This window comes from Xanthomonas vasicola pv. musacearum NCPPB 4379, assembly GCF_000277895.2.
In the GTDB taxonomy this organism is placed as follows: domain Bacteria; phylum Pseudomonadota; class Gammaproteobacteria; order Xanthomonadales; family Xanthomonadaceae; genus Xanthomonas; species Xanthomonas vasicola.
Genome location: NZ_CP034655.1, coordinates 288358 through 344791 on the forward strand (window position 1 = coordinate 288358; position 56434 = coordinate 344791).

A 56434-nucleotide genomic window follows, 5' to 3' on the forward strand; every position below is an offset into this window, starting at 1 on the left:
GCGTCGCCAGCGCGTGCTCCACTGCACGCCGCGTCTGCGGCTCCAGCGCTTCGTCGCGGCGTGCGGGAAAGTGCGCGATCTCCACCGGGAAACTGCGCCCGGCACTGCTCAGCCGTGGCGCCTCCAGAAAGCCGGCCAGGCGCTCGCCATCCAGCGTGGCCGACATCGCCACGATGCGTAGGTCCTCGCGTACCTGTGCCTGCACATCCAGCGCCAGCGCCAACCCCAGGTCGCCGGCCAGATGGCGTTCGTGGAATTCGTCGAACAGCAGCACGCCGACGCTTTCCAGCATCGGGTCGTCCTGGATCAGTCGGGTCAGGATGCCTTCGGTAACGACTTCAATGCGGGTGCGCGCGGAGGTCTTGTTCTCGAAGCGGATGCGGTAACCCACCGTCTCACCGACCGGCTCTTCGAGCTGGCGCGCCATGAACATCGCCGCGCTGCGGGCAGCCACGCGGCGCGGTTCCAGCATCACGATCTTGCGGCCGGCCAGCCACGGTGCATCCAGCAGCGCCAACGGCACCTGGGTGGTCTTGCCGGCGCCAGGCGGCGCTTCCAACACCAGTCGCGGATGCGCGGCGAGACTGTCGCGAATCTGCGGCAACAATGGGGAAATTGGAAAAACGGGGTCGGTCATGCGCGGGAAGGATACGGGCTGCGGCACGCTGCGGCGACGATGTGACTCGTTGGAGGCATCAATGCCGCCAACGGTCACGCAATCAGCGAGGACGCCGCGCAAGGACATTTGCAGGTGTTTTTGCTGAAGAATGAAACCGCAAGGTCGCGCGGCTTGGTTGTTGCTCATTGCTGCGCTGAAACGGTGCGGATCGACCAACTCGACTGATCCTGCCCGCTCACCGCGTAAGTGCGTGCAAGGACGTACTTGCAGCGTATCGCACGACCGTGGGCCGCCAAGGGCCTTGCAAACGCAACGAGGTCGAGGACATCGCACCAGACAGCTTGCTGGCGGTCTCTTGAAGAACAAGGACACCGCATCGCGGTGTCATCAGACCGTCCGGGTCAGGCCGATCTCACCAACAGGACGTCGACCGGGACATCAACCGGCTTCGCGCATCCGGGATGTCAGGCCCTTGAGGAAGGCGCGCAGCAGCTGGTCGCCGCAGGGACGGAAATTCTTGTGGCCGGGTTGGCGGAACAGGGCGGAGAGTTCCGGCTTGGACAGCGGGAAGCCGGCGCTGGCGAAGATGGCGTGCATGTCGACATCCTTCAGTTCGAAAGCCACGCGCAGCTTCTTCAGCACCAGGTTGTTGCCGACCCGGGTTTCCAGCGGGCGCACCGGCTGCCTCTCGTCGCGGCCGCGGAATCGCAGCACCAGGCCGTCGAGAAAACGCGCCAGCATGGCATCGGTGCAAGGCTCGAAGCCCGGCTCGTCTTCCTTCTTCAGCCAGGCCTGTACCTGCGGCTTGTCGAGCGCGAACTCGGGGTCGGCCAGGTGGGTGATGTCCACCACCTTGTCGTCGCTGAGGTCGAGCATGTAGCGGATGCTGCGCAGTACATCGTTGTGGATCATGACCGTTCCGGTGCCCCGGCCTGTCGCCGGAAAGCGGTCATTCTACGGGGCTTGAGTGAAACCGGCCTGACACTGGGCGCAGCGCGTCACTCGCGCCAGCGTTGCGATGGAAGCACGGACCGTCGGGCAGGAGGGCCCGCACTGCCTGCGCCGCGTTAGACAGCGCTCAGCTGCCGCGATAGGTGGAGTACCCGTACGGCGAGAGCAGCAATGGCACGTGATAGTGGCCGTCGCTGGCGATGCCGAAGGCGATCGGCACCTGTTCCAGAAACGGCGGGTCGGCCAGCGCCATGCCGGTGGCCTGCCAATAGCGGGCGACGTCGAATTCCAGCCGGTAGCGGCCGGGCTGCAGCGCGAGCGCGGCCAGGTCCGGGCAGCGGCCGTCCTGGTTGGTGACGCCTTCGAAGTGCAGCGTGTCGCCGGCGAACAGGCGCAGCGCCACGCCAGCAGCGGGGCGGCCGCTGGCGATGTCCAGCACATGCGTGGACAGGGTGCTCATGCCACCGCCTGGGCGGGTTGCGGCCATTGGCCGACGAATTCGGGCTGGTCGTAGGCCAGATAGGTTTCGACGATGGCCTGGCGGTCGTCCAGGAACAGTTGGTCGGCCACCGCGCGGGCAAGCCGTGGCAGTGCGATCTTTAGCCCTGACAACGCTGCGGCCGAGGGGCCGTGGTTGATCAGCGCCGAATAGTTGAACGCGAACAGCCCATGCAGCAGTGCGGCATCGTCGGGCGTGCGCGGTAGCAGCTCGAAGCCCGGCCCAAGATACGGATGCGCGTCCAGCACCGGGTTGGCCTGGCCCGGCGGCGGCTGATAGCGGTCGCCCCAGCAGGCGATGCGGCTGGACAGCGCGGCCAGCTCCGGGCGCAGCTGCGGGTCTGTGACCAGGCCAGTGGCCACTGCCAGAAAATCGAAACGGTGTTCGCCCTGCGGTGTGCGGACGATGACGTCGCCATCGCGTTCGGCGACGTCCAGCCATGGCGCACCCAGATGCAGCGCAAAACCGGCATGCGCGCAGGCGCGTTGAAAGGTGTCGTTGGTGGGAGGTTGGTTATGCGCGAAGAAGCTGGCCATCATCCGGTACTTGTCCGCATCCGGCAGGCTCAAAAAGCGCGGAATGATGCCGGCCTGCTCCATGTGCCGGAAGGGATTGATGCGCGGCAGTTCATTGCGGCGTACGAATACTTCCGCACTGGCAACGCCTTGTTCCAGCGCAAAACACGCATTGTCAAACGCCGAGGCACCGCCGCCGAGAATGCCCACGCGCTTGCCGGCCAGCGCGGCGAAATCGATATGGCTGGAGGTGTGTGCGTAATGCTGCGGGGGCAGGGTGCGGCTGATCCACTCGGGCACCACCCACTGGCCGCCGCCCTGGATGCCGGTGGCCAGAATCAGTTTGCGCGTGAGCAGCGGCGCACCCATCGCCAGATGCAGGCGATGGATGCCGGGCGCGACGTCCGGTTCTACGCGCACCAACTGGGTGGCGTTGCGCACCGGCAAGCGCAGCGTTGTGCGATACCAGCGCAGGTAGTCCATCCAGCGGGCGCGCGGAATTTTGTCCAGCGCGTCCCACGCGGCACTGCCGTACTGCGCCTCCCACCACGCGCGGAAGGTGAGCGATGGCACGCCCAGATCGATCGAGGTGATGTGCTTGGGTGTGCGCAAGGTCTGCATGCGCGCGTAGGTTACCCACGGGCCTTCCTGCCCGGCCGGGTTTTCGTCGATCACCAGCACGTTGTGCACGCGCTCGCGTTGCAGCGCGAACGCCGCACCCAGGCCGCTCTGGCCGGCGCCGACGATGATCACGTCATACACATGCCCGGCCGGATGCACGCGCGGTTGCACCCAGGCATCGCCGCCGTGTGCCAGGCATTGCAGGTCGTGGGCGAGCGCGCGTTCGAGTTGGGCCAGGCTCATGGCAGTGCCTCCAGGCGCAGGTGAACGATCTTGCCGATTTCGGCGATAGCGGTGGCGATCTCTGCCTTGCGTGATGCGTCCAGCCGCTGCTCCAGCGCGGCGAGAATGCCGGCCTTGTCATGCAGCCGTACGCAGATCACGAACGGAAATCCGAAACGGTGGCGGTAGGCTTGATTGAGCGCGTGGAAGCGCTTGAATTCGTCTTCGCTGAGCCGGTCGAGCCCTGCCGATGCCTGCTCTGCAGCGGAGGCTTCGGTGAGCGTGCGATCGATCGCGGCCTTGCCTGCCAGCTCGGGGTGCGCGCGGATCAGTGCGACCTGATCTTCCTGCGAAGCGTCCAGCACCACCTGTATCAAGCCGCGATGCACATCGGCGAACGGCCGCCGCCGCAGCGCACGCTCGACCACCCACGGCGAGTGCTCGAACAGGTCGCGATAACGCGCCACGAAGGCGGCATCGTTCAGCATGCGGTCGTCGATAACGCTCATGCGTGCATTCCTTGCAGTGAGACGTGCGCGGCCACCACTTTCCAGCCGTCGGCAAAGCGCACCCAGCTCTGACTTTGCCGCCCACGTGCATTGCTGTCCTCGCGCATGAATTCTGCGTGCGTGGTGGCGAAGTCTTGGCCAAAGCCGTGCACCTGCACATGCGTCAACTGACGCTGCGGTGAGCCGCCGCGGCCGATGCGGAATGCGCGGATCGCATCGATGCCGTACAACACTTCGCCCACGCCATCACGCACCGTGTTGGGCGCTGCATGGAACAGCGCGTCCATCGCCGCGATGTCGTCGCGCATCAGGGCTGCTTCATAGGCATGAAACGCGGCCGTCACTTGCGCGATCACCTCGGGCAAATCGATGTCGGAGGCTGCAATGTTCATGCGGGATGCACCTGTAGCCAATGGCGCGCGATATCGATGCGGCGCGCAATCCAGGCATCGCCGCTGTCCAGCACATGATCGACAAAGCGTGCCAGGGCCGCCGCACGCGCCGGCTTGCCGACGATGCGCCCATGCAAGCCGATCGAGAGCATGCGCCCGCCCTCGCTGCGCAGTTGCTCGAAGCTGTCGCGCAGATAGCGGAAGAATGGTTCGCCATCGGCAAAGCCGTTGTAGGCGACGAATTTCATATCGTTGGCGTCCAGCGTGTACGGCACGATCAACTGCGCGCGGCCGTGGCGGCTGTCGTAGTACGGCACATCGTCGGCATAGCTGTCGGCGTCGTAGACAAAGCCGCCTTCTTGGGCGATCAGGCGCGCGGTGTTGGGGCTGGTGCGGCCCTGGTACCAGCCCAGCGGGCGGCTGCCGGTGACGCGCGTATGCATGGCGATGGCCTCGGCAATATGCGCGCGCTCGGTGGCCTCATCCAGGTGTTGGTAGTCGATCCAGCGCAGACCATGGCTGGCGATTTCCCACTCGGCCGCCTGCATCGCCGCTACCGCTTCCGGATTGGCTGCCAATGCCTGCGCCACACCGAACACCGTCACCGGCACATTGCGTGTGGTGAACAAGCAATGCAGCCGCCAGAAGCCGGCGCGGCTGCCGTATTCGTACAGGCTTTCCATCGCCATGGCGCGTGCGCCGGGTTGCGATTGCGCACCCACCATTTCGGAGAGAAATGCCTCAGAACCAGCATCGCCATTGAGTACGCAGTTTTCCGCGCCTTCTTCGTAATTGATGACGAACTGCACCGCGATGCGCGCGCCGCCTGGCCACTGCGCCGCAGGCGGCGTGGCGCCATAGCCGACCAGGTCGCGCGCAGCGTTCATGCCTGCGCTTCCGCGTGCCATGCGGCCAGTGCTGCTTCCACTGCCAGGCCTTGCGTGCAAGCGTAGCCTTCGGCACGCAGCACCGCTTCCAGCGCGGCCAGGGTGATCAGCACCTTGTGCTTCATGGCGTTGTAGCCCATCGCCCCGATGCGCCAGATCTTGCCTTGCAGCGGGCCGAATGCCGTGCCGATTTCGATCTCGAAATCTTCGCGCATGCGCCGGCGCACCGCATCGCTGTCGATGCCGGGTGGAATCACTACGCCGGTGACATTGGTCATGCGATGCGCATCGTCGCCGAACACCTCCAGCCCCAATGCCCGGATGCCGGCACTGACCGCACGCCCGGCGGCCGCGTGACGCGCGAAGCGTGCATCCAGGCCTTCCTGCAGGGCAACGCGTGCGCACTCGCGTGCGCCGTATAGCATGGTGGTGGCTTCGGTGTGGTGGTTGAGGCGCTTGTCCGACCAGTAATCCATGATCATCGCCAGGTCGAAATAATTCGAGGCGATGCGCGGGCCGCTGCCGTTGAGGATGTCGTCGCGCACGATGCCGCGTTCGACATGGCGGCGCGCGAAGATCACCTCGGCCGCGCGTTCGGAGACGGTGATCGGTGCCGAGCCGGACGGCCCGCCCAGGCATTTCTGCAGGCCGGCGGTGACCACATCCATCTGCCAGCGGTCGCTGGCGATAGGCATGCCGCCGATGGTGGCGGTGGCGTCCACATAACTCAGCGCGCCGGCTGCGCGGCACAGTGCGCCGACGCCATCGAGCGGCTGCGCCATGGTGGTGGAGGTGTCGCCGTGCACGGTGGCCACCAGTTTTGGCGCGACGCGCTCGATCGCTTCGGCAATCGCGCTCAGCGGCAGCACTTCGCCCCACGGCGCGTCCACGGTGTGCACCTCGGCGCCGAGGCGGCCCAGGATTTCGGCGAGCAACAAGCCGAAGCGGCCGAAGTTGAGCACCAGCACGCGGTCGCCGGGGCTGACCAGCGACACCAGCGCGGCTTCGATGCCGGCGCGTGCGGTGCCATCGACCAGAAACGTCCAGCGGTTGTCGGTGCCGAACAATGGACGGTACAGCGCCATCACCTCGTTCATGTAGGTGGTCATTTCCGGATCGAACTGGCCCAGCAGATCGGCTGCCATCGCGCGCAGCACGCGCGGATGCGCATTGACCGGGCCCGGGCCCATCAACAGGCGTTGCGGTGGATCGAGTTCGCCGAAGGTGTGCAGGTGGCGCAGATCAGGTGACAAGGGGATCTCCCAGGTGTTCGATGAAGTGGCGCATGACCGCCAGTGCGAGTTCGGCATCGGCCGGGTCGACGTGTTCGTCCGGATGATGGCTGATGCCGCCGGCGCAGCGCACGAACAACATCGCGGTGGGGCACAGCGATGCCATCACCATGGCATCGTGGCCGGCACCGGAGACCAGCTGACGCGGTGCAATGCCTTGTGCGGCGACGGCGTGTTCCAGGCGCGTGATCAGTGCCGGCGCGCAGGGGCTTGCGGCCAGTGTTTGCAGCGGCTCGATGGCGATGGCGATGCCGCGGTGCGTGGCGATCTGCGCAAGCGCCTGTTCGATCTGGTGCACGGCTGCATCGCGGCTTGCATCGCTGCCGGCGCGCACGTCCAGCGTGCAGTCCACACGGCCTGGCACCACATTGGTGGCGCCGGGTGCGACCTGCAGCTTGCCGACCGTGGCGACCAGATCGCTGCTGCCTGCGCGTGCGATACGTTCAATGGCCAACAGCGCTTCGGCCGCGGCGCTCAATGCATCGCGGCGCAATGCCATGCTGGTGGTACCGGCATGCCCGGCGCGGCCGTCCAAGCGCAGTGCGAAGCGCCGCTGCGCGGCGATAGCGCTGACGATGCCGAGCGGTAGTCCTTGGGCCTCCAAGACCGGGCCTTGTTCGATATGGGTTTCCAGATACGCCAGCACGCTTCCGGGTTTACGTGTGGCGTGCTGGACGTGGGCGATATCCAGATTCCACTCAGCCAGCGCGTCGGCCACAGTGATGCCGGCGGCATCGGAGACCGCCAACGTGGAGGGGTCGAGGGTGCCGGCCACCGCGCGGCTGCAGAACATGGACGCGGGAAAGCGCGAGCCTTCTTCGTCGCCGAAAGCGATGACCTCAATGGCGAACGGCAGCCGGCGCCCATGCGCATGCAGTGCGGCCACGCATTCGATACCGAGCAGGATGCCGAGCGGGCCGTCGTAGCGGCCGGCGTCGCGCACGCTGTCCAGATGGCTTCCAATCAGTAGCGTCTGCGCGTCTGGTTGCGTGCCTGCGAAATGGCCGACCAGGTTGCCCAGGGGGTCGATGCGCACCTGCATGCCGGCTGCTTCCATCCAGGCTCTGACCTGTTTCACCGTGGCGCGGTGGGCAGGGCCAAGCCAGCCGCGGAAGAGTCCGGTGTCGCTGTCGCTATAAGGCGCAGTGCCCAGCGCGTCGCAGCGCGCCACCGCACGCGCACCGCCAGGAGCGGTGGGGTCGGCGGTGGCTTGGCGGGAGGGCAGGGCAGCGGGCATCGACAGAACCAACGGGGCTCGCGGAGCTTTCAATAGCAGCCCGGGGAGCAGGCGGGAGAGGTGACGCTTCGACTATAGGGAGCCGGTCCTGTCGACATCAAAGAGTATTTTCGCAGGCTGGCGCTGCAAAAAATGCAACGCGTCGTCTGCATGCGCTGGCCACGCATCGCACGGCGATGGTGCAAGGCTGGTCCATGCTAGCCACCCACACCGGCGCAACCACGATCGCCGGCTCTGCAGAACGTCGATTGATCGAATGCGCACATGCCAGCCGCCGCTGCCGACGCCACGAGGCAAGCGCGGCCAGTCTTCTCTTCCCGCGAACGCGCGGGCCTAGCGCAAGGGTCCTCCGATGGCCCAACAGGGCACCTCGCACAGGAGACGCATGCGATGAAGATTACCAACTCCATCACTGATTTCTTTCGCGCACGCTCGGGGCATCGGCACGCTGTGGGTCCGCATCCGCAATGCGGAAGTCGCGACAGGGATGCGTCCACGTGCAATTGGCGGGCAACCAGGCGTGCTAGCTTGCGGCGATCACCGCCGAGATATACCGATGATCGCCTCGCACCGATGGACAGCGTTGTTCGTGCTCGTCAGCCTGATGCCGGTGCTTGCGTTTGCAGGGACGCCGGAGGGTGGTTACCGGCAGCCACCGGAGCCGCTGCTGAGTGTGATGCGCGCGCCGCTCAATCCATCGCCGCGGCCGGATCCTACCGGCAGGACCTTGTTGCTGGTGCAGCGCACCCAGTACCCGCCGATCGCGCGGGTGGCCGAGCCCTATCTCAAGCTCGCCGGCGTGCGGGTGGAGCCGCGCACGCATAGCCGCCACGATATGTCCGACGGATACGGCATTCGTTCCTGCCTGGAAGGCTTCAGCCTGGTGGATATCGCCAGCGGCAAGCAGACGGCGGTGAGCTTGCCGGCCGGTGCCTGTCCGGCGTTGCCGGTGTGGTCGCCGGATGGGCGTCGGTTCGCCTTCAACAACATGGCGGCCGACCGTGTCGAGCTCTGGGTGGGAGACGTCGCCACCGGGCAGGTACGCAAGATCGACGGTGTGCAGCTCAATCCTGTGCTTGGCGGCGAGATCCAATGGCTGGGCGGCAGCAACACCCTGCTGTTGAAGACGGTACCGCAGGATCTGGGCCCCGCACCGCGCAAGGCGGCGGTGCCGCCGGGCCCGGAGGTCAAGGAAACCATCCAGGGCAAGGGTGAAAGCAGTACCTATGAAGCCCGCGACACGCTGTCCAGCCCAGAGGACGAGGCGTTGTTCACCTATTACGCCACCGCGCAACTGCTCACGGTGGATGCGGCAACCGGCAGTCAGCGCAAGCTCGGGACACCTGCGGTCTACAGCAATGTGGATGGCGCGCCCGATGGCCGCCACGTGCTGGTGGAACGGTTGAAGCAGCCCTATTCCTACGTCACTACCTATGCGCGGTTTGCTCACGATGTAGCGGTGCTGGATCTGGCCAACGGCAACGCGCGTGTGCTGGCCAACCTGCCGGTCGCGGACCGGGTGCCGGTGCAGGGCGTACCGAGCGGCCCGCGTGCTTATTCCTGGCGCGCCAACCAACCAGCCACGCTGGTCTGGGCCGAGGCGCTGGACGGCGGTGACTGGAAAACCAACGTGCCGGCACGCGATAAGTTGATGACGCTGGCGGCACCGTTCACCGCCAAACCGCGCGAGCTTGCGCGCGTGCAGCAGCGGTATGCGGGCCTGTCGTGGTTTGCCGAAGGCGGGCAAGCCTTGCTGGACGAGTACGACGAGAACCGCCATTGGCGGCGGACCACGCTGGTGGATACCGACCGCCTCAGCGCTGGGGGGCGGGTGTTGTTCGACCTGTCCACCGACGATCTGTATGCCGATCCCGGCCTGCCCGAGATGCGGGTGCTCGCCAACGGCCAAGCCGTGCTGCGCGAGGCGCAAGGTGCGCTGTTCCTGAGCGGGCAAGGTGCCTCGCCCGCGGGCGACCGGCCATTCCTGGATCGCTACACGCTTGCCACCGGCAAGAGCCAGCGGCTGTTCCGCAGCGACGCGAATGTAGACGAGGTGTTCTTCGGATTTGCAGAAGACGAGACCTCGCGCCTGCTGACCTGGCATCAGTCGCTGACCGACCCGCCCAATGTGTACTTGCGGACCTTGGGCGAACCGTTACCGGCGCCGGCTGCGGGCGAAGCCGCCTTTGCGTCCACTGCCACGCCGGTGACGCATTTCGCGGATCCAACCCCGCTGGTGCGGCAGATCAAGAAGCGTCTGGTGAGCTACAAGCGCAAGGACGGTGTGGACTTGTCGTTCACCCTGTACACGCCGCCCGGCTACAAGGAAGGCACGCGCGTGCCGGCCATCCTGTACGCCTACCCGCTCGACTATGCCGATCCCTCCAAGGCTGGTCAGGTCAGCGGTGCCAGCGAGCGCGATTTCACCCGTCTCAATTACTACCAGCTGCTGCTGTTGGCCGGTTACGCCATCATCGACGATGCCGCATTCCCCATCGTGGGCGACCCCAAGACCGCTTACGACACCTACCTGCAGCAGTTGGTGGACGACGCCACCGCTGCGGTGGACAAGGCCGTGGCGTTGGGCGTGGTCGACCGTCAGCGCATCGGCGTCACCGGCCATAGCCACGGCGCGTTGATGACGGCCAATCTATTGGCGCATACAGACCTGTTTCGCGCAGGCGCCGCCACCAGCGGCAGCTACAACAAGACCTTGACGCCATTCGGATTCCAGAACGAGCGTCGTTCGTTCTGGGCAGCACCGGACGTTTACGCGCAAGCATCGGCGTTCTTCCACGCCGATAAAATCAACGAACCGTTGTTGATCGTGCATGGCATGGACGATGCCAACCCCGGTACCGAGACCACCCAGGCACCGCGCTTGTTTCAGGCCATTCGCGGCAACGGTGGCACTGCACGCCTGGTGCTACTGCCGTTCGAACCGCACTGGTACAGCGCACGCGAATCCAACGAAGACCTGGTGGCTGAAATGCTGGAGTGGTTCGACCGTTACGTCAAAAACGCACCGCCGCGCGCGAAGGGCAGCACGCCAAAGATGTGAGATGACGCGCACCTCACACCAAGGCGGACCTTGCCAGGCTTAGACCGGCTAACAAACCGTAGCGAGCGGTCGTCAGGTGGGCGTGGATGGCGCGCTCAGAATCGCAGCGTACGGGTGGTACATGCCGATTCCGAGCACCGGCCGCGCCCGCCTGGCGGTGAGCGCAGTCGTTTTGTTACCTGCTCTTAGTCTGCCGACAGCGACCCAAGGGTAAAGCCGGACACAGCATTCACCTTGCCGCGCCACAGCACCCCACGGTTGCTGGGCAGTGGCTGGCCGCCGGGCGAGAAGCAACGCGATTCGATCAGGTGGATGAACTGCGGCGGCGTGCTGCTCTGCTGCGCATCGTCTTCGGAGTCGTAGATGCTGGCGTGGCTGGCAAACGCGCGGCGGATATCTTCTTTTTCATCGGCATCGCCGGGGTAGGCAGCAGAGAATTCCTGCGCAAACGCCTCGAAATATCGCTTGCCGCTGACCAGTTGGCCGGAAATGACGACGCCTTCGACAAACAACGTGACGCCGAACTGCACGTCCGAGTTGTTGGCAATGCCGACCAGCTTCTGCAGATACCAATCCACGCTCTGGCCATCGAACGCCAGCTTGACGTCTTCCAGCGACGGTTGATTTTGATCTTGGTCTGTCATGTTGCTCTCCCTGAGTAGATTCAACGACGCGTTAGCAGTAACGCAGATGTGGTTGGCTCGCCATTGGCGTGCTTAAGCATGGCACACGGATCGCCAAGTTTGCCGCGGTTGGGTTCGCTACCGACTCTCCGGCACGGCCGCCTTGCGACACATGGACGCTTTCATCCTGATGCGCGCCATGGTGCGAATAGTAGTGGGCGCCGCAGTCGCGAAACGAGCGCCGTGGTCACCACCCCGCCACCGCCCCATCGGAGCGCGGGTCACTTGCGCCGCTGATCACGCCATCGACCTCGCGCACCAACGCGCCGGCATGCCCCATCACCGAGGTATAAGCCGGGTGCAGTTCCACCGCATGCCCAGCCTCGCGCAGGCCGTGCACCACTGCTGGGTCGAAACGGTTTTCCAGCTTCAATGACGTGCTGTCTTCGCCCCAGGTGCGGCCGAGCAGCCAGCGCGGTGCGGTGATCGCTTGTTGCAGCGGCATGCCGAAGCGCGCGTAGCGGGAGAACACGGCGGCCTGGGTTTGCGGTTGGCCTTCGCCGCCCATGGTGCCGTAGGCCATGACGCGGCCGTCGTCGAAGGTGGCCAGCGCCGGGTTGAGGGTGTGGAAGGGTTTGCGCCCGGAGGCGAGGGCGTTCCAGCCATCGGGGGCGAGGCGGAAGCTGCAGCCGCGGTTCTGCCAGGTGATGCCGGTGCGCGGCAGCACCAGCCCGGAGCCGAATTCGAAGTAGGTGGACTGGATACAACTGACTGCGCGGCCATGCGCATCGATGGCGCCGAACCAGACGGTGTCGCCGGCTTGCGAAGGCTGCGGCCAGGGCAGGGCCGTGGTCATGTCGATGCGTGCGGCAAGCGCGTTGAGTGCAGCACTGTCGTCGAGCAACGCCTGCGCGTCGAGCGTCATCCAGGCAGGGTCGCCGATGTGCGCGTCGCGGATCAGCAAGGCCTGTTTGCTTGCTTCGACGAGCCCATGCAGATGCGCGTAGCTGTCTGCTTCTTCCACCTTCAAGCGATCAAACAGTGCAAGGATCAACAGCGATGCCAGCCCCTGCGTTGGCGGTGCGTGGTTGTAGAGACGCGCGCCATGGATGGCGACCGAGAGCGGCACGCTGGCTTCGGCGTGATGGGCGGCGAGATCGTCAGCGCTGAGCGGGCTGCCGAGCGCGTGCAGATCTGCAGCGATGTCGTGGGCAAGCGCACCGCGATAAAAACTCTCCAGTCCTTCATCGGCGAGCCGTTGCAAGGTGTGCGCGAGCTGCGCTTGCTGCAGCAGCGCGCCTTCGTGCAGAGGGATGCCGCGCGGCTCGAAAATCTCGGCATAGGCGCCCGGTTGTGGACGCAGCTCTGCACTCTTGCTGGCAGCAATCTGCGCGCCGCCTAGCGTCATCGGCACGCCAGCACTAGCGTGATGGATCGCATCGCTCAACAACCGTTGCAGGGGCAACGTGCAGCCGGCGTGCTGCAGCGCAAGCGCCCAGCCGGAGACGGTGCCGGCCACGGTGTTGGCCGCACCGGGGCCGCGCCACGGGATGCTGCTGTGGCCGCGATAGAAATCCAGTGTTGCGGCTCGTGCGGCGCGGCCGCAGGCGTCGATGGCATGCACGCGCCCATCGGGTTCGTGGATGAGCCAGAAGCCATCGCCGCCGATGCTGGTCATGTGTGGGTACACCACTGCCAGGCAAGCGGCGGTGGCGACGGCGGCTTCGATGGCATTGCCACCGTCGCGCAAGACATCCCGCCCGGCCTGGCCGGCGAGATGGTGCGGGGCGACCACCATGCCGCGGCGCGCGCGCAGGGTATGCAGCATCAGCGTGGCTCCGGCGGCGGGCTGAAGGCGAGCAAGCCGTCGCGTTCGAGTTGCGCGGCGAGGGCGAACACGCGGTCTTCGCGACCCGGCGCGGCAATCAGTTGCACGCCCAGCGGTAGGCGCCCGGGGCGCGGCAACGGTGCGGCCAGCACCGGGCAGGCGGCCAGCCCAAGCGGTTGGGTAAAGATGCCCAGATTGGCGCGTGCAGAGACCGGCAGGCCGTCGATCTGGATGGTGTCCTGGTCGATGCGTGGCGCCACGCACGGCGTAGCCGGTGCGATGAGCACATCGACGTCGTCCCATAGCGCGTGCATGGCATTGGCAAACCAGTGTGCAAAGCGCTGCGCGTCGGCCACTGCACTGGCGGGCAGCTGCAAGCCGGCGAGCAGGCGGTCGCGCGTGGCTGGGTCGAATTGCGCGCCGTGCGTATGGAGTGCGCTGCGGTGCCGATGTCCGCCTTCGGCGGCGGTGAGGACGAAGGCCGCTGCGCGCGCGCGTTCTGCTTCCGGTAGTTCGATCGTGGTGGTGCTGTTGCAGGCGGTGAGCAATGCCTCCAGCCCGGCATCGAGATCCGGATCGAGATTGCGTTGAAACCAGCCGCCCAGGCGTGCGATGCGCAGGTTGCCGGTCGTGCGCGAAGGCAGTGCATGCCCGCACATTACTTCATACACGCGGCGCAAATCGGAAACCGACGTGGCGAAGGGGCCCACCACATCCAGCGCATCGACAAACGGGAACACGCCATCCACGGGCACGGCGCCATGCGTCGGGCGCAGGCCGTAGACACCGCACAGCGCAGCCGGCACACGGATCGAGCCGTTGGTGTCCGAACCGAGCGCGAACGGCACCAGCCCGGCGGCCACTGCTGCAGCCGAGCCGCCCGATGAGCCACCGGCCAGGTGCTGGTGATCGTGCGGATTGGTGGTCGTGCCGTAATGCGCGTTGACAGTGGCAAAGCCGTACGCGAATTCGTCCATGTTGGCAGTGCCCACCAGCACCGCACCAGCATCGCCGAGCCGTTGCACGACCGCGGCATCGCGGGCGGCAGGCGCACACTGCGCGCGCACCGCCGCACCGGCGGTGGTGACCTGCCCGGCGACATCGAACAAATCCTTGACCACGAATGGCACGCCGGCCAACGCGCCACCGTCGCTGCCACCGGCGAGCGCGGCCTGCACACGTGCGGCATCGGCCGCAGCACGCGCTGGCAGCAGGCGGGTGATGGCGCACAGGCGGTCGTTGGCCTGGTTGATGCGCGTCAGCGTCTGCGTGGCCAGCCGCGCGGCCAGCGTGGGCTGACTGCGCGTGGTGCTGACAATGGAAGCGATCTGGCCGCGTGGGCCGCCGCCGTCACGGGTGGTCGCGGGCGGCGCGTTGAAGGCGGCCAGCAGCTGCGTGTGCCCGCGCAGCACTTCGGTATTGCGATCGACGCCGGTCTGCCACTGCGCTGGGAGTTGCATGGGTCACCTGTTGGAGAGCGGAATTTGGGATTGGTGATTCGTATTGCCTGCGCGGTGTGCAAGCAACGCAACTGTGCCTGCTGCTGATTTAGAACCTGACGCGGGGCGGATGGGACGAATGTATAAGCCGTTGAAGCACGAGCAGGCAATGGAATGACAGCGGATGTGCAGCTTCTAGCGTTCGACCTAACCACGCGGTAGTGGCATGGCGCTTCGTTTCGTCTCAGGCTTGGGTTGGGCCCTTCTCACGCCGGGGCGAGAAGGTACGGCTTGCACACCACTGGCACGCGTGCGTTGGAGCGCTCGCGTCGCAAACGCGGGTTGGGGCGCGGGGCGGGGGTTGGGATGAGGGTGCCTCGGGAGTTGGAGATGTGTCAGGCATTTGCTCCGCGCCGTTTACAAGCTACTCAACCGGCGCAGCACTGTCATCAGCACGCCGAACACTCATCCGCCCTTCGGGCACCTTCTTCCCATAAAGGGGACCGAGGTCCCGACGGGAGAAGGGGTAAAGGCAATCCCACCGCTGGCGGTTGCGGGGCAGTGAGGCGATCGATCACCAGCTGCTCGAATGCCTGCACATCCACTGCATGCACCACCGTCTGCGCCTGTTCGCCCAGCCCGGGCTGATACCCCGGTGCCCACGACAAGATATCGCCATACCCGGCATCGAAGGCGGTGTTGGTGTCGACGTAGAGCCTTTCGGTGTGCGTTGCCAACTCCGGGTGCAGCCACACTGCGGTGGCCAGTTCGTCCCACATCGGAAACCCCGGCTCGCGACGGCGTAGCGCGTGGCCGATGGTGGTGTCGGCCGCACTCATGCGTGCCAGCAATTCGGGAGTGAGTTCGGTGGCGGTGGATGGGTCGACCGGCACCATGGTGATTTGGCGCCACGGGGCGCGCATGACGATGCTGGCCGCTTCCGGGTCCCAGCGGATATTGAATTCGCGGCGCGGCGAGTTGACGAATTCGCGCGCGAATTGCTGTGCGCTGATGCTGTTGCGCTGTTGCCGGGGATTGAGGCTGCCGCCCATGTAGACCAGCTCGCGCGTCAACGTGGCGAAGGCCGGGTCCAGCGATTGCGCCAGTGCCAGGTTGGTCAACGGGCCGGTGGCAATGATGCTTACCTCGCCCGGGTATTGGCGCACCATGCGCAGCATGAATAACGCGGCCGGCTCGTCGGAGGCGCGCACCACACTGGGATTACCCAAGGCCAGATCGGGCACCACATCGTGCGCGTGATAACGCGGCGCGCTCTGCACGGTGTCGCCATCTACCCAGTGTTTGGTCCACGCGCCTTTCCAGACGAGTTTGCCGTACAGCGCTTCCCAGCGTTCGGTGGCCAACTCGCTGTTGAGCAGCGGATGCACCGGGCCGGGGAGCACTGGAATCTGCGGGTGTCCGGCAAGTTCCAGCAGGCGGCAGGTGTGCGCCAACACTGCATCGCGCCAGATGTTGCCGCTGACAGCACTGATACCCAGCACCTCGACGTCGGGCGATTGCAACAACAGCAACTGCGCGGGCGTGAAGCCGTCGATATCGTCTTCGAGAATGACGCGGCGCTTAGGATGTGGGGAGGAAGAAGCGGTCATTGATGTCGGGTGATCGAAGGTGAGTGCATCGTGGCGATGATGAAACACGTTGGCACAGAGAAGTTGTAGGAGCGCGCTTGCGCGCAAGGTGGATTTACCGGCGACGCCACATCGCGCGCAAGTGCGCTCCTACGTCATATGCATCTGCACTAGCGACGCTGCGCAAGCAACGTACGCTCGTACTGCGCCAGGTCGGTTTCCAGCTGCCATTGCAGGCGTGCCTTTTCGCTGCTCTTGCGGAAGTCGCGGCAGGTTGCGTCATCCGTCTCGCGCTGCACTGCTGTGGCGCAGGCCGATGCAGGGGCACCTTCGGCAGTCCACAGGCTGGCACCTGGCAGGAAGCTGTAGCTCAGACCATTGCGGGCGAGTTGTTTCAGGGTGGGGTAGTCGATGCCTTGTTCCTGCATCGCGCGTTGGTATTCGTGGGTCATGTCCGCGCGCGAGACGCCGGCATCATCGGTGGACAGCACCACCGGTACGCCGGCACGCAGATACAGCGCCAGCGGATGCGCGGCGCCTTTGACGCCCAGGATCACATCGTTGCTGGTGAGATTGATCTCCACTGCAATCTGCTCGCGCCGCATGCGCTGCAGCAGTGCATCGGCATCCTCTTCGTAGGGTAGATCCACGCCATGACCGATGCGGCGCGCACCCGCATCCAGCGCCTGCCGGATATGCGAGCGCAGCTGCGCCGGCGGCACCAGCCCCAACGTCAGCTCGCCGGCATGCAGCGACAGCGGCACACCGGGGTAGCGCGTTGCGAAGAAGCGGAACATCGCCATGTGCCGCGCGTAATCGGCCAATGCCACCGGGTTGTCTTCCGGCGCGACGATGTTGAGCGCCACTGCGCGGGTAGTGCCGGCAGCGATCAGCGCATGCGCTAGCGCCATCTGCCCAAACACCATCGGCTGCGGCAGCACACGCAACACGTAGGGAACATAGCGGTAATCGACCGTGCAGCCGGGGCGAGCATCGGCCTGGTCGCAATGCAGCACACGGCGTATCTGGGCATCGATGTCGGCGAGGTCGCGCTGCGCGGCTTGCACCAGCGGCGGCAAATCGGCCTGCAATGCGCGCAGATTGGCCGCGTCGTCATCGCCCTTCCACTGCAAGGCTTGCATGCGCTTGGCGAGCCTGATCCATCTGCGGTGGGTTGGCGATGATTTCCACGTACGGCACGCGGTCGCGTGCGGCCTGCTCCAGCACTGCGGCGACGGTGTCGGCAACGCGGGTGCGTACCACTGCATCGAACTTGCCGAAGGTGCTGAAGAACTGATCGTGCCCGGTGGGTTGCGCTGGGCTGGGCAGGAATTTGCGCATCGACAGCGAATCCACCACCCGGCCATACAGCGCGGCATTACGCGCTGCCAGGCCGCTGGCCGGTTCCTGGCCGGCACCGCAGGGCGGCGCGCGCAAGCTCAGATCGCTCAGTTGGACGCAGGCACCATCGTCGCTGGCCCATTGCAGATAGTCCTCGGCATACACCGAGCCAGAGAGATGGTTGTGCAGATCGCCGCCTTTCGGCATCGCCTGTAGCCAGGTGCGTAACTGCGCCGGCTGCGCGGCAGCATCACGGAATAATTGCGCGACATGTTCTTCGCGTTGTTGCGCAGGCGCTAGCGCTGGCCGTGCGTGCGCGACGATGGGTAAGAAAGCGCACATGCTCAGAAGCAGGCAGCGGTGAAGAATGGGCATGCAGGAAGCTCGGTAAGAGATGCGTTGGCGTGCGAGCGCCGATGAAGGTGTAGCTTGCCTGGCAGCGCGACGCTCGGCCAGCCACGTGCTCGCCTGCAGGTCGTCGCGCGCGCGACGCCGCCGGTCATTCCAGCGCATAGCGCAACACGAATAATCCCGCGATCGCCCAGGTGGCCGGGTGCACACCGCGCCAGCGCCCACTGCCGAGTCTGAGCGCCGCATAGGTGATGAAGCCGAACGCCAGCCCGGTGGCAATGGAATAGGTCAACGGCATGGCCAGCATGCAGATGGCCGCCGGCAACGCATCGCCCACATCGTCCCACTGAATCTGCGTGCATTCGCGCAGCATCACCGAGGCCAGGTAGATCAATGCCGGTGCAGTAGCGTAGGCCGGCACCATCGCGGCCAGCGGCGAGAACAGCAGCGCGAGTAGAAACAGGCCGGCAACCACCAGCGCGGTGAGGCCGGTGCGCCCGCCCACCTGCACACCGGCGGCGCTTTCCACATAGGCGGTGGTGCTGGAAGTGCCAAGCAGCGAGCCGGCCAGGATGGCGGTGCTGTCGGCAAGCAGGGCGCGGTCGAACTGGTGGCGCTGCGCGGGCGTATGCAGCAGACCGGCGCGTTGTGCCACGCCCATCAGCGTGCCGGTGGCGTCGAACATTTCCACCAGCACGAACACCAACACTACGTGCAGCACTGTAGCGAGCGCGCCGCTGCCGCCATGGCCGTGCAGCGCGCCGACGATGTCCAACTGCAACAACGTAGGGGCCAGGCTCGGCGGCAGCGACAGCACGCCAGTGTAGTGCACCAACCCCAGTGCCAGGGCAGTCACGGTCACCGCCAGAATGCCGAGCAGCATGGCACCACGCACGCGGCGCAGTTCCAGTACGCCGATCAGCAGCAAGCCGGCCAGCGCAAGCAGCGGCTCGGGCCGATGCAGATCGCCCAACGTGAGCAAGGTCTGCGGATGTGCTACTACCAGCCCGGCTTTCTGCAGCCCGATCAAGGCCAGAAACAAGCCGATGCCCACCGCAATGGCGCTGCGCAAAGTGGGTGGAATCCCATCCACCAACCATCGCCGCGCACCAGTGACGGTGAGCAGCAAAAAGATGCAGCCGGAAACGAACACCAGCCCCAGCGTCTGCTGCCAGCTGTAGTCCAATGTGCCGACCACGCTGAAAGCGAAGAACGCGTTCAAGCCCATGCCCGGCGCCATGCCGATGGGGTAATTGGCCAGCACGCCCATCAACAGCGAGCCGAGCGCGGCGGCAAGGCACGTGGCCACGAACACAGCGCCATGATCCATGCCGGTGGTGGCCAGGATGTCGGGATTGACGAAGACGATGTACGCCATGGTCAGAAAGGTGGTGGCACCTGCCAGCACCTCCGTGCGTACCGTGCTGCCGTTGGCGGCGAGCGCAAAACCCGGCCAGCGCATCAGCGTGCGCTCGGGGCGGGGAGTGGGTTGACGGCAGGACAAACGAACATCGGTAGACATCTCATCGATATGGGGCGGCATGCGGCAGCAGCGCACTGGCGCGGACTGCCCATCTTGCCCTGTTGTGCTGCGCTTGCCACGGACATCGGGCACGGATTTTGGTGCGAGGAGAACTCACAAAACGTAGCGCGGAATCTTTAGGCGGCGATATCACGCATTGTCGCGCTGTATGTGCCTTGGCTGACGTGCGCATTGCAGCGCGCACGCGAACGGATTGCGCGGCACATTGCGCGCCGTTGTTGGGCGCAAGCAAGTCCTCCGCCAGCGCGACGTTACGGAACAGGCGCAGATGCACCGCGTAGACAGCGGTCAAAGGTCCAGCACCAACCGCGGCGAGCGGCTGCGCGAGCAGCACACGGTGATCTGCCGATTGGTGGCATGTTCGGTGTCGCTAAGCACGCTGTCACGATGATCTGGCGTGCCAGCCAGCACGCCGGTGAGACACGCGCCGCACATGCCTTGTTCGCACGACAGTGGCACTTCAATGCCTGCATCGAGCAGGGCGCTGGCAATGCTGCAATCAGCCGGCACCTGCACCACACGTCCGCTGGCGGCCAGTTCCACTTCGAATGCGCTGTCGGCATCATGGGCAACGCTAGGCGCGGCGGCAGCGAAGTGTTCGCGATGCAGTTGCGCCACCGTCCAGCCATGCGCTTTTGCCAGCACGGTGAAGTGGTCCATGAACGCGGCCGGCCCGCAGAGATACAGCTGATCGCGTGCACGCGCCTGGCCCAGTTCTTCGGGTACATGCACACGCGGGCTCTGCCCGCCATCGCTTAGGTGCATGCGCACCTGCCCATGCGTAAAGCCTTGTTGCAGCCGCTGCGAAAACGCCACATCCGCATGCCGGCGTGCATAGTAATGCAGTACGAAGGGCTCGCCGCGGGCCTCCAGTGCTTCGGCCATCGACAGCAGCGGGGTAATGCCGATGCCGGCCGCTAGCAGCACATGGCGGTCGCCCGGATGCAGCGGAAACAGATTGCGCGGCGTGGAGATGCGCAGACGATCGCCCGGTGCGAGCTGTTCGCACAGATGCCGCGACCCGCCGCGCGAGGCATCGGCCAGCTTGACGCACAGCAAATAGTGGTCGCGCACATGCGGTGCGCTGGCGATCGAATACTGGCGAATCAAGCCATCCGGCAGATGCAGGTCCACGTGCGCGCCGGCCTCGAATGCCGGCAATTGCGCGCCCACCGGTTCCAGCCGGATCGCGCGTTGGCGGTGGCCTTGATCGACGACCTCGGCAACGCGCACTTCATGCAGGCTCATACGAGTGTCCTTGGTCGTCAGCGCAGGAAGAAGTCGCTATAGCCCTGGCTACGCAGCCCACGCCGATAGGCGATGGAACTGCGATCGGCGGGAATATGCACTTCCAGCAGCGGGTCCAGCGGCAGGTATTCCGGCCGCTGCGCTTCCACCATCGCGCGGTCTTCTTCGAACACGCGCAAGTTGAAGGCGTGCACGTCTTCCACCGGCAGATGGGTATCGAAATTGCGCGCAATCGGCACCAGCAGCCGGGTCTTGTGCTTGGACACCGGGCTTGCGGCATTCATGATCACCAGCCGCTTGCCCGGCACCGGGAAGTGGATGGTGAGCGTGGCGGTGAACGGCAGATGCACTTCGAAGTGACGCAGCCACTGGAAGTCCGGCGCCACCTCCGGCAGCGGCATGTCCACCGAATAATTGGCCACCGTGCTCAGGTAATCGGCATTGAAGCCGGTCGGCGTTTCGGTGGTGGTATAGGCCGGCACTTCGCGCTTGTCCGGCTGAGCAAACGTGGCGGTGTGCACGAAGGCGAAATGCGCCACGTCGATGAACCCCTCCAGCTGGCGCGCGGCACTGCCGCCGATGTCGAAGGCCGGGCACACGATCTGCTGGAAGCCTTCTTCGTCCCAACCCGGCATCGGCGGAATCTGGATTTCCGCATCGCTCACCCCGGCCGGCTTGGCCAGGCACACCCAGATCAACCCGTAACGCTCGGCCACCGCATAGGTATGCAGGCGCATCTTGGCCGGGATGTTCTGGCTGGGGCTGGCAGGAATGTGATTGCAGCGCCCGCCGCTGCCGAAGCGAAGGCCGTGATAGGCGCAGACCACCCCGCCGCCGTCAGCCGTGCCCATGCTCAGCGGCACGCCGCGGTGTGGGCAGACATCGCGCGCGGCCACCAACTCGCTGCCCAGCCGGTACAGCACCAGCGGTTCGTCCAGCAAGGTGGCCTTGAACGGCGCCTCACTCACCTCGCTGCTCAGCGCCACCGCGTGCCAGTGCTGGGCCAGGCGCTGCCAATCGGCGGCCTCGAAGGTGCAGTGCAGCGGCAGAGCGGGGACGGCGACATCCATGGGGGCGGTCTCTGGCACAGGGCGGGAGCGGTGCCGGATTGACTCTAGGAAGCCGGGGGTGTGTGATCAAACATCGTTTTTCCGTCTAGCCATTGCAAAAAATGCAACGCCAACAGAGCCCCGCCGCATGCTGACCTTTTCCCGCTTCACCCGTTACTTCATCGAAGTGGCCCGCTGCGGCAGCATCCGCAAGGCCTCCGACGTGCTGCACGTGTCGGCCTCTGCGATCGACCGGCAGATCCTCAAGGCCGAGGAAGAGCTGGGCGCGCAGCTGTTCGAACGCCTGCCCGGCCGGCTGCGGCTCACCGCCGCCGGCGAGCTGCTGCTGGTGGACGTGCGCGGCTGGGAAAAGGCCTACGCGCGCACCCTGGAGCGCTTCGACGAGCTCAAGGGCCTGCGCCGCGGACATGTGGAGATCGCCATGATCGACGCGCTCAGCGAAGGCGTGGTGCCGGCGGCGGTGGCGGCGCTGGTGCAGGAGTACCCCGGCATCACCTTCAACCTCTCCACCGCACGCAACCAGCGCGTGATGGAAATGGTGACCTCGGCCGACGTGGATATCGGCCTGCTGCTGGACCCGGTGAGCAGCGTGGACCTGGAAGTGCGCGCGTTTGCGGACATTCCGCTAGGCATTGCGATGCCGGTGGGCCACCCGTTGAGCACCCGCACCGAGCTGCAGCTGAGCGAGACGCTGGAACACCGCCTGCTGCTGCCGGCGGCCCCGTTGATCGTCGGCGAGCACGCCAAGGTGCTGTACCAGCGCCAGCACATCGACGTGAAGCGGCTCACCCACTGCAACGACGTGCGCACCCTGCGCGGCCTGGTGCGTGCCGGCGCCGGCGTGGGCCTGATGTCGTGGCTGGATGCCGCCCCCGACGTGGCCGACGGACGTTTGGCGTTCGTGCCGTTTCGCCAGCACCTGACCAAACCGATGACGCTGGCGCTGTGCGTGGCCCCACAACGGCAACTGTCGCGCTCGGCGCAACTGGCGATCCAGGCGCTGGCAGCGAAGATCGATGCGATGTCGGTGCCGGCGGTGGGGTAACCGCTTTCCCTGTTGAACAGGGGTGAAGGTATGGGCGTAGCAGCCGCTGCGTCACTTCTTCAGGCGTGTGGCGACGCGTTTGTCACTGCAGGCGCTGGCAGATGCGTGAGGCTCCCTCCGGCACTACGCGCCAGCTTCTCCCCCATGAAGGGGGACAATGTCCCGATGGGAGAAGGAAGCCCAAGCCCCTGCCCTGCGGGTTGGGGTGATGGTAAGGCGCGCAGCGACCCTCACCGAGCAGGCATGCAAACCGCGCCGCTCGTTACACTTACCCGGCTCACCCCCACACGACACCCGCAGCATGCAATTGATCGATATCGGCGCCAACCTCACCCATGACTCGTTCGACCGCGATCGCGATGCGGTGCTGCAACGCGCACGCGATGCCGGCGTGGCGCAGCTGGTGGTGACCGGCGCCAGCCGCGAGCATTCGCCACTGGCCTTGCAACTGGCGCAGCAACACCCCGGATTTCTGTACGCCACCGCCGGCGTGCATCCGCATCACGCAGTGGAATTCACTGCCGAATGCGAAGCAGAAATGCGCACCCTGCAGGCGCATCCGCGGGTGGTGGCGGTGGGCGAGTGTGGGCTGGATTACTTCCGCGATTTTGCGCCGCGCCCGGCGCAGCACAAGGCATTCGAACGCCAGCTGCAGTTGGCTGCAAACAACGGCAAGCCGTTGTTCCTGCACCAGCGCGACGCGCATGAGGATTTCATCGCCATCATGCGCAGCTTCGAAGGCCGCTTGGGTGCGGCGGTGGTGCACTGCTTCACCGGCACGCGCGAAGAATTGTTTGCGTATCTGGACCGCGATTACTACATCGGCATCACCGGCTGGCTGTGCGATGAGCGTCGCGGTGCGCATTTGCGCGAGCTGGTGCGCAATATTCCGGCTAATCGTTTGATGATCGAAACCGATGCGCCGTACCTGTTGCCGCGCACACTCAAGCCGATGCCCAAGGACCGTCGCAACGAGCCGATGTTCCTGTCGCATATCGTCGAAGAACTCGCGCGCCATCGTGGCGAAGACGTTGCCGTGACCGCCGCCAACAGCACGGCGGCAGCGCGTGTGTTCTTCCGCTTGCCGGAGCCGGCCAGCGCCAAGAGCGGCTGACAAACGTAGCGAGCAGACATCAAGCGGGTGCGGGCGGCGCGCAGGGAGCGCAGCGCACTCGTGGTACATGCCGCAACGCGCACTGCCAAGTTTCTTGACGGTGAGCGCAGTCGTCTTGCTCGCGGCTCCAAGCGGGTTGGGCTACGCTGCGGTTTAGGCTGCCAGCAATTCCCAGCCTTGCGCATCGCGCAGGCGCAGGCCGGGCTGTGGCATCCACGCTGACGCGCAGGCCGTCGGCCCAGGGCAACGACCTCAATCGCAGTTGAGGTCAGGTGGTATGCGCGGATGGTGTGCCCGGATCCGGCAGGGGTGTTCTGCCCGAAACGCTACGAGGACAGTAAGGAGTTGCCGCGATTAATCGCCGCCCTAGATCAACGCAATGTCTATCCAACACGGCATCACAATCATTTCGCCGTGAAGCGCGTCACACCCGAAGGGCATTACTCCATTTGGTTTCGCGTGTCGCGCGGACGAAATCTCTTATTGCTCGTTGTTGAAAGCGCTTATGTCCGTCTAGACATGGACGAGCAAATTGCGCGCTCGGCTGCTACAAAGCTGATAGACGTCTTTGTCAACACAAAGTGAGCAGACAGCAAAAAGCCCGCGTGAGCACGCTTTTTGTTAACAGCATGGTAGTGCGGGCCGGAGTCTCTTAACCCCACTCTGGGTGGGACCTTCTTTAGAAGGTGGCCAGCTCCCCCTATACACTGGGTCGGGAGAGCCTGTAACTGCTCAAGGGCAGTGGCGCTATCTCGGCCACTCCTGACGCTTCCGTCAACTACAAATGACGCAAACATCAACAAGCGATTCAGGCTCCAGGCTAGCTAGTCTCAATGTAGGTGAGATGCATGCCGCCATCCACACCGTCGGTGCCGGCGCATGAGCGATAACATCCCGGAGGAAGGCATGCCATGGGATTTGGGACATCATGGTCCCGAGGCTGGTAGTAAAACGCCGACCGGCTCTGCTTGACGACAGCGCAGGCTCGACGAACCCCACGTAGTCCGAGTTGGATCATCCATTCGCCATTGATGACAGAATTTCACATACCGGCAATGTGCTTGTTTGCTCGCAATTACCATCCGGGTGTCAGTCCATAAACAACGATACATACTCGACATGCCAATCGGTCAAACAAACTTTCCAGGAATCTATATTTCCACTCAGACAAGCGCTCGAGAAGAGCCATACAAGAACCAAGTTGAATCAGCGCTTGAGAAGATTGCGGCAGGCAACTCGGGCAGCGCCCTTCTTCAAGGTCTGAGCGCTATTAGCGCTCGCAAGAATAGAAAAGTGACCATAGCAGAGATAGGCGCTGAAGCGCAGCCCAACACCAGAGCTGTCCTCAGCGCGAGCGAGGTCGAAAAATATGATCCTAGGACCTTCGCCGATAACCAAGCGCTCGCCAGTGAACGGGCAAGAAAAGGAAAGGGATGCAACGCCATCATAGAATGGAGCCCGCATAGTAATATCGAACTGAACTCAAACGGCTCCCCTCTTCGTCTTGGCTCCAATCCTGAGGAGTCGTTTGTAGTTCTTGCACACGAGCTTATCCATGCTCAGCATCTATTGGCAGGCACGTCGAAAGCCTGCAAGGGTGGAGATCGCTACGACGAAACATCCGAAGCCGGTAAAGAGGAACTCAGGGCCGTCGGCGTCGGGAAATACGAATATCGAAAGACCGGGCAACCGAGCGAAAACTCGATCAGGCAGGAGCATGGGCTACCGATCCGCAAAAAATATAAGCCTCACGGCAGGTGAGGCTGCATATCGATCAGGATCCTGCGGGGTTGATCACTGCGCGCTCAACGCCACCTTGTAAGTATCGAATGCTCGGGCAAACTCGCCTGCCGCGATAGCGTTAGAAAACTGATATTCCTCTTGAACGCCTCCCGGGCTGGTGAACAGCAAGCGTCCATACTGGACGATCGGGATTTGGTCGTTGTCCCGGAAGCGCATGTCGCGCGAGCCATCCTTATTCACCTTCTCCCATGTCTGCCCCACGACGACAGCGTCGGGTGGCACGACCTCATGCTCAAGGAAGCCAACGACGTGGTATTGAAGGTCAACCTCTCGAAGCTCGATAAGGGCGAACGCGCCATCTGCGCGCGGCATGATCACCACCCCTGGATAAATCAAAATGTCCTCACCATTGATGTTGCCGAACCGCATCGCATGGCCGGCAAACCGCACCAATTCGGACGATGAGAAATGAATTTGAACCGGCTTCCGATCCAGCGTCCGAGAGGCTGCGGTTCGCTCACGCACGCGATCTGTGTCCCGATCAGAGGTAATATCCCAAATCGCCTTGCTTTGCCGCAGCGCTTCAAAAGCCCCGACCAACGCACCATAAGCGCGCTGCGCAGCGTCGCTCGCTTCGAAGCACATATCGATGTACGTGAGGCTCTGCCACTCCACAAGTCGCTGGACCTCGCCAGCCGCTTCCTGCACCGATGCCTCAAGCTCGGCAATGCGCCGCTTCATGAACCACCGAAACCAACTTCGCTGTCGCCGTTCCAGATCGGCCGACTCGGCACGATGGGTCGCCTGCGCCTCCGCCAAATCCTGATCGACTTTCTTCCGCTGCGATCGGGCCTTGGCAATCAGGTCGCGAACCTCGACCAAGCTATGACTTGTAAGCCGTTCAACGGACGCGCTGTTGATTTCGCGCATGGGTTGCACGGGGGCGTAGGTTGGAGCGTAGCCTTGAGTTGGCACGAACGCGTGCGGCGTCGGCGAGCCTGATGGCGAGCAGTGGCTCGTTGTGAAGGACAGGCCCGAGCCCGGAATGCCGATCGCGCTGCGGACCCCTTGAGCCCCGACATTCACTGTCGCGCCGTCTACTCCGAAGCTGGCGGTGATGCCGCTACCGGACAGGTTCAGCCTAACACCTGGAAACACCTCAAACGATTGCCTGAACTCAAGCCCCATGTCATCCATCCCTATGCCGAGTTGCCGGTGACGTTGGCCAGCAGCGCGCCGATCAGCGTTTATACGATGGCGGTGTCCCCGTCAGGACATAGAGGATATCTACGCCAATGTGGTGCGCAGCGATGAGATACGCGCCACCCGGTAGATTGGTGTGCTTTTCGAAATTCAGCTGCGCCCACCGAGTGACAGAACAGCGCTCGGCCATTTCGGTTTGAGTAAAGCCGAGGCGCTTTCGCTCCGTCACCAGACGTGCGCCGACCGTCTCGGGGAGTGCGGTTGTAGTTGTACGAGGGTTTGAACTCATCCTCACCAATGCCCCGGCTTGTCGATGGGCTTGCCAGGAGTACGAACGCGCGTGGCAAGCTGAACTGCGGCCAGCTCATCATCCAAGATGTAGTGACGTGTCCAGTCAGCGTAGCTCGACAGCGAGACGCTGACTCTTCTGTCCGCCTTACCATCGACAGGCGGCTTGCGAGGCGTGACCACCCCCTAACAAAATCTTTGGAAAGGCTTCGCGGATCGCCGCAAGGGCCGGCGCGATATCGCTATCGTTGGAGCACACCACCAACTGCTGATAGCGCCCCGACGCCGCATCGCGATACATGGCCAGCGCCAGGTTCACATCGGTCTGTTTCTCTTCGAGCTTCCAGACCCGCACCCGGCGCGTCCGATCATACGGCTGGCCGCTGACAAACTCCGCCAGAAAGGCTCCGCCTTTGTCCCAGCTGTGTTTGCCTAATGTGGTGGTAAATCGCTGCGGGTGGGTGTGTGCTAAGGCGCGCAGATACGTTGTTTGCGCGATTTCCGAAGCCTGCTTGTTGGTCGCAAACCGACCCAGCGCCGGCGCTGTGAAATACCGGACGTGCAGCAGCTCGGTGCTCGGGTCTTGGTCATGCAGGAGGCGATCAAACAGTGCGACCACATCGAGCCACTTGAATGCAGTCCCACGGATGCGTCCGTAGTACAGGTTGTAGCCATCGATGTAGACGGCAGTCGCTTTGGCGATGGTCACACGGAGCTTCCTGCGCGCATGAAAAAACCGCCTTGCGGCGGTTTTTTCGTCCCAAGCCGTTACCCTAACTTAATGGGGGCGACAAGGGAGGAGTGGTGAGAGGACTGTAACGGATGCGCCCGGGCTATGCAACATCTGGAATACTTTTGGTTCACGTGCGGAGGAAAGACCCGCCCCCCGACTGCGTGGAATTGGCCGTTATGTCCGCCAGGCCCCTCGCCGCCCTCGCCAGTGCCGGGGCGTGCGCGCTGGCCACGTGCTTGCGCTGTCTACGGTGGAGGCCTTTGCCGCGACGACGGCACTAGGCAAGCGGCATCGCGGGCATGTGCGCTTCGACAGGATCAACGGCGGCTGGTGTGGCTGAGTGGGTGTTGATCAGATCTCGGCTCAAGAGAACCAGCGCCATCGCTGGTGGTGGGCAACGCAATCCAACATCTTTTCGCCTGGTGGCAGGTAGGAGCGCACGCGTGCGCGAAAGGGCGTTACCGGGAGAGCCACGTCGCGCACGCGTGCGTTCCTACGATGGCCGTGGTGCTGTCGGCTCAAGATCAGCCTGGCTCACAGCACTTCCGCCAACGCCCATAAATGCCGCACCAACGGTTGTGCTCTCCAACGCGCCCGGCGCCGCAGCCAGGGCCAGGCGCGCCAGCGGCATATGGCCTTCGATATCCAGATAGCGCACGCCGGGTCGCCGCAGTTGCGCAGTGGACGCGGGCACCACCGAGACGCCCAGTTCGGCGGCCACAAGATTGATGATCGACGACATCTGCGGCGCTTCCTGGGTGATGCGCAGGGTCACGCCGGATTCGCGGCAGGCGGCCAGGATTTCGTCGTACAGGCTCGAGCCGAAGCTGCGCGGAAACAGGATGAACGGCTCGCCGGCCAGCGCCGCCAATGGGGCGCTGCTGCGCGTGGCCAGGGGGTGCGCGGCGGGGACGGCGATCTTCATCGGCTCGTCGGCAAAGCGCAGCAGCCGCAAATCCGGTGGCGTGCTCAGCCCGTAGCGCACGAACGCCGCATCCAGCCTGCCTTCGGCCAAGCCCACCAGCAGGCTGGCGGTATTGGTCTCGTCCAGCAGCAACTCCACTTGCGGCCACTTGCGGCGGAAATCGCGAATCAACCGCGGCACCACCGGGCTGAAGGCGGCCGAGGCGGTGAAGCCCAGGCGCAACCGTCCAGACTCGCCACGCGCCACCCGGCGTGCGGTCTCGGCGGCACGTTCCACGTCGGCGAGCACGCGGCGCACTTCGCCCAGAAACGCCTCGCCGGCTGGGGTGAGCTCGGCGCCGCTGTGGGTACGCCGAAACAACGGCGTGCCCAGCTCGCGTTCCAGAGTCTGGATCTGCTGGCTCAGCGGCGGCTGGCCGATGCCCACCCGCGCGGCGGCACGGGTGAAGTTGCCTTCTTCGGCAACCGCCAGGAAATAACGCAGGTGGCGCAGCTCCATTCATCTATTCCAGATATGGCAACTGCTACCATCATATATTGGACAGGGGGTGGTGGCGGGCGAATATTCGCCGTCTCACGTTTCAAGTGCGCGCCTGTGTCTTCCTCCGATCGCCATCCGGGTCCGCTGCCCGAGCCATCCCCCAGTTCCGACGCCGGCGCCCACGCACCGGCAGCGCTGCGCATTCGTCTGGCGCTGTTTCTGGCCGGCTTTGCCACCTTCTCGCTGCTGTACAGCGTGCAGCCGGTGTTGCCGGAATTCGCGCGTGCCTTCCATGTGGACGCAGCGACCGCCTCGCTGCCGTTGTCGCTGGCCACCGGTGCATTGGCTCTGGCGATCTTCTGTGCCGGCGCGGTGTCGGAAAACCTCGGCCGGCGCGGGCTGATGTTCGTGTCGATCGCCATCGCGGCGGTGCTCAACCTCATCGCTGCCTTCCTGCCGCACTGGGGTGCGCTGGTAGTGGTGCGCACTTTGTCCGGCATCGCGCTGGGCGGGGTGCCGGCGGTGGCGATGGTGTATCTGGGCGAAGAATTGCCGGCCAACAAGATGGGTGCGGCCACCGGCTTGTATGTGGCCGGGAATGCCTTCGGCGGCATGAGCGGGCGCATCGTGATGAGCGTGCTGACCGACCACACCGATTGGCGCACCGCATTGGCAGTGTTAAGCGTGTTTGATCTTCTTTGCGCGCTTGCGTTCTTCTGGTTGCTGCCGCCGTCTCGCAATTTCGTGCGTCGGCACGGCATTAACCTGCGCTTCCATCTGCGCGCCTGGGCCGGGCATCTACGCGATCGCAATCTGCCGTTTCTGTTCACGCTGCCCTTTTTGTTGATGGGCGTGTTCGTGTGCCTGTACAACTACGCCGGCTTTCGCCTGGGTGGGCCGGAATTCGGCTTGAGCCAAAGCCAGATCGGCATGATCTTCAGCGCCTATGTATTCGGCATCGTCAGTTCGTCGGTGGCCGGTGCGGCCTCGGACCGGTTCGGGCGCGGTCCGGTGGTTACGACCGGCATCGTGCTGTGCCTGCTGGGCGTGGCGTTGACCTTGGCGCACGCGCTGGCGGTGGTGGTGACCGGTATCGTGCTGCTGACGATTGGGTTTTTTATCGCGCATTCGGCCGCCAGTGCGTGGGTCAGCCGGCTGGGTGGTGCGCATCGCAGCCATGCCGCGTCGCTGTATCTTCTGGCCTATTACGCCGGCTCCAGCGTGATCGGCGCGCTGGGTGGCTGGTTCTGGCAACACGGCGGCTGGGACGCGTTGGTCGGCATGTGCCTGACGCTGCTGGCGATTGCTTTTGCGGCCGCCTACATCTTGCGCCAACGTGCCGACGATGCGCGTCCTTATGGCCGGTTTGCGCCGCATCCTGCGCGCGGCGAGTGATGCAGCGCGACCGATGCGGTCATCCGTCATCGAACATGGCCGATCTGGATATCACCCGCGTGGTCTGCGCGCGCGTGCTCAACATCGGCGGTGATTTCCCGTGAGGGCGCGCATCGACGTCGGGCAAGAGAAGATCGTTGTGTCGACGGCCGGGCATGCGCGCGAACCAGCCGCGCGCAGCAGCCTACCGCTGGTTGGTCGCATCACCAAGCCAAGCGTCCACCTTCGGTGTAATACCCGCCCGTGCCCAGTTCGGACATCGCCACATGTGCGATTGTGGCGGCCGCTTGCTCCACGCTATTGGGGCCAGTGTGTCCGTTGAGGTCGGTCGCGGTGTAACCGGGATTGACTGCATTCACCGCGAAGCCTTCGTTGCGCAACTCCTTCGCCAGCAACACGGTGAAGGCGTTGAGCGCGGTCTTGGACGAGCAATAGCCCAGCACGTTGACTGCGTGATAGCGATAACCCGGGTCGCCCTGCAACGACAACGAACCCAGATCGCTGGAAACATTGACGATGCGTTTGAGCGTGCCGGCGCGTAGCACTGGCAGCAGTGCCTGGGTGATGGCGACCTGGCCGAACAGATTGACCTCGTAGGTGGCGCGCAGGTTGTCCAGCGTCGCGGTGGCGGGCGTGCCGTCATCGATAATCACCGCAGCATTGTTGACCAGTACATCGAGCGCGGTGCCGGTTGCCTGCAGCTGCGCTACCGCTGCAGCGATGCTGTTGGTATCGGTGATATCCAGCGGCAGCACGTGCACGTTGTCTGGAGTGCGCAGCTTGCTGCGTGCGGCTTCGCCACGTGCAGGGTCGCGGCTGCCCAGGTACACGGTCCAGCCGGCGTAGGCGAGGTGGGCGACCAGCGCAAGGCCAATGCCTTTGTTGGCGCCAGTGATCAATGCAACCGGTGTGGAAGCGGACATGCGGGCAGTTCCTTGGAATCGCGGAGAAGTCCCCCCAGACTAGGTGTCATCCCGCAATGTGTACATTCGCATTCGTGAGCACCTCTATGCCGCTGCAAAAAACGCGTAAATCCCCGCAGCAAGCGCGTTCGCGCGCCACTGTGGAGGTCATTCGCCAGGCCAGCATTCAGGTTTTGGTGGCTGAAGGACTGAAAGGCTGCACCACCACGCGCGTGGCCGAACGTGCCGGGGTTTCGGTGGGTAGCGTGTATCAGTACTACCCGAACCGGCAGACCATGTTGACCGCAGTGCTGGACTGGTATTTGCAGGCGGTGACCCACGCGGTGGAGCAGGCCTGCGCGCAACAGCACGGGCGTACGCTTGCGCAGCAATGCGAGGCGCTGGTGCATGCGTTTGTGCACGCCAAGTTGCAGCACGTGGATGTCTCACGCGCGCTGTATGCCATCTCCGAACTGCATGGTGGTGCGGCATTGGGAGCGCAGGCGCGCAAGCGCTCGCAGCAGGCATTTGCAGCCGCGCTCGCTACCACGTCGGATATACGTTTCGACGATTGCGAGGCAGTCGCGGAGATCGGCATGGCGGCCATCACCGGGCCGCTGAGAAGCCTGCTGGAAGATGGTGCGCCAGCCGCGCGTGTTGCACCGCTACAGGCGCAACTGGTGGTGTTGCTGCACAGTTATCTCGTTGCCACCGGAGTTGCACGATGAGTACGGCGAGGGTTCACGACGGCGACGCACTGCAGGACTTCATCGAGCGCCATCAGCGTCTGTTCGTGCTGACCGGCGCCGGTTGCAGCACTGATTCGGGCATTCCCGATTATCGCGATCTGCAAGGCGGCTGGAAGCGTCCGCAGCCGGTGACGTTTCAGGCCTTCATGGGCGAGCTGTCCACGCGGCAGCGCTATTGGGCACGCAGCCTGGTCGGTTGGCCGCGCTTTGGCCTGGCGCAACCCAATGTCACCCATCACGCGCTCGCTGCGCTGGAAGCGCGTGGCCAGTTGGAAGTGCTGCTCACCCAGAACGTGGACCGCCTGCATCAGGCCGCCGGCAGTCAGGCGGTGATCGATCTGCATGGGCGGCTGGATGTGGTGCGTTGCATGGGCTGCGAGCGCCGCATGCCACGCACCGACTTCCAAGTGCTGCTCGAGCAGGCCAACCCCGGTTGGGCGGAGCTGGAGGCCGCGCAGGCGCCCGATGGCGATGCCGATCTGGACAATGTGGCCTTCGAGCATTTCGTGGTGCCGCTGTGCCCGGTGTGCGGTGGCGTGCTCAAGCCGGATGTGGTGTTCTTCGGCGAGAACGTGCCGCGCGAGCGGGTGGAGCGCGCATTTGCGCATCTGCAGGCCGCCGACGCGGTGCTGGTGGTAGGGTCATCGCTGATGGTGTATTCGGGGTTTCGCTTCGCGCAGACCGCGGCACGCAACGGTTTGCCGATTGCCGCGCTTAATTTCGGGCGCACGCGCGCCGACGACCTGCTGACGTTGAAGGTGGAGCAGTCGTGCGCGCAGGCGCTGGCATTCCTGCACGGGCCGCCGGACCTGCCGCGTGTACGCAGCGTCAATGACGCCAGTGCGCGTTCTGCATGACGCAGTGATCCATCGCAGCAGTTGTGCTGACGCGCGCGGCGCAGTGCAATAAGCGTCCCCGTGTCAGTTGTGGATGCCGCCTTGAGCCAGTTGTTCTCCCCCATTACCTTCGGCCCGCTTGCGCTCGCCAACCGGATTGTCATTGCACCGATGTGCCAGTACTCGGCACAGGACGGCCGCGCCAGCGATTGGCATCGCATCCATCTGGGCACGTTGTCGCAATCCGGTGCCGGCCTGCTGATTCTCGAAGCGGCCGCAGTGGTGCCGGAAGGGCGCATCAGCTACGCCGATCTTGGCCTGTACGACGACGCCACCGAGCAGGCTTTGGGTGAGGTGTTGCAATCGGTGCGGCGCTGGTCGCCGATGCCGATCGGCATCCAGCTGGCACATGCCGGCCGCAAGGCTTCGACCGATCTGCCATGGAAAGGCGGCGAGGCCATCGCACCCGATCACGCGCATGGCTGGCAGACGGTGTCTGCATCGTCTGTACCGTTCCGCGCAGAGCAGCCGGTGCCACAAGCGTTGGATGAGGCGGGGATCGATGCCGTGGTTGACGCCTTCGTCGCATCGGCAAAACGTGCCGAGCGCCTGGGCCTGGAGTTGATCGAACTGCACGCCGCGCATGGCTATTTGATGCATCAGTTCCTGTCGCCGCTGAGCAACCAGCGCAGCGATGCGTATGGCGGCTCGCTGGAAAATCGTATGCGGTTGACGTTGCGCATCTTCGACGCGGTGCGTGCGGCAGTGTCGGAAAAAATCGCCATTGGCGTGCGTATCTCGGCCACCGATTGGGTCCAAGGCGGTTGGGATGTGCAGCAGAGCATCGCCTTGTCGAAGGCGCTGGATGCACGCGGTGCGCATTACATCCATGTTTCCAGCGGCGGGCTCGATCCGCGCCAGCAGATTCCGCTGCAGGCGGGCTATCAGATTCCGTTCGCGCAGGAGATTCGCGCAGCAGTGAGCACGCCGGTGATTGGTGTGGGCTTGATCACCGAGCCGGCGCAGGCCGAGGCGATTCTGCAAGAAGGCCAAGCCGATGCGATCGCGCTGGCGCGTGGCATCCTGTACGACCCGCGCTGGCCGTGGCATGCCGCCGCAGCGCTGGGCGCGTCGGTCACTCCGGCGCCACAATACCTGCGCTGCGAGCCACGCGATGCGCGTGGCGTGTTCGCCAATTGATCCACCCCTGACGTGATACCGAACAAGGACAACGCATGCCGATAGGATTTCTGGGCTTGGGCACGATGGGCCTGCCGATGGCGCACAACCTGGTGCGCGGCGGGTTCGAACTGAGCGTGTGGAACCGCTCGCCCGAACGTGCCCAGCCGCTGCGCGACGCTGGCGTCACGGTGGTCGAGCAACCGCGCGACGCCGCGCACGGCCCACTGCTGTTTTCGATGCTGGCCGACGACAACGCAGTGCGCCAGACCTTGTTGGAACGCGGCGTGCTGGACGCGCTGCCGGCGGGCAGTGTGCACGTCAACATGGCCACCATTTCGGTGGCGCTGGCGCATGAGTTGACCGCGCTGCATGCCGAGCGCGGTGTGGCCTACGTTGCCGCGCCGGTGCTTGGGCGCGTGGAGGTGGCCGAAGCCGGCAAGCTCAATATTCTGGCCGGCGGCGATGAAGCCGCAGTGGCACGCGTGCAGCCGATGTTCGATGTGCTGGGGCAGAAGACCTGGCACATCGGTCGCGCACCGGAGCAGGCCAATGCAGTGAAGCTGGCCGCCAATTTCTGCCTGGCCAGCGCCATCGGTGCGATGGCCGAAGCCAGTGCGCTGGCACGCGGCCACGGCGTGGATGCCACGCAGTTTCTGGGCATGCTCACCAGCACCTTGTTCGCCGCGCCCGCCTACCAGGGCTATGGCCGTCTGATCATGCAACGCGAGTACCTGCCCGCCGGCTTCACTGCCACGCTCGGTCGCAAGGATGTGGACCTGGCCATCCAGGCCGGTGCCGATAAGGAGGTGCCGATGCCGTTGGGAGAATTGCTGCGCGCCGGCCTGGACGAGGCCATCGCGCATGGCGACGGCAATGCAGACTGGGCGGTGCTGGCGGAAGTTTCGGCGCGGCGGGCAGGGCAGGTGGCCTGATCGCGCTGCCGCAAAGCGGATTTGGAGCGGTTAACACAACATAGTGAGCAGTCGTCAGGTGGGCGTGGAAGGCGCGCAGGAACTGGGGTGTACGCGTGGTGCATGCCGCTTCCGAGCTCCGCCCACGCGCGCGTGGCCGGCGCTTTTTTTGTTAGCTGCGCTTAGCCCTGCACAAGGCACTTCGCTTCAAAGCACGGCAGCCCACCGCTTGCTCACCTAACCATGCAGCAGACCTTCTAAAATGCCGGCTCGTGACAGCCGCCGCTCCAGGGAGGATGCGATGCGACACCTGCATATCACGTTCGGTTCGACCGCGCGCGCACCGCGCGCACTGGCTTGCGCCGGTGACACACGATGACCGACGCTCCGGTCATCGCCCAAGGCCCGGTAGGCCCGGACCATCCCGAGCACCCGGACCACTATCTGTTCGCACAGATCCGCGAAGCGGTGAGCGTGCTGGATGCCGAGTTGGGCAAGCCTGTTGATGAGGCGAGCGAGCGCATGGCCGCGCGTCTGCTGCCGCTGGCCAAGCAGCATGGCTTCGATCAGGTGGATTACGTGGTGCTCAGCCGCCACCTCGGCGAAGTTGGCGAGAACGTGTTCCTGGTGCGTGGCGAGCTGTCCGACCCCGCGCATCTGCGTGCGCACATCACCACGCAGGAAGCCATGCAGACGTCGGTGGACGCGTCGCTTGCACAACTGGACGAGATCAATCGGCGGCTGATGCTGCGTTTGCCGCCGCGCTGAGTACGTGTGTGGAATCGCGCATGCGGTTGCGCCGCGCGATCGACTCCAGCACCACGTCTCAGCGAAACACGCGGTGTGCAGCACGGACGTAAGGCAGCAACGACGCATCGGTCAAACGCTGCAGCGTTGCATACCAGACCTTGGCGCCCGTTCGCGCTAAAAAAGTTACCGACGCAAGCACTGCGTCGGTGATGTCGCGCATTGGCTATCATTGCGCCGATGCGCTCCGACTACATCCTCACCCTGTCCTGCCCCGACCGCACCGGTATCGTCTATCGCGTGACCGGGCTGCTGTTCGATCTGGCCTGCAACATTCTCGACGCGCAGCAGTTCGGCGACGACGAAAGCGGGCGGTTCTTTCTGCGCGTGCATTTCCACAAGCCGGCAAAGACCGAGATTGCCGCCCTCGAACAGCGCTTCGCGGCGCTGGCCGACGAATTCCAGATGGACTGGCAACTGCACGATGCCCGCCGCCGCGCGCGCCTGCTGGTGCTGGTGAGCAAGCAGGGCCATTGCCTCAACGATCTGCTGTTCCGCATGCATAGCCGGCAGCTGCCGGTGGAAATTGCCGCGGTGGTCTCCAATCACACCGATTTTGCAGCGCTGGCCGCCTCCTACGGCATCCCCTTCCATCATTTACCGGTGAGCGCCGACACGCGCGCCGCACAGGAAGCGCAACTGCTCACGTTGGTGGACGACCTGCAGATCGATCTGGTGGTGCTGGCGCGTTACATGCAGATCCTGTCGCCGGAACTGTGCCGTGCACTGGCCGGGCGTGCGATCAATATCCATCACAGCTTCCTGCCCAGCTTCAAGGGTGCGCAGCCGTATCACCAGGCGCACGCGCGCGGGGTCAAGATCATCGGCGCCACCGCGCATTACGTCACCGAAGATCTGGACGAAGGTCCGATCATCGAACAGGACGTCGCCCGCGTCGACCACGCCATGACCCCACGCGACCTGATACGCCTGGGCAGCGACACCGAATCGCTGGTGCTCGCGCGTGCGGTGCGCCGCCACGTCGAACATCGCATCGTGCTGAATGGACATCGCACGGTGGTATTTCGGTAAGGCCGGGAATGGGGAATGGGGAGTTGCAAAATCAAAGGCGGTAGCCTTGCTCCGCACGTTTCACAATTTGAAGTGAAACGAGGGGAGTCAAAAGCGGGAGTAGGCGAAAGATCACTCAACAGCGCAACGCTTCTGCTCTAACGATTCGCCATTCCCAATTCCCCTTTCACGGCTCAAAGCGATACCCCGCGCCATACACCGAGCGGACCCAGTCCTCGCCGCCCGCATCGGCGAGCTTGCGGCGTAGGTTTTTGACATGGCTGTCGACGGTGCGGTCGGTAACGATGCGGCGGTCGGCGTAGAGCCGGCCCATCAGTTGCTCGCGCGAGTAGACACGGCCGGGCGCGGCGGCGAGGGTGCGCAGCAGACGGAACTCGACCTGGGTCAGATCCAGGTCGCGGCCATGCACGCTGGCGCGGCAGGCGTGTTCATCGATGCGCAGGCCCGGCGCTGGCGCGCCGTTGGGATCGTGGCGATGGCGGCCAACGACTGACTCACGGTGGCCGCCGATCAACAGCGTCTGGCGCTCGCGCAGCAAACGCTGGACAGCCAACGCAAGACGCTGCGTCTGACCGAGTTGCAGCACGATAACGGGATCGTCTCCGGGCTGGATCTGGCGCAGATCCAGACCAGCGTGGAAGGCGCGCGCGCTGACGTGGCCAATTACTCCACCCAGCTGGCGCAGTCGCGCAATGCCTTGAATCTGGTGGTGGGCACATCGGTGCCGGCTGCGTTACTGCCTGACAGCGATGCGATTGAGACCGGTGTAGCGCTGGCGCCATTGCCTGCGCTGCTGGAATCGCGTGTGTTGTTGCAGCGCCCGGACGTGCTGTCGGCCGAACACACGCTCAAGGCCGCCAATGCAGATATCGGCGCAGCACGCGCGGCGTTATTCCCCACCATCTCGTTGACCGCCGATGTCGGGCGCGGCAGCGACGCGTTATCCAATCTGTTCGATGGCGACCACACATGGTCGTTCTCGCCCAGCGTGAGCTTGCCGATCTTCCGCGCCGGTGCCTTGAAGGCCGAGTTGGATGTGGCCAGGCTCAAAAGGACATCACCGTTGCGCAGTACGAACTGGCGATCCAGACCGCCTTTAGTGAAGTGGCTGATGCGCTCGCCGAACGCATGCAACTTGAAGAACGGATGGATGCGCAGCGCGCCATAGTGGCGGCAGCACAACGTGGCTTCAGCCTATCGGATGCGCGCTATCGCAATGGCGTGGACAGTTATCTGGTGGCACTGGATGCACAGCGCACGTTCTACAGCGCGCAGCAGACACTGATCAGCTTGCGGCTCACCGAAGCGAGCAATCGGGTGACCTTGTACAAGGTGCTCGGTGGCGGTGCCGATGCACAATCGGCCGTGGTATCAACCCAAGCCCCGGCGCCGACCATGCAAGGCTAACGCCGGTTGCAACGCGATGGCCAGCGCCCGCACCGGCCATCGCAAAGCAGATCAATCTGCATTACCTCGCCGCATTTGCATTCATCACCGCATTGCGGTCGGCATCCAGATACTGCGCCGGGTCGCGCATGCCGGTGGTGTGGCATTGGCCAGTGGTATGGCCAAGATTGACGCCGCCCGGCAGCTGCGCGTTGACCTCCTCCACAACCCCATCTTCGGGGTCTTTCAAGACAAGGTCCGAAGCAGCGTTGCAGTAGTCGTTGGTGTACCACTTCTTGCTCTTGGCGAAGGAGGTGGTGTAGTAGTTCACCTTGGCGCGTGCATCGGGCGGAATTCCGGCCAGCCAGGCCTTGGCGCCGTCGTAGGTCATGTCGGTGTTGCTACCGCAGCCCTCACCGAACCTCGACCCTGCCGTGGCCAGTACGCCGGCCATATTGGTGCCCTGATACGGTGTACCCACCGATTGCATCACCCGTCCGCCGGTCGCTTTATCCAGCCCGCTCCAGTAGTAGGTGTACAGATGCAGCGCGGCCATGCCGCCCTGGCTGTGCGCTACCGTGGAGAACGACGACCATTGGCTGGCGAACTGTGCAAGCAGCTGCGCGAACTGGTCGTTGCTGCGGTTCTGCTTGGGATCCAGGAAGGTCGATGCATTGGTGAACTGGGCCTGTGGCCACACGCCGTTGGAGCAATAACCGTGCACCAGCACCAGTTGCGAACCGGCGGCCTGTGGCTGCGCCGTCGCCATCGCAGATGCCAATGCGCTCGGGCGCGGGCCCATGCGCATGCTTTCGTCGATCGCGGTGCTGGCGCGGGCGATGCTGACACGTCGTAGCGCGGGCACTTGCAACGGCAGCGTGCCGGCCTGCACCAGCGGAATGTAATGGTCCGGGTCTTCGATGCGCAGGCTGCGCAGCGTAAACGGTGCCCGCGCACCTGCACGCGCAATCCAGCGTTCGTCCAGGCTCAATGGCAACTGGCCTTGTTGGGGTGTCAGCATGCCGCCGATCCAGGCCACCGGTAAGTCCTTGCCCTTGGCATCGGTGCCCCACACCTGGCCGAACACGCGGTAATGCGATGGTGCCTTGCCACGCGCAGCGACCGGTAGCGCAATCGTCAGCCGCGTGCCTTCTGCAGCGCGCGCGCTAAGGGCATTGCCGAGCAGACGCAGCGACGTATCCAGCACCGGTAGCACATGTTCGCTGGTCCGCACGAAAGCCTGCCCTGCCTGGTCATGCCCACGCACGATCACCTGCGCAATCCAGGTGCCCTCGCTGGTGGGTTGGAACGTGCCGCCGTACACGCCATCGCCAGCGGCGCCATCATCATGCTTGCCATCATCGGCCATTGGCAGGTTGCGGATGCCACCTTGCGGATCGATCACACGCAAGCTCGCTTCGTCGATCTTCCCAGCCTGCGCGGCCAGCAATGTGGCACCGCTTGCATCGTTGCCGCTGAGCAGCGCATTGAGCGTGAGCGACTGGCCAACCTGTTGCTGACGATTGCGCAGGTACGAGGCGAGCTGCGTGCGCTCATCACCTTCCATCAACACATAGCCGCGCTGCGCCACCGGCGAGGCCGACTGCAGTGTCAGCGACCAGTTGCCGTTTGGTGCGGACTCCACGGCGTAACGCATGCCACTGGTGCCGTTCTCTGCGCTACCCAGCAACGTGCGCTGCGCCTGTAGCGGCGTTGCCACCGCAGCGGTGCGTGCGCCAGCAACCGCAGGTGCAGCCACTGCCGCATCCCAGACCTGATCGCCGGACAGCACCATGAAGCGCAGGTGCCCGTTTTCCACCGGCAAGCTGCCTTGCCAGCGCGCGGATTGACCGGCCGGTGCCAGTTCCACCGGCAGCAACGCACTCTTGGACAAGATAGCCGATTCGGCCGGATCGGGCGCACGCATCTGCGCGAAATCTTCCGGTGGGCCAGCCAGTTGTTTGGGCTGCAACTCGCCCGCCGCAAGCGGAGCGGAGAACAATGAGAGGGAGCACAACAGTGAAAGCAGCGGCGGCTTCGGCATGGCAAGATCTTCCTGTGAGCGTTGCAGAAACAATGCCCTCGCGCAGGGCAACGACATCGGATGGAGCGCTCCCTCGCCGTGATTGCCGACCAGAATGCCGCGCTCCTGCGACAAGTCTGCTGGCGCTGCAATACCTAACGCGCAGTAAGCGCTTCGCTACAAACTAAAGAACACAGCTTATGAACAGGATCGCGGACGAGACGTCCTTCATGAGAGAGGAGAGGGGGGGCGAACGGCGACGCCATTACTTTTCCACACGCATTGCGAATTCTGCCGCAGTGAATAACACGCCTGAGCCAACGCTGCATGAAGCACATCCAGCGGCTCTAATTCATGCCGGCCTTGCTACTCACTGATAGCCCAATTAGTCGCGGTGTAACGGTCTCAAGCCAGTGTTGATTTGCAACCGGCATTAGCGGGCTTCAGGGCCGATCCGCTCGGACGGCGCTGATGCGATCTTGTGGCGCGTTGCGCGAACGATAGTGCGCAACCCACTCCACAGACTGGGCGATGCCGCCGAAGGGAAAGACGTGCAGGCGGATATCTCCATGCGCTTCCGTCAGGCAGCTGACAAGGCGATCGACAAAGCGATCCGGCCCTGCGTTGCCGAATAACTTGCCAATCGAGATGCCATAGTTCGAGAGCACTGACGCGCAGACGCCGACACCGCAGCTTGCCGCATAGCGTGCAAGTACGGCGACACTGGCCGGACCAGGCACGCCCACACGCACCGGATGCGTCATGCCACGCGCGCGCAGCGCTTCCACCCACGTCACCACCATGTCCGCATCGAACCCGAACTGCGTCACGATCACGGCTGCCATACCGCGCTCTTCGATGCTGCGGCACTTGCGTTCCAGCACATCCCATTGCTCTGCCGTATGCATGATCGGATGTCCCTCAGGGTGACCTGCTACGCCGATGGTGCGGATACCTGCGCGTTCAAACACGCCGGTATCGATCAGAGACAGGCTGTCGGCAAACGGTCCCTTCGGAGTAGACGGATCACCTGCGATCACAAAGCAGCGTGTGACGCCGGCCTCATCGACCAGGCGCGCGACAAATGCCTGCAGTTCGTCAAGCGACGTCATGCGGCGTGCAGAAAGATGCGGCATGGGTTCGAAGCCAAGCCCGCGCACCATCTGTGCTGCGGCCAGCCGCGCAGCGTCGTTCTGGCCTGGCAAGTAGGGAATGAACATGGTGGAGCCAGGTAGCATGCGCGGCGCCGCTTTGGTCAGCGCGCCGATGTCCTTGACGCTGACCTCCAGCGAATAGGCGTCAGCGATTGTGTTGGCGAGGCTCGGCGTGTCTGTAGACATCATGGGTATTGCAATCTTGTCATGATGATTGGGTGGCTTCGGCATGGCGCGGCGCTCTGGTCGAGCAGGAAAGGAACCTGAAATTCAGGCGCGGTCGCCGCTAACTGGCGCAAGACTCAGTCTTGCGGCTCGTCATCGCCATAGAACTTCACGCCGAGTTGAATGCGCTTGCGACCGCTGTCTACACGATGCCGATTGGTGTCGCGCAGGGAGTACACGCAGCCGCAGTATTCCTGCTGATAGAAGTTTTCGCGCTTGCTGATCTCGACCATGCGCGAGGCACCACCGCCCTTGCGCCAGTTGTACTCCCAGTAGAGCAGGCCGGGATACCTGGCCGCTGCGCGGACGCCGCAGTCGTTGATTTGCTGCATGTTCTTCCAACGTGAGATGCCCAGCGAACTGGTGATCACCGGAAAGCCGTGTTCGTGGGCATACAGCGCGGTACGTTCAAAGCGCATGTCGAAGCACATCGTGCAGCGCACGCCGCGCTCTGGCTCGTTCTCCATGCCGCGTGCCCGCTCGAACCAGTTATCTCGATCGTAATCCGCGTCGATGAAGGGCACGCCGAACTGTTCGGCAAAGCGGACGTTCTCGTCCTTGCGCAACTCGTATTCCTTGCGCGGATGAATGTTGGGGTTGTAGAAAAAGATGGTGTAGTCGATGCCGGACGCCAGCATCGCCTCCATCACTTCGCCAGAGCACGGCGCGCAGCAGGAATGCAGCAACACCTTGGTGTGGCCGTCAGGCAGTGGAAGTGGCGTGCGCTCGGTCGTTGCATCCATCAGTTGGGTCCTCGCGTGTAGGTGCTGGCATTGGCTGGCGCGCGCGCCAGTTTGATAAAGGCGCGCAGGTAATCGATCGCGATATCCGACTCGCGTGCGCCCAGATAGATCTGTTTGGGAATGCCGCCTGCGCCCAGCCGGACCGGCACCACGTCCATCCTGGCCGCATATTCCTCCACCAGCCAGCGCGGCATGGCGGCCACGCCGCGGCCACTGGCCACCATCTGCATCATGATGTCGGTGGTTTCGATGGCCTTGTGGCGCCGGGGCGTGACACCGGCCGGCAGCAGGAACTGGCTGTAGATATCCAGGCGTTCGAGATCCACCGGGTAGCTGATCAGCACCTCGCGCGTCAGCTGCTGCGGCTTGACGTAGGCCGCCGAGGCTAGCGCATGGCCCTTGGGCACCACCAGCACCTGCTCATAGTCGAACACCGGCTCGAAGGTGAGCCCCGGCTTGAACAGCGGGTCGGGCGTGACCAGCAGATCGATCTCGTAGCCGAACAGCGCGCCAATGCCACCGAACTGGAATTTCTGCTTCACATCCACATCCACATCTGGCCACGTGGCCAGATACGGCGCAACCAGCTTGAGCAGCCACTGATAGCAGGGATGGCATTCCATGCCGATGCGCAGCGCACCGCGCTCGCCCTGCGCAAACTGCCCCAGCCGCTCTTCGGCCAGATCCAGTTGCGGCAGCACCCGGTTCGCCACCGCCAGCAGGTATTGCCCGGCCTGGGTCAGGCGCAGGCTGCGCCCCTCGCGCAGCCAGATGTCGGTGCCCAGCTGCTGCTCCAGCTTCTTCATGCTGTGGCTCAGCGCCGACTGGGTCAGATTCAGCACGCCTGCGGCAGCGGTCAACGAGCCCTGCTGCTCGACCTGCTGGACGATGGTGAGATGGATGCGCTCAAGCATTCAGATGATCCGAATTCATGGACTGTTGAAATAACACCATTTTACTTCATCGAATGCGAGCCCTAGCATCAGGGTCGTTGTTCAGGCGCTGCCAGGACGCAGGCTCGGACCCAGATATGACCGGTCGATTTCGGGCCTAAACGTTCTTGACGCACTGTACGACTTCCCCACTGATCAGGTTGCCCCGTATGACTGTCAAAGCGCCACACACACTTCGCGTCGTTGCGGTCTCCGGCGGAATGCAACGCCCCTCCAAAGCTGTCGCGCTGGCAGAGCACCTGCTGGAGTTGATCGCCGAGCAGTTGCCGTGCGAGCGCCATTTGGTCGAAATTGGGGCCTTGGCACCGCAGTTCGCTGGCGCGCCCTGGCGCTCACACCTGCCCGACACCGTGGAGCAGGCGCTTGCGCTTGTGGAACAGGCCGACGTGCTGGTGGTGGCAACACCGGTCTACCGCGGTTCCTTCACCGGGCTGTTCAAGCATTTCTTCGATTTCATCGATCAGGATGCCTTGATCGACACGCCCGTGCTGCTCGCCGCAACCGGCGGCAGCGACCGCCATGCGCTGATGATCGATCACCAGCTGCGGCCGCTTTTCAGCTTCTTCCAGGCACGCACCTTGCCGTTGGGCGTTTACGCAACCGACCGGGACTTTCTGGACTACCGCGTGCACAACGAGGCGCTGGCCGAGCGGGCCAGGTTGGCGGTACAGCGGGCATTGCCGTTGATCGAACTTACGCGACATGCGCGGTCCATCAACGCACAAGACGTGGCCGCAGCCTGAGGGCCAACTCGCGGTGGCCAGGCCACCGGATCGGTCGGCAAGCGCGCACTGCTGCACAACCCGGCTTGCATGCCACCGGCATACCCACCTGCGCAGCGACGTACGCGCGTTCCCATCTTAGACACCAGGCATCAGCTCGCAATGACTCAAGACTTGAACTTCACCATCAAGAGCCTGCGCTTCGATGAGGATTACCGTCCCTCGGCTACGACGCGCAACACGACAAATTTCGCCAATCTGGCCAGAGGCCAGCTGCGTCAGGAAAATTTGCGTAACACGCTGGCGATGATTAACAACCGCTTCAACGATCTGGCGCATTGGGATAACGCCAAGCGCGACCGTTATGCGCTGGAGCTGGACATCATCTCGGTTGAAATGAACATCGGCGCGCGCGCGCCAGACGATGGCTTTCCGTTGATCGAGATATTGAAGCCCACTATCGTCGATCAACACACCGGTGCGCGCATCGAGGGCATTGCCGGCAATAATTTTTCTTCCTACGTGCGCGACTACGATTTCAGCGTGCTGCTGCCAGCACACAATCAAGATGCGTCCAGCTTCAACATCCCCGAAGATTTTGGCGATCTGCACGGCAAGCTGTTCAAGCACTTCGTGCATTCGGCCGCGTACACCGTGCGCTTCCAGAAGCCGCCGGTCATCTGCATCAGCGTCTCCACCAGCCGAACCTATCACCGCACCGGCAACCGGCACCCCATCCTGGGCATCGAATACCGGCAGGACGCGTTTTCGCTGACCGATCAGTATTTCGAAAAAATGGGCCTGCAGGTGCGCTATTTCATGCCGCCCAACAGCGTTGCGCCCTTGGCGTTTTATTTTTTCGGCGACCTGCTCGGCGACTACACCAACCTGGAGCTGATCGGCACCATCGCCACGATGGAGACGTTCCAGAAGATCTACCGGCCGGAAATCTACAACGCCAATTCTGCAGCAGGGGCGATCTATCAGCCGAGCCTGAAGCATCAGGATTATTCGTCCACCCAGATCGTCTACGACCGCGAAGAGCGCAGCCAGCTCGCCGTGAAGCAGGGCAAATTCACCGAAGAGCATTTCATCCGGCCCTACGGCAATCTTCTTGAGCAGTGGGCGTCCAGCCACGCTCCCTAATCAACCGAACGCAAGACATCCTCATCATGACAAAGCTGCTCCCCACCTCAACCGCAGGTAGCCTGCCCAAGCCGTCATGGCTTGCCCAGCCAGAGACGCTCTGGTCACCCTGGAAGTTGCAGGACGCGGAACTGATCGAAGGCAAGCAGGACGCATTGCTGTTGGCGCTGCAGGAACAGCAGCATGCCGGCATCGATATCGTGAGCGACGGCGAACAGACCCGCCAGCATTTCGTCACCACCTTCATCGAACACCTCAGCGGTGTCGATTTCGCAAAGCGCGAGACGGTCAGGATTCGCGACCGCTACGACGCCAGCGTGCCGACGGTGGTTGGTGCGGTGAGCCGCCCGCGATCCGTCTTCGTGGACGATGCCAAATTTCTGCGTCAGCAAACGCGTCAGCCGATCAAGTGGGCGCTGCCGGGCCCGATGACGATGATCGACACGCTCTACGATGCGCACTACAAAAGCCGCGAAAAGCTTGCATGGGAATTTGCCAAGATCCTGAATCAGGAAGCCAGGGAACTCGAAGCCGCTGGCGTGGACATCATTCAGTTCGACGAACCTGCCTTCAATGTCTTCTTCGACGAGGTCAACGACTGGGGTGTTGCCACCCTGGAGCGCGCGGTTGAAGGGCTCAACTGCGAGACCGCCGTCCACATCTGCTATGGCTATGGCATCAAGGCCAATACCGACTGGAAGCAGACGCTGGGATCGGAGTGGCGCCAGTACGAAGAGTCGTTTCCCAAGCTGCAAACGTCCTCACTCGACATCATCTCGCTGGAGTGCCACAACTCGCACGTGCCGATCGATTTGATCGAACTGGTGCGCGGCAAGAAGGTGATGGTCGGCGCCATCGACGTAGCAAGCACCACAATCGAAACACCGCAGGAAGTAGCCGAGACACTGCGTAAAGCGCTGCGCTTCGTCGATGCCGACAAGCTCTACCCTTCGACTAACTGCGGCATGGCGCCGCTCGCCCGACATGTCGCGCGCGGCAAGCTCAATGCGCTCAGTGCAGGTGCGCAGATCGTGCGTGGAGAGCTGTCAGCTTAGAGCCGCTGACGCGGCGATTGCGCGAAGCGCTGCACGGGCAGGGCAGAGGCACGGAATCGGTCTGTGCTGTGCGTGTACGTCGTCTAGCTGATCGTCAGCGGCTGTGCGCAGCCCTTGCGCGAAGTGCCGTCACGCCATCGCCATGCATAGCGCACCACTGCAGGCCAACGTCTTCCACCGCACCGTGCATGACACGCGAAAACATCTCACTCGATGCGCTGCCGGCTTCGGCCTGCATGCAACGCGGTCAGTAACGGCACCAGCAATGAGGTGACGATCACCGCGCTGGCCACCAGCGCAGTGGCCGCCGGTGCGGCCGGTGCGAACTGCGGCGCCATGCCGGCAATCAAGGCCGGCGTGGCCACGGCGGCACCTGCGGTGCTGGAGGCGGCCACTCCTGCCGTGCCATCGCCGCCGCCGAGCCAGCGGTCGGCCAGCAACAAAGGCAGCCCGGTGATCAGGATGACCGCGACGCCCAGCAACACTCCGCTCGCGCCGGTGTGCACAATGGTCGACAGATCCAACGTGTTGCCCAGCGCAAAGCCGAAAAAAGGCACCAGCGTCTGGGTTGCCTGCGCGAAGAACTGCCGCAATTCCGCATCGAGATTGCCGAGCGCAAAGCCGAGCAATAGCGGCAGCACCGCGCCGACGAACAGCTGTGGTTCGAACGTGGCCAGACCACTGGCGCCCAGGATCAGCATGGAGATCAGCGGGCCGGATTCCAGCGACATCAGCACCACCGCACCGGCGTCTTCGCTGCTGCCGTATTGCTGCATCAACGCTGCGTAGAGTCCGCCGTTGGTCATGTCCATCGCCGCCACCAGCGCCAGGACCGACAGCCCGGTCAACGGCCCGCTTGGCACACCAGCGATGGGTAGTAGCGGTGCGCAGACAATCGCGACGAGCCAGGCCACCGCGATCTTGGTCAGCACCAGGCTGCCCGAACGGCGCAACACGCGGCCGGAGGCGCGCAGCTGGATGGTGGCCCCCATGCAGAAGAACCACACCGCCAGGATCGGGACGGTGCCGCTGATCAAGCCGTTGCTGAAGGAACCCAATGTGCTGCCGGCCTGGGGCCAGAGCGTGTGGCACAGCGCCCCCAGTAGAAGGGGGACCAACATCATCCCGCCGGGAAGCCGCTCTACTGTGGCCTTGAGACGCATGCGCGATCCAGTGAGCGCGTCGCGCCGCGCGGGCCTGGCAGCATCGCGCAGGCACTAGCGCGCATGCAGATCCCGGCGCGAATGCATGCGGCCGCATGCGAAAGCGCCGGTGATGACCGCCGCAGCAGCCTTCACCGGCACGCACCGACGTTGCTCAGTAGTTGACCTGCAACTGCAAGCGCAGCAAATCGCCTTCCACTACCGGATACGGCGCGGTGCTGACGTCGGTGCGCTTCATCTTTGAATACGCGAACACCAGTTCCAGCGCATCCATTGGCTGCCATTCGACACCGGCTTCCATTTCGTCCAGACGCATGCGCGGGGCATTGGTGTCGAACTTGGAACCGCCGCGGTAGGTCTGCCATTTCAGGTACGGCAACAAGGTGCCGTAGTTGAAGTCGTGCTTGAACATGGCCTGCACATAGCCACCGCTCAGCGAACGGGTGCGGATGCGGCGCTGGGCCACATCCAGTTCTGGGCCACGGCCCACCGTCCACTCGGCCTGCAGGCCGAACGGCTGCGGGTAGTAAATGATGTGCGCGGCCACGCGCTGGTCGGTATAGCCATTGGGCTCGGTGATGGCCGGAGTGAAGCTGCGGCCGCCGATGTTGACTGCTGCCGCAGTCGGCACGAAGCTGCCGGCGTAGGCGTCGGCGCCCACTTCCAGATACTGGCCGTTGGCGAACTTGAACGGGTAGGTGGCGTGCACCACCGCGTGCATGCTGTCGTTACGCTCGAGGCGGTTGGCGCCCTGGCCGTTGTACACACCGGCGCCAATCACGCCGTAATCGCCCGATCCCTTCAGACCGGATTTGACCAGATCCTGGAAGCGGCCCTTGGCCACGGTGGGGCTGTAATAGAACACCGCACCGATGTCGCGTTCGTCGCGCAGGCCAGAGTTGAGTGCGTCGGCGCGATCCAGCGAGAGACGGTTCTGGCTGGACTGCAGGTTTTCCCAGCCATACGGCATTTTCGACTGGCCCACACGTACGCGGTATTCGCGCTTCTTGTCGAAGAAGATATCGGCGTAGGCGTCGCGCAGCTGCGCGAAGTTGGAAGTGGTCGAACCGGTCGGCGTGCTCGCGAAATCCGGCTGGAAATACAGCGACACGTGCTCGTTGAGATCGCCGCTGAGCACCAGGCGTGCACGCCGGATGCCAAGGCTCTGGTCGTTGCCGATAAAACGGTCACCGGGCGCGCGCAGGTCTTGTGCATCGCCGCCGATGCCCTGGTTGTAGCGAATCTGGGTGTAGCCGCGCAGGCTGAGTTTGTCGTACCACTTTTTGCTCGCCTCACCGGGCTTGGCCGGCGCTGGCGCTGCGACCGGGGCAGGCGCTGGCGCGGCCTGGGCAATGGCGGTGTCGGCGGGCATGGCCGCGCCGGGCGCGGGCGGCAGCGGTTGTGCAGGCGCAGCGGGCATCGCCGAGGCCGGCAGCTTGCCGTTTTCATCTACCTGCACGAAGGTGCCCAGCTTGTCGCGGCCCGGTGCCGGCTCGGCGAAGATCTGCTTGGTCTTGCGGTCGACGTACAGCTCCAGCTCGGCGGCCAGCGTGCCACCGCTGGCAGTGGCGCTGAGGGCGCACAGAACAGTGGCGAGATTACGTTTTTTCATTGGTCAGGCTCGTGCAATGGAAACGTGTCGGCGGCTGCGTCGATCCGGCACTGCACTGGCCGGCTGCACGGCGTGGAGGCGCCTGCCAGGGCGCCCGTCGTCCTGACGTCGCGGCAATGGCAGCAGTTATATTTAGATTTGATGTCAGTTTGGTGACACCCGCTGACATCGCTGATGCGGCCCTTGCGTCACCGTCGTATCGGGGCGATGGCAGTCGTGTCACCAACCTGAGGCAAGCCCAGCTGCGCGCGGCGTGGCTGAGGTGGACGGGTCGAACTGCATGCGGGAATGCGCGGTCGTGGCATGACGGAGATCGCGCGCGGGTCATCCATGCTTTGGACGTTGCGCATCCCGATGGCTGCGCGGTATTGCATGCAAAATGCGCCAGCGTGCGTGGGTGCGATGGTGTGGGCCTGCGCCGCCGTCGTGTTTCGGCAAGCACGTGCAATTGGGAGGGACATCAGCACGCACGCTGCCATGTGCTGCGCCAGGAGTGTGCCGTTCAGTGTCCAGGCTGTCCAAGCGCCCAGCGCTATCAGTAACCCAGTGCTGCATCGGCTCGATCGCAGCATCAAATGCGGATCAACCGTGGTACGCGCGGTAATTGATCGGCAGCTAACGCGCTGCCACTGCCGATCGCCTCGCCCAATGCCGCTGGCACAGCGCACTGACGATGACCGCGACACACGCAACCACGCCGACCGACCGGCCAACGCCATCGGTTGCATGGGGTGATGCGCCACGCAGTTCGCCGTGATCCCAAGCGGCCACGGCGAACATCTCAACGATGAGCGAACCACCGCGTGCCGAATATCTCGGCAACGCAGTGGTATCAGCCGCGCCTCAGTGCGCTGCGAGTGCCGCAGCCACTGCGTCGCGCAGTGGCGTAGTGGGGCGGCCGATCAGCCGGCTCAGCGTATGGCTGTCATCGAACAGGTCGCCGCCGCGCGAGGCCGCCGAGCACTGCGCGAGCACCTGTGCCAGGCCGGCCGGCAGGCCGATCTGCACCAGCGCTGCCGCGTAATCGGCCTCCGGCAGGTCGTGATAGGCCACTGGCTTGCCCGATTGCTGCGCCACTTCGGCGGCGTACTCGGCCATGCTGAAAGGGGTATCACCAGCCAGCTCGTAGACCTGCCCGGCCTGTGGGGCATCGGAGGCCAGCACCGCTGCAGCCGCCGCGGCATAGTCGGCGCGCGTGGCGGCACTGATCTTGCCCTCGCCCGCACTTCCAATCACCGCGCCGTGGGTGACTGCAGCAGCGATCGAGCCGGTGTAGTTCTGGGTGTACCAGCCATTGCGTAGCAGCACGTGCGGCATGCCGCTCTCGCGCAACAGCGCCTCGGTGGCCACATGCTCGGCGGCCAGCGACAGCGTGCTGGTGTCGGCATGCAGGATGCTCGTGTACGCCAGCAGTTCCACCGCGGCGCGCTTGGCCGCTTCGATCACGTTGCGGTGCTGCGGCACACGCTGGCCCACCGCATTGGACGACACCAGCAACACCCGGCCCACGCCGGCAAAGGCCGTGTCCAGGCTCTGCGGGTCCGCATAGTCGGCCTGACGCACCGCGATGTCGCGTTTTGCGAACTCAACAAGTGACGCGGTGTCCCGAGCCATTGCTACGATGCGGCCGGCAGGTACATGCCCGAGCAGCGCTTCGACAACCAGCGCACCCAACTGCCCGCTGGCGCCGGTGACAAGAATCAAAGGGGATGCAGATGTCATGATGCGCTCCGGTAGGTTCGTATAAGAGATGTTGTCTACTATCTAGACCTCTTTGTCCGCCCGCATAGTGTCAGCGCCGCTCGGACCTCCGCAAGGAGGCAGTTTTGCTCCCCCTGGTTCCCGTGAGATACCCCTGTGAATGCGATTGCCTTATTCCCGCCACCGCCGTCCCTGGAAGGACCCTTCGACGCCACCAAGTGCCCGGTACGCGATGTGCTCGACCAGATCGGCGACAAGTGGACCCTGCTGATCCTGCTGACGCTGGTCCCCGGCCCATCCCGCTTCAGTGCCATCCAGCGTGCCGTGCCGGACATCTCCAAGCGCATGCTCACCCAGACCCTGCGCAACCTCGAGCGCAACGGCATGATCACCCGCAAGGTCTACGCCACCAAACCGCCGAGCGTGGAATATGCGCTGTCCAAGCTGGGCATCGCACTGCTCGGCCCGGTTTCGCAGTTGCTCAACTGGGCGGGCGAACACCACGGCAGCATCCGCGCCGCTCGCGAGCGATTCGATCGCGCGCAGCAGGCGGCAGTGGCGTTGGATCCCGACGAAGCCATGGCATAGGCGCAGCGCTGCGTGCTGCGACGTGAACGAGGCGCTGATCCTGTCGAGCATCGTCTGGCACATGCATGAACTGGCAGCCTTCAAGTGCCGATGTCCAAACCAGTGACATGCAACGTACTTCTTCAAACCACCAATCGCATCCCCCAAGCTGAGACGCGGCTACTGCTGGTATGCCGCTTCGAAGATTTGCCGGTGGCAGGGTGGCGTATTGCCTAGACGTGATCCATCGGTATTCGCTCTCGAAGCGGAAATATCTATGACGGACATCAGAAGATCTGTCTGATGGTGCGCATTTTCTAAGTGGAAAAGCGTTTCACGAGCGTTGACCGTGAGTCCTTGAGCTTCGCGAATTCAGTTGCAGTTTCCACATCAAGCGCGAGATGAATCAGGTTGATTCCGGTCTCTGCAGGCTCATAGCTTTTCTTCACGTCCGATCTCCTCGGCATAGGAAATCGGACTCCAAGGTGAGGCAATACTCAACCTTGGGGAACGTCGCTGACGACTAACCAGGGCGAATGGCTACGAGGTGTCTACAAAAGAATGGGCGATTCAAGACCGTTCGCGATGCATTACGAAGCTTCCGCCGTCTCATACGTTTATTCAGGCATTGCATTAGCATTTTCTGTCTTGACTAGGCAATGAATGACTCACATGGGTAACTGTTTTTCACCAATCTCCGCTGCTGATGGCCGCACTTACAGCCAACCCAACAATCTGCCCCAGCGCCTTGAGCCGGAGCCGACTTTCTCTGAGCAGCACTTCACACCTGTCGATACGCCTGTCGATAGCGGTCCATTGACGGGATTAAGCGGTCGTCCAATCAAGCTTTCGCATCATCGCCTTGCACAAGACGGTGACATGCTTGTCATGATGCCTGTTACCTTCTATCAAGCAGCAAGATCACATGCGCACAATCAGATCAAGGACCGCAGCCAGTCGGCCTTCCCTCTTATTGATGTTGAAAGCGCCACTGCGGGACAAGATAGAGCGTTCGCAATCGATCATTTCACCACTGTCAAGGTGGCTGGTTTCAACTACAACGTGACCAATGATGCGCATACCACGCATCTGTACAGCACTGGCACCAGCTTGCCTAACACCCCGGTCATCACGGACGGTATGGGCGCTTGCATTGCGGTTGCATTTGCGGCTGAACGCATCGATCCAAGCACTAAGCGTCCGATGCCGGGGGCGAAGGTGCGCGTGTTTCATGTCTATCCGTTCTCCAGGCAGGAGCTTGCGCCTGGCGAAGTGATGAAAGCCATCCAGCGCTATATCGATGAGACCCGGGAGGATGGGTTGGCACTGCGCGTTGCAATGCACGGCGGATTGAGCGATAGCGAGTCCTCAATAGCGACAGCCAGCGCGTTGCGTACGCTGTTTGACAGCCAACAGGTGCCAGTAGAGTTTGATGAGACATGCGAAAAACGGATAGAGGAGACCCCCCTTGGTGCAGTCATCAATGATGACTATTCGGTCGACTTCATCACGCAGCTCGTCGCTGCGGAATAGTGCCGCGATTGCCAAGCTGTGCAACCCGGGCGCTGACCCTGCAGGCTCAGCGAATGCCTTGCATCAGATCGGTGGCGCCAGTCCTCGGCCATGCGCCACACCTCGCCGAGCGTAGTAAGCACATGACTAACGCCCGAATTAAGCCGTGCCGCAAGGTGGCATCGGCTTGAATGATGAGATGGACTCCTCCCGCGTCGCCACACGGCCTCGTGGGCCACACTGAAGCTTGTAGGTTTCAGTCACGGGATCACGAGAGGAGCCCAAGACATGCATGCTACGACTGTTGCGATCGCGCAATCACCAAACGCGGGGATCCCTACGTGCGCACGCTGCTGATCCACGGCGCACTCGCCACTGATGCGGCAACGCGCCGGCCATCCACTGGATCCTCTACAGGCCTGGGCGCTGCAATTGCAGCAGCGCCAGGGCCACAACAAGGCCGCAGTCGGCGTGGCCAACAAGCTCGCCCGCAGGCTGTGGGCGCTTGATCACCATGGCGCGGCCTTCGATGCGCGCCATGTGAGCCACAAGCCACATGGGGAGCGTCAGCCCATGTGATCAGCAACCTGCCTCAACCCGTTTCAACGCGTCACCGTCAGCAGTGCAGCACGATCAACGTCATGACGAAGGGTTCGGCCCCCGGGTCGGACAAGGCCGATAACAATTCCGACGCACGACGCCGCTTGAACGATAGGCCCCGATCCGCGGATTTCATGATGACCCGAGCACTCAATGCTCAACCAAGGCCGTATACACGACTGCAACCGATCCGCTTCGCCCATCGACGATCACGCTGTGTGCTATTGCAATGGGAGTCCATACATGAATTGTTAGGGCGACAGCCGGCGGCGACGCAGCCTGAGTGCAGCCCAGCCAGCGGGGCCGCCAGCGATGCCACCCCAAATGATTCCATCTGTGAAGCGATACCCAGCAAGGTGCGCCACAACGGCACCCATGACGAAGCCTGAAAGCGAGAACCAGGCAACCATCCGACGGTCCGCCACGGCCAGATCTTTCGCGGCACGCCTGCGACGAATCTTTTCTCGCGCTTCCAGATCCGGCTGAAGTATGGCCTGCGCGATTGCGTCTGCTTGTGACTGATCCATGCACCGATTCCTGAAAAGCGCGCTAGCGCTTGAATTACGTTGTCGCCTGGCCGCGAGACGGGCTTGGCTTGAATGATGAGATGAACTCCTCCCGCGTCGCCACACGGCCTCGTGGGCCACACTGAAGCTTGTAGGTTTCAGTCACGGCATCACGAGAGGAGCCCAAGATAGGCATGCTACGACTGTTGCGATCGATCTGGCAAAAGACGTGTTCGAGCTGGCCTTCGCCGATGCGGCGGGGCGGATTGTGGAGCGTAAGCGGCTGTCTGGCCGTGCATTTTCCCGCTTGTTGGAGAATCGTCCCCGCATAGAGCGTCGCACCCGGCCACGACAAGTTCCGTTCTTACGCTTGAGCGGCGATTGGTTGCAAGCGGCAGGATTTTGGGTAGGCCAGAAAGCACGAGTTCAAGTGACTAAACGTGGTATCACGATCGTGGCCGAAAAGTAATGCGAACGATGCTGTGAGTGGGCAAATATCCGCTCACGGCATTCTGCTTTTTACGGGCCTAACCTTTGACTTAAGCAATCTCCGAAAGCGGGCCCGCCTGAAGGAATGGTTAGGCGTCTGATGGTTTTAGATGTAAAAATGGGTCTCCATATCCCCAGAACGTCCCGCCTTTGTATGCGTCGGGTAACCTCGGTGCAAACAGAGCGCTGCGCATAGAGAGATCGACCGATACATGCTCGCCAACTACAGCGTGGTGAAAAAGCTGCAACGCCAAGAACTGAGCGCTGACCGCGTTTAGCGCAGCCTCCAGAGTTGCGGCTGAAAAATGCGCAGCTCGCTCATGTTTGAGTTTGTTGTAGCTTTTGCTCCACCAGTCTGGTCTTTGGCCGCTGGTCCAGCCTTTCCAGGGGCAAAAATTCAATTGATAGTGAGGTATCGCGATCTCACATTGAGTCAGTAGAGGATACTCGGCGACCAAAGGCGGGTAATAGTCGGTGATCTTCTTCGCTTTCCCAGAAGGATTCAAGTGCGCGCAAAGCTCCTGCCAAATTGAGTCGACTTCGGATGCCGCCAGTACGATCAACTTCGCGAACTCGTTGGAGTAACACGCGTAGTTCTGGCGAGAGAGCTCCACGTATCTCGAGCATGCCACGAGCTCGGTTTCAACTGCGAGGAAGTAGTTCCAATGCTTTGGTGTGGTTGGCATGAGGCGCCTAACGCTTGAATTAAGTCGCGCCACGAAGTGGCGTCGCCTTGAATGAGTGGTTAGGCGGCGACCTCACAACAAGCGGTGCAGCGGGTGGTTCTTTGCTGCAAAGCTGAGTACCCAAGGGGCCTCCTCACGGGTGTAGATAAAGCGCTGCGTGTTGTGCGCGGATCTGCGGTTGAGCTCCAGAACAATGGAGCGGTCAGTCGTAAAGTATTGGGGTCTTCCCGAATTAGCCCTGTTTGCCCAAAAGCAAACCTCAGAACTAAGCGGAAAGCTCAGTTCGGATTCGTGCGCGGCGATGCCCACTGACTTGAACAAAAAAGTCGGATTGTCACAGGTGATGAAGCTTTCACCAGGGCTGACTAGGAAGTGCCAATTCATTGATAAGAGGCCTTGCACGGTTCTGGGTGTCGCTCCGCTTTTCAGTGTGTGGTGCCAGAAGTAGTCCGGCGGGTCTTCCTTGTATGCGGAGATGATCCGACCTACTTCTTCCTTGCGCCTAGTTGCGGCCTCTGAGAGATCCGGCTCAGACGCGGCTATTGCGTCCAACTGCTGCACGACCTGCATCTTGATCGTTTCAGCTAGGCTCGGTATGTGCCCTGCCACTCGCTTGCGCCCAGCAGGCACGCGCTGCCACATAGCGATGATGTAGGCGGCAAGCACCTCACGATCCTCGTCTCTGAGCTTGAGCCGCTTACGTGCTCGGTCGATCACGTCTTGGGCTGGCCCTTCGACAACGTTTGCTAGGTGCTTTTCAAGCTCCTCGGTGTACATGCCGGTTTCATTAGCTAGCGACTTGACCTGGGTACGGAAAGATCGGCGCGCCCGAACGTCATGTCCCCACACCTTCACTCCATCAGCGAATCCGAGCAGGTAATGCTGGGGCAAGTAATGGTGTCCCATAGCCGCCTAACTACTATTGGACCGCCTAAAAGCGGCGTTGCGCCAAGTATCGACTAAGCCCGGATATCTGTGAAGGAGGAATTCCTATTCCGCAGCAATAACT

The 56434-nt window shown here is 63.4% G+C and carries 49 protein-coding genes, 3 other RNA genes and 6 pseudogenes (1 of these 58 cut by a window edge); 20 read left to right on the plus strand and 38 right to left on the minus strand.

All coding sequences use genetic code 11. The features are described 5' to 3' along the window. From hrpB to KWO_RS01310, 9 genes are all read right to left on the minus strand, one after another. Window positions 1-637: the 5' portion of an ATP-dependent helicase HrpB gene (gene hrpB, locus KWO_RS01270; protein WP_026113225.1), read on the minus strand. It extends 1865 nt beyond the left edge of the window; 637 of the gene's 2502 nt are visible here — the first part of the coding sequence; the start codon lies at window positions 635-637; the stop codon falls past the left edge of the window. A gap of 420 nt (window positions 638-1057) precedes the next feature. Then, entirely contained in the window at window positions 1058-1531 is a 474-nt protein-coding gene (locus KWO_RS01275) for a YehS family protein (protein WP_010379913.1), read from the minus strand. A 166-nt stretch (window positions 1532-1697) separates the two neighbouring features. Beyond that, entirely contained in the window at window positions 1698-2057 is a 360-nt protein-coding gene (gene uraH / locus KWO_RS01280; RefSeq protein WP_010379915.1) for a hydroxyisourate hydrolase, read from the minus strand. Next, window positions 2027-3448 (minus strand): FAD-dependent urate hydroxylase HpyO, encoded by a 1422-nt coding sequence (gene hpyO / locus KWO_RS01285; protein ID WP_010370372.1) that lies wholly within the window; start codon window positions 3446-3448, stop codon window positions 2027-2029. Before hpyO ends, uraH begins: the two co-directional genes overlap by 31 nt. Then, window positions 3445-3936, minus strand: a complete 492-nt coding sequence (gene uraD / locus KWO_RS01290) for a 2-oxo-4-hydroxy-4-carboxy-5-ureidoimidazoline decarboxylase (RefSeq protein ID WP_010370369.1) — start codon at window positions 3934-3936, stop codon at window positions 3445-3447. The genes hpyO and uraD overlap by 4 nt, the downstream gene beginning before the upstream one ends. Next, a complete protein-coding gene (gene hpxZ, locus KWO_RS01295) occupies window positions 3933-4328 on the minus strand; it encodes an oxalurate catabolism protein HpxZ (protein WP_010379918.1) in 396 nt (131 codons plus the stop codon). Before hpxZ ends, uraD begins: the two co-directional genes overlap by 4 nt. Beyond that, window positions 4325-5215, minus strand: a complete 891-nt coding sequence (puuE, locus tag KWO_RS01300; RefSeq protein WP_010379920.1) for an allantoinase PuuE — start codon at window positions 5213-5215, stop codon at window positions 4325-4327. Before puuE ends, hpxZ begins: the two co-directional genes overlap by 4 nt. Then, entirely contained in the window at window positions 5212-6468 is a 1257-nt protein-coding gene (locus tag KWO_RS01305; protein ID WP_010379922.1) for a pyridoxal-phosphate-dependent aminotransferase family protein, read from the minus strand. Before KWO_RS01305 ends, puuE begins: the two co-directional genes overlap by 4 nt. Further along, window positions 6458-7678: an allantoate amidohydrolase gene (locus tag KWO_RS01310; protein ID WP_026113224.1), complete on the minus strand. Its 1221-nt coding sequence runs from the start codon at window positions 7676-7678 to the stop codon at window positions 6458-6460. The genes KWO_RS01305 and KWO_RS01310 overlap by 11 nt, the downstream gene beginning before the upstream one ends. A gap of 622 nt (window positions 7679-8300) precedes the next feature. Here KWO_RS01310 and KWO_RS01315 point away from each other — a divergent pair. Next, window positions 8301-10805, plus strand: a complete 2505-nt coding sequence (locus KWO_RS01315; protein WP_017113260.1) for a S9 family peptidase — start codon at window positions 8301-8303, stop codon at window positions 10803-10805. A 46-nt stretch (window positions 10806-10851) separates the two neighbouring features. Here KWO_RS01315 and KWO_RS01320 read toward each other — a convergent pair. The 9 genes and pseudogenes from KWO_RS01320 to KWO_RS01360 all read right to left on the minus strand — a co-directional run bounded on the left by KWO_RS01320 (window position 10852) and on the right by KWO_RS01360 (window position 21837). Next, window positions 10852-10928: non-coding RNA, sX9 sRNA (locus tag KWO_RS01320), on the minus strand. A 62-nt stretch (window positions 10929-10990) separates the two neighbouring features. Further along, window positions 10991-11449, minus strand: a complete 459-nt coding sequence (gvpU, locus tag KWO_RS01325) for a gas vesicle accessory protein GvpU (protein ID WP_010370353.1) — start codon at window positions 11447-11449, stop codon at window positions 10991-10993. A gap of 226 nt (window positions 11450-11675) precedes the next feature. After that, on the minus strand, window positions 11676-13256 hold the full coding sequence (locus KWO_RS01330) for a gamma-glutamyltransferase family protein (protein ID WP_010379938.1): 1581 nt from the start codon (window positions 13254-13256) through the stop codon (window positions 11676-11678). Beyond that, window positions 13256-14716 carry an AtzE family amidohydrolase gene (locus KWO_RS01335; RefSeq protein ID WP_017113259.1) on the minus strand — a complete coding sequence of 487 codons (1461 nt, stop codon included), beginning with the start codon at window positions 14714-14716 and terminating at the stop codon, window positions 13256-13258. The genes KWO_RS01330 and KWO_RS01335 overlap by 1 nt, the downstream gene beginning before the upstream one ends. 428 nt (window positions 14717-15144) lie before the next feature. Beyond that, on the minus strand, window positions 15145-16305 hold the full coding sequence (locus tag KWO_RS01340; RefSeq protein WP_017113258.1) for a nucleoside hydrolase: 1161 nt from the start codon (window positions 16303-16305) through the stop codon (window positions 15145-15147). A gap of 149 nt (window positions 16306-16454) precedes the next feature. Further along, window positions 16455-18000: pseudogene (locus KWO_RS01345) on the minus strand (adenosine deaminase family protein). A 124-nt stretch (window positions 18001-18124) separates the two neighbouring features. Continuing rightward, a complete protein-coding gene (locus KWO_RS01350; protein ID WP_010379948.1) occupies window positions 18125-19438 on the minus strand; it encodes an NCS2 family permease in 1314 nt (437 codons plus the stop codon). A 369-nt stretch (window positions 19439-19807) separates the two neighbouring features. After that, window positions 19808-20767, minus strand: a complete 960-nt coding sequence (locus KWO_RS01355; protein ID WP_010379951.1) for a PDR/VanB family oxidoreductase — start codon at window positions 20765-20767, stop codon at window positions 19808-19810. Window positions 20768-20784: 17 nt separating this feature from the next. Continuing rightward, window positions 20785-21837, minus strand: coding sequence for an aromatic ring-hydroxylating oxygenase subunit alpha (locus KWO_RS01360; protein WP_010363900.1), 1053 nt, complete (start codon window positions 21835-21837; stop codon window positions 20785-20787). 127 nt (window positions 21838-21964) lie between these two features. Between KWO_RS01360 and KWO_RS01365 the strand changes: the two genes are divergently transcribed. Next, entirely contained in the window at window positions 21965-22882 is a 918-nt protein-coding gene (locus KWO_RS01365; RefSeq protein WP_010379953.1) for a LysR family transcriptional regulator, read from the plus strand. A 301-nt stretch (window positions 22883-23183) separates the two neighbouring features. Then, window positions 23184-23996, plus strand: a complete 813-nt coding sequence (locus KWO_RS01370; protein ID WP_010379955.1) for a TatD family hydrolase — start codon at window positions 23184-23186, stop codon at window positions 23994-23996. Here the strand turns inward: KWO_RS01370 and KWO_RS01375 are convergent. Then, window positions 23991-24065, minus strand: a non-coding RNA gene (locus KWO_RS01375) — sX9 sRNA. The genes KWO_RS01370 and KWO_RS01375 overlap by 6 nt on opposite strands. 1050 nt (window positions 24066-25115) lie before the next feature. Between KWO_RS01375 and xopG the strand changes: the two genes are divergently transcribed. Further along, on the plus strand, window positions 25116-25757 hold the full coding sequence (gene xopG / locus KWO_RS01385; RefSeq protein WP_010379957.1) for a XopG/HopH/AvrPtoH family type III secretion system effector: 642 nt from the start codon (window positions 25116-25118) through the stop codon (window positions 25755-25757). 33 nt (window positions 25758-25790) lie between these two features. On the opposite strand, the gene KWO_RS01390 is transcribed toward xopG, so the two are convergent. The 3 genes and pseudogenes from KWO_RS01390 to KWO_RS01400 all read right to left on the minus strand — a co-directional run bounded on the left by KWO_RS01390 (window position 25791) and on the right by KWO_RS01400 (window position 29386). Next, the gene (locus KWO_RS01390) at window positions 25791-26936 is read right to left on the minus strand and encodes a DUF4236 domain-containing protein (protein ID WP_017113256.1); all 1146 of its coding nucleotides are present in this window, start codon (window positions 26934-26936) and stop codon (window positions 25791-25793) included. 297 nt (window positions 26937-27233) lie between these two features. Continuing rightward, a pseudogene (locus tag KWO_RS01395) lies at window positions 27234-27939 on the minus strand (NYN domain-containing protein). Between the two features lie 558 nt (window positions 27940-28497). After that, a pseudogene (locus KWO_RS01400) lies at window positions 28498-29386 on the minus strand (LysR family transcriptional regulator). Between the two features lie 96 nt (window positions 29387-29482). On the opposite strand from KWO_RS01400, the gene KWO_RS01405 reads away from it, so the two are divergent. After that, window positions 29483-30763, plus strand: a complete 1281-nt coding sequence (locus tag KWO_RS01405; protein WP_010369090.1) for an MFS transporter — start codon at window positions 29483-29485, stop codon at window positions 30761-30763. Window positions 30764-30966: 203 nt separating this feature from the next. On the opposite strand, the gene KWO_RS01410 is transcribed toward KWO_RS01405, so the two are convergent. Next, window positions 30967-31686 (minus strand): SDR family NAD(P)-dependent oxidoreductase, encoded by a 720-nt coding sequence (locus KWO_RS01410; RefSeq protein ID WP_010369086.1) that lies wholly within the window; start codon window positions 31684-31686, stop codon window positions 30967-30969. Between the two features lie 86 nt (window positions 31687-31772). On the opposite strand from KWO_RS01410, the gene KWO_RS01415 reads away from it, so the two are divergent. Genes KWO_RS01415 through KWO_RS01430 form a run of 4 tightly spaced genes read left to right on the plus strand, consistent with a single transcriptional unit; the run spans window position 31773 to window position 35364 of the window. Further along, a complete protein-coding gene (locus KWO_RS01415; protein WP_010377214.1) occupies window positions 31773-32393 on the plus strand; it encodes a TetR/AcrR family transcriptional regulator in 621 nt (206 codons plus the stop codon). Beyond that, window positions 32390-33271, plus strand: a complete 882-nt coding sequence (locus KWO_RS01420; RefSeq protein ID WP_010369082.1) for an NAD-dependent protein deacetylase — start codon at window positions 32390-32392, stop codon at window positions 33269-33271. The genes KWO_RS01415 and KWO_RS01420 overlap by 4 nt, the downstream gene beginning before the upstream one ends. A 60-nt stretch (window positions 33272-33331) precedes the next feature. After that, on the plus strand, window positions 33332-34450 hold the full coding sequence (locus KWO_RS01425) for an NADH:flavin oxidoreductase/NADH oxidase (RefSeq protein WP_010369080.1): 1119 nt from the start codon (window positions 33332-33334) through the stop codon (window positions 34448-34450). 35 nt (window positions 34451-34485) lie between these two features. Next, complete coding sequence (locus KWO_RS01430; protein WP_010369078.1) at window positions 34486-35364, plus strand: NAD(P)-dependent oxidoreductase; 879 nt, start codon at window positions 34486-34488, stop codon at window positions 35362-35364. Window positions 35365-35392: 28 nt separating this feature from the next. On the opposite strand, the gene KWO_RS01435 is transcribed toward KWO_RS01430, so the two are convergent. After that, window positions 35393-35468: non-coding RNA, sX9 sRNA (locus KWO_RS01435), on the minus strand. A gap of 250 nt (window positions 35469-35718) precedes the next feature. Between KWO_RS01435 and KWO_RS01440 the strand changes: the two genes are divergently transcribed. Further along, complete coding sequence (locus KWO_RS01440; RefSeq protein WP_010369076.1) at window positions 35719-36111, plus strand: XVIPCD domain-containing protein; 393 nt, start codon at window positions 35719-35721, stop codon at window positions 36109-36111. 58 nt (window positions 36112-36169) lie between these two features. Here KWO_RS01440 and KWO_RS22380 read toward each other — a convergent pair whose 3' ends face one another. Further along, a complete protein-coding gene (locus tag KWO_RS22380; protein ID WP_010369074.1) occupies window positions 36170-36313 on the minus strand; it encodes a hypothetical protein in 144 nt (47 codons plus the stop codon). A 17-nt stretch (window positions 36314-36330) separates the two neighbouring features. On the opposite strand from KWO_RS22380, the gene purU reads away from it, so the two are divergent. Next, window positions 36331-37182 (plus strand): formyltetrahydrofolate deformylase, encoded by an 852-nt coding sequence (gene purU, locus KWO_RS01445; protein WP_033006651.1) that lies wholly within the window; start codon window positions 36331-36333, stop codon window positions 37180-37182. 166 nt (window positions 37183-37348) lie between these two features. Here purU and KWO_RS23490 read toward each other — a convergent pair whose 3' ends face one another. Beyond that, entirely contained in the window at window positions 37349-37591 is a 243-nt protein-coding gene (locus KWO_RS23490) for a winged helix-turn-helix domain-containing protein (RefSeq protein WP_017113255.1), read from the minus strand. A 60-nt stretch (window positions 37592-37651) separates the two neighbouring features. On the opposite strand from KWO_RS23490, the pseudogene KWO_RS01455 reads away from it, so the two are divergent. Next, a pseudogene (locus KWO_RS01455) lies at window positions 37652-38589 on the plus strand (efflux transporter outer membrane subunit); the annotation flags it as partial. A 61-nt stretch (window positions 38590-38650) separates the two neighbouring features. On the opposite strand, the gene KWO_RS01460 reads toward KWO_RS01455, so the two are convergent. The 4 genes from KWO_RS01460 to KWO_RS01475 all read right to left on the minus strand — a co-directional run bounded on the left by KWO_RS01460 (window position 38651) and on the right by KWO_RS01475 (window position 43627). Next, window positions 38651-40612, minus strand: coding sequence for a choice-of-anchor X domain-containing protein (locus tag KWO_RS01460; protein ID WP_026112151.1), 1962 nt, complete (start codon window positions 40610-40612; stop codon window positions 38651-38653). 422 nt (window positions 40613-41034) lie between these two features. Beyond that, window positions 41035-41934, minus strand: coding sequence for a methylenetetrahydrofolate reductase (locus KWO_RS01465; protein ID WP_010377230.1), 900 nt, complete (start codon window positions 41932-41934; stop codon window positions 41035-41037). A gap of 113 nt (window positions 41935-42047) precedes the next feature. Then, the gene (locus KWO_RS01470) at window positions 42048-42713 is read right to left on the minus strand and encodes an epoxyqueuosine reductase QueH (protein WP_010369060.1); all 666 of its coding nucleotides are present in this window, start codon (window positions 42711-42713) and stop codon (window positions 42048-42050) included. After that, complete coding sequence (locus KWO_RS01475; RefSeq protein WP_010369059.1) at window positions 42713-43627, minus strand: LysR family transcriptional regulator; 915 nt, start codon at window positions 43625-43627, stop codon at window positions 42713-42715. The genes KWO_RS01470 and KWO_RS01475 overlap by 1 nt, the downstream gene beginning before the upstream one ends. 188 nt (window positions 43628-43815) lie before the next feature. On the opposite strand from KWO_RS01475, the gene msuE reads away from it, so the two are divergent. The 3 genes from msuE (at window position 43816) to KWO_RS01490 (ending at window position 46589) form a co-directional block, all read left to right on the plus strand. Then, window positions 43816-44409 carry an FMN reductase gene (gene msuE, locus KWO_RS01480; protein WP_026112152.1) on the plus strand — a complete coding sequence of 198 codons (594 nt, stop codon included), beginning with the start codon at window positions 43816-43818 and terminating at the stop codon, window positions 44407-44409. Between the two features lie 141 nt (window positions 44410-44550). After that, window positions 44551-45534: a DUF1852 domain-containing protein gene (locus KWO_RS01485; RefSeq protein WP_010369055.1), complete on the plus strand. Its 984-nt coding sequence runs from the start codon at window positions 44551-44553 to the stop codon at window positions 45532-45534. A 26-nt stretch (window positions 45535-45560) separates the two neighbouring features. Then, window positions 45561-46589: a methionine synthase gene (locus KWO_RS01490; RefSeq protein ID WP_010377235.1), complete on the plus strand. Its 1029-nt coding sequence runs from the start codon at window positions 45561-45563 to the stop codon at window positions 46587-46589. A gap of 206 nt (window positions 46590-46795) precedes the next feature. Here the strand turns inward: KWO_RS01490 and kdgT are convergent, their stop codons facing one another. From kdgT to KWO_RS01510, 3 genes are all read right to left on the minus strand, one after another. Next, entirely contained in the window at window positions 46796-47752 is a 957-nt protein-coding gene (gene kdgT, locus KWO_RS01495; protein WP_026113223.1) for a 2-keto-3-deoxygluconate transporter, read from the minus strand. A gap of 154 nt (window positions 47753-47906) precedes the next feature. Then, a complete protein-coding gene (locus KWO_RS01500) occupies window positions 47907-49364 on the minus strand; it encodes an OprO/OprP family phosphate-selective porin (protein WP_017113251.1) in 1458 nt (485 codons plus the stop codon). A gap of 843 nt (window positions 49365-50207) precedes the next feature. Further along, complete coding sequence (locus KWO_RS01510) at window positions 50208-51086, minus strand: SDR family oxidoreductase (protein ID WP_017113250.1); 879 nt, start codon at window positions 51084-51086, stop codon at window positions 50208-50210. A gap of 135 nt (window positions 51087-51221) precedes the next feature. On the opposite strand from KWO_RS01510, the gene KWO_RS01515 reads away from it, so the two are divergent. Beyond that, window positions 51222-51653 carry a winged helix-turn-helix transcriptional regulator gene (locus tag KWO_RS01515; protein ID WP_010377247.1) on the plus strand — a complete coding sequence of 144 codons (432 nt, stop codon included), beginning with the start codon at window positions 51222-51224 and terminating at the stop codon, window positions 51651-51653. 159 nt (window positions 51654-51812) lie between these two features. Here the strand turns inward: KWO_RS01515 and KWO_RS23495 are convergent, their stop codons facing one another. Further along, on the minus strand, window positions 51813-52004 hold the full coding sequence (locus KWO_RS23495) for a DUF4431 domain-containing protein (RefSeq protein ID WP_113622297.1): 192 nt from the start codon (window positions 52002-52004) through the stop codon (window positions 51813-51815). Beyond that, window positions 51950-52081: a hypothetical protein gene (locus tag KWO_RS23250; protein ID WP_010369039.1), complete on the minus strand. Its 132-nt coding sequence runs from the start codon at window positions 52079-52081 to the stop codon at window positions 51950-51952. Before KWO_RS23250 ends, KWO_RS23495 begins: the two co-directional genes overlap by 55 nt. A 223-nt stretch (window positions 52082-52304) precedes the next feature. Here KWO_RS23250 and xopAF point away from each other — a divergent pair, with 223 nt between their 5' ends. After that, entirely contained in the window at window positions 52305-53165 is an 861-nt protein-coding gene (xopAF, locus tag KWO_RS01525; protein WP_227479740.1) for a XopAF/AvrXv3 family type III secretion system effector, read from the plus strand. Window positions 53166-53461: 296 nt separating this feature from the next. Beyond that, window positions 53462-53723: pseudogene (locus KWO_RS01530) on the plus strand (IS110 family transposase); the annotation flags it as partial. Window positions 53724-53995: 272 nt separating this feature from the next. On the opposite strand, the gene KWO_RS01535 reads toward KWO_RS01530, so the two are convergent. Further along, window positions 53996-54271, minus strand: a complete 276-nt coding sequence (locus KWO_RS01535; RefSeq protein WP_010375059.1) for a hypothetical protein — start codon at window positions 54269-54271, stop codon at window positions 53996-53998. A gap of 148 nt (window positions 54272-54419) precedes the next feature. On the opposite strand from KWO_RS01535, the pseudogene KWO_RS22750 reads away from it, so the two are divergent. Both KWO_RS22750 and KWO_RS22825 read left to right on the plus strand, forming a co-directional pair. After that, a pseudogene (locus KWO_RS22750) lies at window positions 54420-54575 on the plus strand (IS110 family transposase); the annotation flags it as partial. A 60-nt stretch (window positions 54576-54635) separates the two neighbouring features. Then, window positions 54636-54719, plus strand: coding sequence for a hypothetical protein (locus tag KWO_RS22825; protein ID WP_238692676.1), 84 nt, complete (start codon window positions 54636-54638; stop codon window positions 54717-54719). Window positions 54720-54828: 109 nt separating this feature from the next. Here KWO_RS22825 and KWO_RS01545 read toward each other — a convergent pair whose 3' ends face one another. Next, on the minus strand, window positions 54829-55302 hold the full coding sequence (locus KWO_RS01545) for a hypothetical protein (protein WP_238692671.1): 474 nt from the start codon (window positions 55300-55302) through the stop codon (window positions 54829-54831). Between the two features lie 195 nt (window positions 55303-55497). Beyond that, window positions 55498-56331, minus strand: coding sequence for a DUF4238 domain-containing protein (locus KWO_RS01550; protein WP_010377254.1), 834 nt, complete (start codon window positions 56329-56331; stop codon window positions 55498-55500). Window positions 56332-56434: the final 103 nt, after the last annotated feature.

What these genes read in the sequence shown, in the direction of transcription:
- KWO_RS01275 (WP_010379913.1), bottom strand. Translation starts at nt 1,531, where the DNA reads ATGATCCACAACGATGTACTGCGCAGCATCCGCTACATGCTCGACCTC.
- uraH (WP_010379915.1), bottom strand. Translation starts at nt 2,057, where the DNA reads ATGGCCGCAACCCGCCCAGGCGGTGGCATGAGCACCCTGTCCACGCAT.
- hpyO (WP_010370372.1), bottom strand. Translation starts at nt 3,448, where the DNA reads ATGAGCCTGGCCCAACTCGAACGCGCGCTCGCCCACGACCTGCAATGC.
- uraD (WP_010370369.1), bottom strand. Translation starts at nt 3,936, where the DNA reads ATGAGCGTTATCGACGACCGCATGCTGAACGATGCCGCCTTCGTGGCG.
- hpxZ (WP_010379918.1), bottom strand. Translation starts at nt 4,328, where the DNA reads ATGAACATTGCAGCCTCCGACATCGATTTGCCCGAGGTGATCGCGCAA.
- puuE (WP_010379920.1), bottom strand. Translation starts at nt 5,215, where the DNA reads ATGAACGCTGCGCGCGACCTGGTCGGCTATGGCGCCACGCCGCCTGCG.
- KWO_RS01315 (WP_017113260.1), top strand. Translation starts at nt 8,301, where the DNA reads ATGATCGCCTCGCACCGATGGACAGCGTTGTTCGTGCTCGTCAGCCTG.
- gvpU (WP_010370353.1), bottom strand. Translation starts at nt 11,449, where the DNA reads ATGACAGACCAAGATCAAAATCAACCGTCGCTGGAAGACGTCAAGCTG.
- KWO_RS01330 (WP_010379938.1), bottom strand. Translation starts at nt 13,256, where the DNA reads ATGCTGCATACCCTGCGCGCGCGCCGCGGCATGGTGGTCGCCCCGCAC.
- KWO_RS01335 (WP_017113259.1), bottom strand. Translation starts at nt 14,716, where the DNA reads ATGCAACTCCCAGCGCAGTGGCAGACCGGCGTCGATCGCAATACCGAA.
- KWO_RS01340 (WP_017113258.1), bottom strand. Translation starts at nt 16,305, where the DNA reads ATGACCGCTTCTTCCTCCCCACATCCTAAGCGCCGCGTCATTCTCGAA.
- KWO_RS01350 (WP_010379948.1), bottom strand. Translation starts at nt 19,438, where the DNA reads ATGCGCTGGCCGGGTTTTGCGCTCGCCGCCAACGGCAGCACGGTACGC.
- KWO_RS01355 (WP_010379951.1), bottom strand. Translation starts at nt 20,767, where the DNA reads ATGAGCCTGCATGAAGTGCGCGTTGCCGAGGTCGTCGATCAAGGCCAC.
- KWO_RS01360 (WP_010363900.1), bottom strand. Translation starts at nt 21,837, where the DNA reads ATGGATGTCGCCGTCCCCGCTCTGCCGCTGCACTGCACCTTCGAGGCC.
- KWO_RS01365 (WP_010379953.1), top strand. Translation starts at nt 21,965, where the DNA reads ATGCTGACCTTTTCCCGCTTCACCCGTTACTTCATCGAAGTGGCCCGC.
- KWO_RS01370 (WP_010379955.1), top strand. Translation starts at nt 23,184, where the DNA reads ATGCAATTGATCGATATCGGCGCCAACCTCACCCATGACTCGTTCGAC.
- xopG (WP_010379957.1), top strand. Translation starts at nt 25,116, where the DNA reads ATGCCAATCGGTCAAACAAACTTTCCAGGAATCTATATTTCCACTCAG.
- KWO_RS01390 (WP_017113256.1), bottom strand. Translation starts at nt 26,936, where the DNA reads ATGGATGACATGGGGCTTGAGTTCAGGCAATCGTTTGAGGTGTTTCCA.
- KWO_RS01410 (WP_010369086.1), bottom strand. Translation starts at nt 31,686, where the DNA reads ATGTCCGCTTCCACACCGGTTGCATTGATCACTGGCGCCAACAAAGGC.
- KWO_RS01415 (WP_010377214.1), top strand. Translation starts at nt 31,773, where the DNA reads ATGCCGCTGCAAAAAACGCGTAAATCCCCGCAGCAAGCGCGTTCGCGC.
- KWO_RS01420 (WP_010369082.1), top strand. Translation starts at nt 32,390, where the DNA reads ATGAGTACGGCGAGGGTTCACGACGGCGACGCACTGCAGGACTTCATC.
- KWO_RS01430 (WP_010369078.1), top strand. Translation starts at nt 34,486, where the DNA reads ATGCCGATAGGATTTCTGGGCTTGGGCACGATGGGCCTGCCGATGGCG.
- KWO_RS01440 (WP_010369076.1), top strand. Translation starts at nt 35,719, where the DNA reads ATGACCGACGCTCCGGTCATCGCCCAAGGCCCGGTAGGCCCGGACCAT.
- KWO_RS22380 (WP_010369074.1), bottom strand. Translation starts at nt 36,313, where the DNA reads ATGCGCGACATCACCGACGCAGTGCTTGCGTCGGTAACTTTTTTAGCG.
- purU (WP_033006651.1), top strand. Translation starts at nt 36,331, where the DNA reads ATGCGCTCCGACTACATCCTCACCCTGTCCTGCCCCGACCGCACCGGT.
- KWO_RS01460 (WP_026112151.1), bottom strand. Translation starts at nt 40,612, where the DNA reads ATGCCGAAGCCGCCGCTGCTTTCACTGTTGTGCTCCCTCTCATTGTTC.
- KWO_RS01465 (WP_010377230.1), bottom strand. Translation starts at nt 41,934, where the DNA reads ATGATGTCTACAGACACGCCGAGCCTCGCCAACACAATCGCTGACGCC.
- KWO_RS01470 (WP_010369060.1), bottom strand. Translation starts at nt 42,713, where the DNA reads ATGGATGCAACGACCGAGCGCACGCCACTTCCACTGCCTGACGGCCAC.
- KWO_RS01475 (WP_010369059.1), bottom strand. Translation starts at nt 43,627, where the DNA reads ATGCTTGAGCGCATCCATCTCACCATCGTCCAGCAGGTCGAGCAGCAG.
- msuE (WP_026112152.1), top strand. Translation starts at nt 43,816, where the DNA reads ATGACTGTCAAAGCGCCACACACACTTCGCGTCGTTGCGGTCTCCGGC.
- KWO_RS01485 (WP_010369055.1), top strand. Translation starts at nt 44,551, where the DNA reads ATGACTCAAGACTTGAACTTCACCATCAAGAGCCTGCGCTTCGATGAG.
- KWO_RS01490 (WP_010377235.1), top strand. Translation starts at nt 45,561, where the DNA reads ATGACAAAGCTGCTCCCCACCTCAACCGCAGGTAGCCTGCCCAAGCCG.
- kdgT (WP_026113223.1), bottom strand. Translation starts at nt 47,752, where the DNA reads ATGCGTCTCAAGGCCACAGTAGAGCGGCTTCCCGGCGGGATGATGTTG.
- KWO_RS01500 (WP_017113251.1), bottom strand. Translation starts at nt 49,364, where the DNA reads ATGAAAAAACGTAATCTCGCCACTGTTCTGTGCGCCCTCAGCGCCACT.
- KWO_RS01510 (WP_017113250.1), bottom strand. Translation starts at nt 51,086, where the DNA reads ATGACATCTGCATCCCCTTTGATTCTTGTCACCGGCGCCAGCGGGCAG.
- xopAF (WP_227479740.1), top strand. Translation starts at nt 52,305, where the DNA reads ATGGGTAACTGTTTTTCACCAATCTCCGCTGCTGATGGCCGCACTTAC.
- KWO_RS01535 (WP_010375059.1), bottom strand. Translation starts at nt 54,271, where the DNA reads ATGGATCAGTCACAAGCAGACGCAATCGCGCAGGCCATACTTCAGCCG.
- KWO_RS01550 (WP_010377254.1), bottom strand. Translation starts at nt 56,331, where the DNA reads ATGGGACACCATTACTTGCCCCAGCATTACCTGCTCGGATTCGCTGAT.